General features: G+C 68.0%; 53 protein-coding genes (2 of these 53 cut by a window edge). 32 read left to right on the top strand and 21 right to left on the bottom strand.

Annotated elements, in window-relative coordinates; genetic code table 11:
• Together F3K02_RS19240 and aptA are read right to left on the bottom strand one after the other, a co-directional pair.
• On the bottom strand, positions 1–774 hold the 5' portion of the coding sequence (locus tag F3K02_RS19240; protein WP_177137231.1) for an SPFH and helix-turn-helix domain-containing protein. Its footprint begins 303 nt before the window's first position; 774 of the gene's 1,077 nt are visible here — the first part of the coding sequence; the start codon lies at positions 772–774; its stop codon lies beyond the left edge, outside the window.
• A 32-nt stretch (positions 775–806) separates the two neighbouring features.
• Positions 807–2,147, bottom strand: coding sequence for an omega-aminotransferase AptA (aptA, locus tag F3K02_RS19235; protein ID WP_177137230.1), 1,341 nt, complete (start codon positions 2,145–2,147; stop codon positions 807–809).
• 144 nt (positions 2,148–2,291) lie between these two features.
• Between aptA and purU the strand changes: the two genes are divergently transcribed.
• Together purU and F3K02_RS19225 are read left to right on the top strand one after the other, a co-directional pair.
• Positions 2,292–3,140, top strand: coding sequence for a formyltetrahydrofolate deformylase (purU, locus tag F3K02_RS19230; RefSeq protein WP_177137229.1), 849 nt, complete (start codon positions 2,292–2,294; stop codon positions 3,138–3,140).
• Positions 3,137–4,006, top strand: a complete 870-nt coding sequence (locus tag F3K02_RS19225; RefSeq protein ID WP_177137228.1) for a LysR substrate-binding domain-containing protein — start codon at positions 3,137–3,139, stop codon at positions 4,004–4,006. The genes purU and F3K02_RS19225 overlap by 4 nt, the downstream gene beginning before the upstream one ends.
• 217 nt (positions 4,007–4,223) lie before the next feature.
• On the opposite strand, the gene F3K02_RS19220 is transcribed toward F3K02_RS19225, so the two are convergent.
• Positions 4,224–4,652 (bottom strand): Hsp20/alpha crystallin family protein, encoded by a 429-nt coding sequence (locus tag F3K02_RS19220; protein ID WP_177137227.1) that lies wholly within the window; start codon positions 4,650–4,652, stop codon positions 4,224–4,226.
• A 197-nt stretch (positions 4,653–4,849) separates the two neighbouring features.
• On the opposite strand from F3K02_RS19220, the gene F3K02_RS19215 reads away from it, so the two are divergent.
• Genes F3K02_RS19215 through F3K02_RS19205 form a run of 3 tightly spaced genes read left to right on the top strand, consistent with a single transcriptional unit; the run spans position 4,850 to position 10,725 of the window.
• Complete coding sequence (locus F3K02_RS19215) at positions 4,850–6,352, top strand: FAD-linked oxidase C-terminal domain-containing protein (RefSeq protein ID WP_177137226.1); 1,503 nt, start codon at positions 4,850–4,852, stop codon at positions 6,350–6,352.
• A gap of 51 nt (positions 6,353–6,403) precedes the next feature.
• On the top strand, positions 6,404–10,243 hold the full coding sequence (locus F3K02_RS19210; RefSeq protein ID WP_177137225.1) for a PAS domain-containing sensor histidine kinase: 3,840 nt from the start codon (positions 6,404–6,406) through the stop codon (positions 10,241–10,243).
• The gene (locus tag F3K02_RS19205) at positions 10,240–10,725 is read left to right on the top strand and encodes a response regulator (RefSeq protein ID WP_177137224.1); all 486 of its coding nucleotides are present in this window, start codon (positions 10,240–10,242) and stop codon (positions 10,723–10,725) included. The genes F3K02_RS19210 and F3K02_RS19205 overlap by 4 nt, the downstream gene beginning before the upstream one ends.
• A 39-nt stretch (positions 10,726–10,764) precedes the next feature.
• Here F3K02_RS19205 and F3K02_RS19200 read toward each other — a convergent pair whose 3' ends face one another.
• Complete coding sequence (locus F3K02_RS19200) at positions 10,765–12,585, bottom strand: carboxyl transferase domain-containing protein (RefSeq protein WP_343067125.1); 1,821 nt, start codon at positions 12,583–12,585, stop codon at positions 10,765–10,767.
• A gap of 73 nt (positions 12,586–12,658) precedes the next feature.
• Positions 12,659–15,634, bottom strand: a complete 2,976-nt coding sequence (locus F3K02_RS19195) for an L-glutamate gamma-semialdehyde dehydrogenase (RefSeq protein ID WP_177137222.1) — start codon at positions 15,632–15,634, stop codon at positions 12,659–12,661.
• A 106-nt stretch (positions 15,635–15,740) separates the two neighbouring features.
• On the opposite strand from F3K02_RS19195, the gene F3K02_RS19190 reads away from it, so the two are divergent.
• Positions 15,741–16,214, top strand: coding sequence for an Lrp/AsnC ligand binding domain-containing protein (locus tag F3K02_RS19190; RefSeq protein ID WP_177137221.1), 474 nt, complete (start codon positions 15,741–15,743; stop codon positions 16,212–16,214).
• A 52-nt stretch (positions 16,215–16,266) separates the two neighbouring features.
• On the top strand, positions 16,267–16,821 hold the full coding sequence (locus tag F3K02_RS19185; protein ID WP_177137220.1) for a DUF3617 domain-containing protein: 555 nt from the start codon (positions 16,267–16,269) through the stop codon (positions 16,819–16,821).
• Positions 16,822–16,824: 3 nt separating this feature from the next.
• Here F3K02_RS19185 and F3K02_RS19180 read toward each other — a convergent pair whose 3' ends face one another.
• A complete protein-coding gene (locus tag F3K02_RS19180) occupies positions 16,825–17,526 on the bottom strand; it encodes a YggS family pyridoxal phosphate-dependent enzyme (protein ID WP_177137219.1) in 702 nt (233 codons plus the stop codon).
• Between the two features lie 37 nt (positions 17,527–17,563).
• Here F3K02_RS19180 and F3K02_RS19175 point away from each other — a divergent pair, with 37 nt between their 5' ends.
• From F3K02_RS19175 to F3K02_RS19165, 3 genes are all read left to right on the top strand, one after another.
• A complete protein-coding gene (locus F3K02_RS19175; RefSeq protein WP_177137218.1) occupies positions 17,564–18,607 on the top strand; it encodes a type IV pilus twitching motility protein PilT in 1,044 nt (347 codons plus the stop codon).
• A 170-nt stretch (positions 18,608–18,777) separates the two neighbouring features.
• Positions 18,778–19,914 carry a PilT/PilU family type 4a pilus ATPase gene (locus F3K02_RS19170; RefSeq protein ID WP_177137217.1) on the top strand — a complete coding sequence of 379 codons (1,137 nt, stop codon included), beginning with the start codon at positions 18,778–18,780 and terminating at the stop codon, positions 19,912–19,914.
• A 148-nt stretch (positions 19,915–20,062) separates the two neighbouring features.
• Entirely contained in the window at positions 20,063–20,965 is a 903-nt protein-coding gene (locus F3K02_RS19165) for an NAD(P)-dependent oxidoreductase (protein ID WP_177137216.1), read from the top strand.
• Positions 20,966–21,181: 216 nt separating this feature from the next.
• Here the strand turns inward: F3K02_RS19165 and F3K02_RS19160 are convergent, their stop codons facing one another.
• From F3K02_RS19160 to F3K02_RS19150, 3 genes are read right to left on the bottom strand one after another with little or no spacing between them, the layout of a single operon-like run.
• A complete protein-coding gene (locus F3K02_RS19160) occupies positions 21,182–21,799 on the bottom strand; it encodes a BON domain-containing protein (protein ID WP_177137215.1) in 618 nt (205 codons plus the stop codon).
• Positions 21,796–22,416 carry a phosphoheptose isomerase gene (locus F3K02_RS19155; protein WP_177137214.1) on the bottom strand — a complete coding sequence of 207 codons (621 nt, stop codon included), beginning with the start codon at positions 22,414–22,416 and terminating at the stop codon, positions 21,796–21,798. The genes F3K02_RS19160 and F3K02_RS19155 overlap by 4 nt, the downstream gene beginning before the upstream one ends.
• A gap of 27 nt (positions 22,417–22,443) precedes the next feature.
• Entirely contained in the window at positions 22,444–22,899 is a 456-nt protein-coding gene (locus F3K02_RS19150) for a YraN family protein (RefSeq protein ID WP_177137213.1), read from the bottom strand.
• On the opposite strand from F3K02_RS19150, the gene rsmI reads away from it, so the two are divergent.
• Positions 22,899–23,840 carry a 16S rRNA (cytidine(1402)-2'-O)-methyltransferase gene (gene rsmI / locus F3K02_RS19145; RefSeq protein ID WP_177137212.1) on the top strand — a complete coding sequence of 314 codons (942 nt, stop codon included), beginning with the start codon at positions 22,899–22,901 and terminating at the stop codon, positions 23,838–23,840. The two genes, F3K02_RS19150 and rsmI, sit on opposite strands and share 1 nt — an antisense overlap.
• Positions 23,841–23,870: 30 nt before the next feature.
• Here the strand turns inward: rsmI and F3K02_RS19140 are convergent, their stop codons facing one another.
• Positions 23,871–24,224: a hypothetical protein gene (locus F3K02_RS19140; RefSeq protein WP_177137211.1), complete on the bottom strand. Its 354-nt coding sequence runs from the start codon at positions 24,222–24,224 to the stop codon at positions 23,871–23,873.
• Positions 24,225–24,425: 201 nt separating this feature from the next.
• Between F3K02_RS19140 and F3K02_RS19135 the strand changes: the two genes are divergently transcribed.
• The 5 genes from F3K02_RS19135 to F3K02_RS19115 all read left to right on the top strand — a co-directional run bounded on the left by F3K02_RS19135 (position 24,426) and on the right by F3K02_RS19115 (position 30,095).
• A complete protein-coding gene (locus tag F3K02_RS19135; protein WP_425485624.1) occupies positions 24,426–25,064 on the top strand; it encodes a DUF502 domain-containing protein in 639 nt (212 codons plus the stop codon).
• Complete coding sequence (locus tag F3K02_RS19130; protein ID WP_177137210.1) at positions 25,061–27,733, top strand: bifunctional acetate--CoA ligase family protein/GNAT family N-acetyltransferase; 2,673 nt, start codon at positions 25,061–25,063, stop codon at positions 27,731–27,733. The genes F3K02_RS19135 and F3K02_RS19130 overlap by 4 nt, the downstream gene beginning before the upstream one ends.
• A gap of 34 nt (positions 27,734–27,767) precedes the next feature.
• A complete protein-coding gene (locus F3K02_RS19125) occupies positions 27,768–28,406 on the top strand; it encodes a dioxygenase family protein (protein WP_177137209.1) in 639 nt (212 codons plus the stop codon).
• Positions 28,407–28,419: 13 nt separating this feature from the next.
• The gene (locus F3K02_RS19120; protein WP_177137208.1) at positions 28,420–29,505 is read left to right on the top strand and encodes a metal-dependent hydrolase; all 1,086 of its coding nucleotides are present in this window, start codon (positions 28,420–28,422) and stop codon (positions 29,503–29,505) included.
• A gap of 269 nt (positions 29,506–29,774) precedes the next feature.
• Positions 29,775–30,095: an EthD family reductase gene (locus F3K02_RS19115; RefSeq protein WP_177137207.1), complete on the top strand. Its 321-nt coding sequence runs from the start codon at positions 29,775–29,777 to the stop codon at positions 30,093–30,095.
• A gap of 65 nt (positions 30,096–30,160) precedes the next feature.
• Here the strand turns inward: F3K02_RS19115 and F3K02_RS19110 are convergent, their stop codons facing one another.
• From F3K02_RS19110 to dinG, 3 genes are all read right to left on the bottom strand, one after another.
• The gene (locus tag F3K02_RS19110; protein ID WP_177137206.1) at positions 30,161–30,775 is read right to left on the bottom strand and encodes a LysE family translocator; all 615 of its coding nucleotides are present in this window, start codon (positions 30,773–30,775) and stop codon (positions 30,161–30,163) included.
• Positions 30,776–30,796: 21 nt separating this feature from the next.
• Positions 30,797–31,267 carry a CopD family protein gene (locus F3K02_RS19105; protein ID WP_177137205.1) on the bottom strand — a complete coding sequence of 157 codons (471 nt, stop codon included), beginning with the start codon at positions 31,265–31,267 and terminating at the stop codon, positions 30,797–30,799.
• An 83-nt stretch (positions 31,268–31,350) separates the two neighbouring features.
• Positions 31,351–33,693, bottom strand: coding sequence for an ATP-dependent DNA helicase DinG (gene dinG, locus F3K02_RS19100; RefSeq protein WP_177137204.1), 2,343 nt, complete (start codon positions 33,691–33,693; stop codon positions 31,351–31,353).
• A 113-nt stretch (positions 33,694–33,806) separates the two neighbouring features.
• Between dinG and F3K02_RS19095 the strand changes: the two genes are divergently transcribed.
• Positions 33,807–34,907: a patatin-like phospholipase family protein gene (locus F3K02_RS19095; RefSeq protein WP_177137203.1), complete on the top strand. Its 1,101-nt coding sequence runs from the start codon at positions 33,807–33,809 to the stop codon at positions 34,905–34,907.
• A 33-nt stretch (positions 34,908–34,940) separates the two neighbouring features.
• Complete coding sequence (locus F3K02_RS19090) at positions 34,941–35,828, top strand: alpha/beta hydrolase (protein ID WP_177137202.1); 888 nt, start codon at positions 34,941–34,943, stop codon at positions 35,826–35,828.
• Positions 35,829–35,832: 4 nt separating this feature from the next.
• Here the strand turns inward: F3K02_RS19090 and F3K02_RS27900 are convergent, their stop codons facing one another.
• A complete protein-coding gene (locus tag F3K02_RS27900; protein ID WP_177137201.1) occupies positions 35,833–37,911 on the bottom strand; it encodes an ATP-binding protein in 2,079 nt (692 codons plus the stop codon).
• A gap of 265 nt (positions 37,912–38,176) precedes the next feature.
• Positions 38,177–40,264, bottom strand: a complete 2,088-nt coding sequence (locus tag F3K02_RS19080) for a sensor histidine kinase (protein ID WP_177137200.1) — start codon at positions 40,262–40,264, stop codon at positions 38,177–38,179.
• Between the two features lie 419 nt (positions 40,265–40,683).
• On the opposite strand from F3K02_RS19080, the gene F3K02_RS19075 reads away from it, so the two are divergent.
• The gene (locus F3K02_RS19075; RefSeq protein WP_177137199.1) at positions 40,684–40,965 is read left to right on the top strand and encodes a hypothetical protein; all 282 of its coding nucleotides are present in this window, start codon (positions 40,684–40,686) and stop codon (positions 40,963–40,965) included.
• On the opposite strand, the gene F3K02_RS27325 is transcribed toward F3K02_RS19075, so the two are convergent.
• Complete coding sequence (locus tag F3K02_RS27325; protein WP_218179496.1) at positions 40,952–41,269, bottom strand: hypothetical protein; 318 nt, start codon at positions 41,267–41,269, stop codon at positions 40,952–40,954. The genes F3K02_RS19075 and F3K02_RS27325 overlap by 14 nt on opposite strands.
• A 152-nt stretch (positions 41,270–41,421) precedes the next feature.
• Here F3K02_RS27325 and F3K02_RS19065 point away from each other — a divergent pair, with 152 nt between their 5' ends.
• A complete protein-coding gene (locus F3K02_RS19065; protein ID WP_177137198.1) occupies positions 41,422–42,600 on the top strand; it encodes an MFS transporter in 1,179 nt (392 codons plus the stop codon).
• 12 nt (positions 42,601–42,612) lie between these two features.
• On the opposite strand, the gene F3K02_RS19060 is transcribed toward F3K02_RS19065, so the two are convergent.
• A complete protein-coding gene (locus F3K02_RS19060; RefSeq protein ID WP_177137197.1) occupies positions 42,613–43,674 on the bottom strand; it encodes a DMT family transporter in 1,062 nt (353 codons plus the stop codon).
• Between the two features lie 77 nt (positions 43,675–43,751).
• Between F3K02_RS19060 and F3K02_RS19055 the strand changes: the two genes are divergently transcribed.
• From F3K02_RS19055 to lhpI, 5 genes are read left to right on the top strand one after another with little or no spacing between them, the layout of a single operon-like run.
• Positions 43,752–44,384: a TetR/AcrR family transcriptional regulator gene (locus F3K02_RS19055; RefSeq protein ID WP_177137196.1), complete on the top strand. Its 633-nt coding sequence runs from the start codon at positions 43,752–43,754 to the stop codon at positions 44,382–44,384.
• Positions 44,381–45,622: an efflux RND transporter periplasmic adaptor subunit gene (locus F3K02_RS19050; protein WP_177137195.1), complete on the top strand. Its 1,242-nt coding sequence runs from the start codon at positions 44,381–44,383 to the stop codon at positions 45,620–45,622. Before F3K02_RS19055 ends, F3K02_RS19050 begins: the two co-directional genes overlap by 4 nt.
• Positions 45,619–46,809 (top strand): ABC transporter permease, encoded by a 1,191-nt coding sequence (locus F3K02_RS19045; RefSeq protein ID WP_177137194.1) that lies wholly within the window; start codon positions 45,619–45,621, stop codon positions 46,807–46,809. Before F3K02_RS19050 ends, F3K02_RS19045 begins: the two co-directional genes overlap by 4 nt.
• The gene (locus F3K02_RS19040; RefSeq protein ID WP_177137193.1) at positions 46,806–47,552 is read left to right on the top strand and encodes an ABC transporter ATP-binding protein; all 747 of its coding nucleotides are present in this window, start codon (positions 46,806–46,808) and stop codon (positions 47,550–47,552) included. The genes F3K02_RS19045 and F3K02_RS19040 overlap by 4 nt, the downstream gene beginning before the upstream one ends.
• Positions 47,539–48,501 carry a bifunctional Delta(1)-pyrroline-2-carboxylate/Delta(1)-piperideine-2-carboxylate reductase gene (lhpI, locus tag F3K02_RS19035; RefSeq protein ID WP_177137192.1) on the top strand — a complete coding sequence of 321 codons (963 nt, stop codon included), beginning with the start codon at positions 47,539–47,541 and terminating at the stop codon, positions 48,499–48,501. Before F3K02_RS19040 ends, lhpI begins: the two co-directional genes overlap by 14 nt.
• Positions 48,502–48,504: 3 nt before the next feature.
• On the opposite strand, the gene F3K02_RS19030 is transcribed toward lhpI, so the two are convergent.
• The gene (locus F3K02_RS19030) at positions 48,505–49,008 is read right to left on the bottom strand and encodes a MarR family winged helix-turn-helix transcriptional regulator (RefSeq protein ID WP_177137191.1); all 504 of its coding nucleotides are present in this window, start codon (positions 49,006–49,008) and stop codon (positions 48,505–48,507) included.
• A gap of 110 nt (positions 49,009–49,118) precedes the next feature.
• On the opposite strand from F3K02_RS19030, the gene F3K02_RS19025 reads away from it, so the two are divergent.
• The 7 genes from F3K02_RS19025 to F3K02_RS18995 all read left to right on the top strand — a co-directional run bounded on the left by F3K02_RS19025 (position 49,119) and on the right by F3K02_RS18995 (position 55,450).
• A complete protein-coding gene (locus F3K02_RS19025; protein WP_177137190.1) occupies positions 49,119–50,087 on the top strand; it encodes a Bug family tripartite tricarboxylate transporter substrate binding protein in 969 nt (322 codons plus the stop codon).
• A gap of 8 nt (positions 50,088–50,095) precedes the next feature.
• The gene (locus F3K02_RS19020) at positions 50,096–51,082 is read left to right on the top strand and encodes a Bug family tripartite tricarboxylate transporter substrate binding protein (protein ID WP_177137189.1); all 987 of its coding nucleotides are present in this window, start codon (positions 50,096–50,098) and stop codon (positions 51,080–51,082) included.
• A gap of 7 nt (positions 51,083–51,089) precedes the next feature.
• Entirely contained in the window at positions 51,090–52,415 is a 1,326-nt protein-coding gene (locus F3K02_RS19015; RefSeq protein WP_177137188.1) for a sulfatase family protein, read from the top strand.
• A gap of 182 nt (positions 52,416–52,597) precedes the next feature.
• A complete protein-coding gene (locus tag F3K02_RS19010) occupies positions 52,598–52,825 on the top strand; it encodes a sulfurtransferase TusA family protein (protein ID WP_177137187.1) in 228 nt (75 codons plus the stop codon).
• 39 nt (positions 52,826–52,864) lie between these two features.
• Positions 52,865–53,335, top strand: coding sequence for a sulfur carrier protein DsrE2 (dsrE2, locus tag F3K02_RS19005; RefSeq protein ID WP_177137186.1), 471 nt, complete (start codon positions 52,865–52,867; stop codon positions 53,333–53,335).
• A gap of 105 nt (positions 53,336–53,440) precedes the next feature.
• Positions 53,441–54,316 carry a hypothetical protein gene (locus tag F3K02_RS19000; protein ID WP_177137185.1) on the top strand — a complete coding sequence of 292 codons (876 nt, stop codon included), beginning with the start codon at positions 53,441–53,443 and terminating at the stop codon, positions 54,314–54,316.
• A 30-nt stretch (positions 54,317–54,346) separates the two neighbouring features.
• Positions 54,347–55,450 (top strand): YeeE/YedE family protein, encoded by a 1,104-nt coding sequence (locus tag F3K02_RS18995; protein WP_177137184.1) that lies wholly within the window; start codon positions 54,347–54,349, stop codon positions 55,448–55,450.
• Positions 55,451–55,484: 34 nt separating this feature from the next.
• On the opposite strand, the gene F3K02_RS18990 is transcribed toward F3K02_RS18995, so the two are convergent.
• The 3 genes in view from F3K02_RS18990 to F3K02_RS18980 are tightly spaced (at most 16 nt apart) and all read right to left on the bottom strand, a layout consistent with a single transcriptional unit that may run on beyond the window.
• On the bottom strand, positions 55,485–55,931 hold the full coding sequence (locus tag F3K02_RS18990) for a hypothetical protein (RefSeq protein ID WP_177137183.1): 447 nt from the start codon (positions 55,929–55,931) through the stop codon (positions 55,485–55,487).
• Between the two features lie 16 nt (positions 55,932–55,947).
• Complete coding sequence (locus F3K02_RS18985) at positions 55,948–56,166, bottom strand: hypothetical protein (protein ID WP_177137182.1); 219 nt, start codon at positions 56,164–56,166, stop codon at positions 55,948–55,950.
• Positions 56,167–56,175: 9 nt separating this feature from the next.
• Positions 56,176–56,307, bottom strand: the 3' portion of a protein-coding gene (locus F3K02_RS18980; protein ID WP_177137181.1) for a S24 family peptidase. The gene runs 201 nt beyond the window's last position; only the last 132 of its 333 coding nucleotides appear in the window; its start codon lies off the right edge, out of view — the gene reads right to left on this strand; it ends in the stop codon at positions 56,176–56,178.

Here is a 56,307-nt window from a genome sequence, read left to right as displayed (position 1 = left end):
GGCCTTGCCCTCGGCCAGCGCGTTGCCCATGTTGTATTTGACGTAGTCGTTGAGGTTGCCGATTGCGGTCATGGCGCCGCGCTTGTCGATGGCCTGCTCCAGCTCGGGCGGCACCGACACGTTCTCGACCACGAACGAAGTCATTTCCAGACCGTACTTGCTGCGCATCGCGGCGTTGAGTGGCTCCAGCAGGGCCGCGCCGAGTTCACCGTAGCGCGTGGCCACGTCCAGCGCCGGCACCTTGGCCGCGGCCAGGGTTTCGCTGAACACGCTGACGATGCGCGAGCGCATCACGTCGGTGAACTCGTCGAGCCGGAACTGGTGGTCGGTGCCGGCGACTTCCTTGAGGAACAACACCGGGTCCACGATCTTGAAGTCGTAGGTGCCGAAGGCGCGCATGCGCACCACGCCGAAGTCGGCGTCGCGCATCATCACCGGGTTGGCCGTGCCCCACTTGTTGCCGGCGAAGACGCGCGTGGTGACGTAATAGACGTCGGCCTTGAAAGGCGTCTGGAACTTGTATTTCCAGCCCAGCAGGTCACCCAGGATGGGGATGTTCTCGGTCTTGAGGGTGTGCTTGCCCGGGCCCAGCGTGTCGGCGAACTGGCCCACGTAGACGAACTGGGCCACCTGGCTCTCGCGCACGATGAGCTGGGCCTCGTTCTTGATCTGCTTGTCGTCGTCGGGGAAGCGGAACGACAGCGTGTCGCGCGAGTCGTCCACCCACTCGATGACGTCGATGAACTGGCGGTTCAGGAAATCCATGATGGCCATGCGGGGCTCCTGTGGGTGGTGAAGAAACGGCTTCAGGCGTGGCGCTGGATCGCGTCGGCCAGCACATTGACCATGGTATCGATGTGCGACTTTTCCACAATATATGGCGGCGCGAACACCAGGTTTTCGCCCGCGTTGCGCACCAGCACACCGTGTTTGTAGCAATCCATGAAGATGTCGAAGGCGCGCTTGCCCGGCAGGCCAGGCATGGACGACAGTTCCACCGCCGCCGCCAGCCCCAGGCTGCGGATGCTGATCACGTTGGGCAGGCCCTTCAAGGCGCTGTGCATCGCGTCGCCCAGCACCGGTGCCATCTCGCCCGCGCGCTCGAACAGCTGCTCTTCGCGAAACAGGTCGAGCGTGGCGATGGCCGCGGCGCAGGCCACCGGGTGGCCCGAGTAGGTGTAGCCGTGGAAGAACTCGATGGCGTGGTCCGGCGCGCTGCCGTGCGCACCCATCATGGCATCGTAAATGCGGTCGGTGCAGACCACGCCGCCCATCGGGATCACGCCGTTGGTGACGGCCTTGGCGAAGTTCAGCATGTCGGGCTGCACGCCGTAGTAATCGGACGCGAAGGCCGTGCCCAGGCGGCCGAAGCCGGTGATGACCTCGTCGAAGATCAGCAGGATGCCGTGCTTGTCGCAGATCTCGCGCAGGCGCTTGAGGTAGCCCTGCGGCGGGATGTACCAGCCCGCGCTGCCGGCGATGGGTTCGACGATCACCGCCGCTACGTTGCTGGCGTCGTGCAGCGGCAGAAGGCGGTTTTCCAGCTCCAGCAGGATGTCTTCGTTCCAGACCGGCTCCTGGTTGTGGATGTAGGCGTGGTTCACCGGGTCGTGGATAAAACGCAGGTGGTCCACGCGCGGCAACAGGGCCGAGCCGTACATCTTGCGGTTGGCCGGGATGCCGCCCACGCTCATGCCGCCGAAGTTGACGCCGTGGTAGCCGCGCTCGCGACCGATGAAGAGGTTGCGATGACCTTCGCCCCGCGCGCGGTGGTAAGCCAGCGCCACCTTCAGCGAGGTGTCGGCCGCCTCGGAACCCGAGTTGCAGAACAGCACCTTGTTCAGGTTGCCGGGTGTCATGGCGGCGATCATCTCGGCGGCGCGGAAGGCCTTGTCGTTGCTCACGCTGAAGGCGGTGGCGTAGTCCAGCGTGTCGAGCTGCTTCTTGATCGCTTCGTTGATGGGCTTGCGGTTGTGGCCCGCGCCCACGCACCACAGGCTGGAGATGCCGTCGATGACCTGCTTGCCATCGTGCGTGGTGAAGTGCATGCCGTCCGCAGCGACGAAAATGCGCGGGTCTTTCTGGAAGCTGCGGTTGGGCGTGAAGGGCAACCACTGGTTGTCCATGCGGAACTCGTTGTAGGCCATGTTGAAAATCTCCTGGGTCGCGCAGGAAGGGCGCGGTCGGTGGTCAAGTGGCTGGATTCTGGCACCGGAATGCCCAGCCTGGGGGCTCCACTGCCGTGTCCCTGGTCGGGCCCACCCCGGGCGGCCTGCGACAATGCGTTCGCCATGAACCACACCTACGTCCTCACCCTGTCCTGCCAGGACCGCACCGGCATCGTGCACGCCGTCTCGGGTTTCCTGCTGGAGCGCGGCGGCAACATCGAAGAAGCCGCCCAGTACAACGACCACGGCACCGGTCTGTTTTTCATGCGGGTGCAGTTCACCTGCAGCCAGCTCACGCAGGACGACCTGCGTTTGCACCTGAAGCTGTTCGCCGAGCCCTTTGGCATGCAGTGCCAGTTGCACCCGCTGGCCGAACCCATGCGCACGGTGATCTTCGTCAGCAAGGAAGGCCACTGCCTGAACGACCTGATGTTCCGCTGGAAGAGCGGCCTGCTGCGGCTGGACATCCGCGCCATCGTGAGCAACCACCGCGACTTCTACCAGCTCGCCGCCGGCTACAACGTGCCCTTCCACCACATCCCGGTGACCGCTGCGACCAAGGCGCAGGCCGAGGCGAAGCAGCTGGACATCGTGCGCAGCGAAGGCGCCGAACTGGTGGTGCTGGCGCGCTACATGCAGATCCTGAGCAACGACCTCTGCCGCGAACTCTCGGGCAAGGCGATCAACATCCACCACAGCTTCCTGCCCAGCTTCAAGGGCGCCAAGCCTTATTACCAGGCGCACGACCGCGGCGTGAAGCTGATCGGTGCCACGGCGCACTACGTGACCGCTGATCTCGATGAAGGTCCGATCATCGAACAGGACGTGGCCCGCGTGGACCACACCGACACCGTGGAAGACCTGACCGCGCAGGGTCGCGACACCGAAAGCCAGGTGCTGGCGCGCGCGGTGAAGTGGCACAGCGAACACCGCGTGCTGCTGAACGGGCACAAAACAGTGGTCTTCAAGTGACGATCCGTATTCCGCCGATTCAGTGCCTGCTGACCTTCGAGGCGCTCGCCCGCCTGCGCAGCGTCACGCAGACCAGCGAGGAGCTGTGCGTCACGCCCAGCGCGGTGAGCCACCGCATCAAGCAGCTGGAGCAGATCCTCGGCACCAAGCTGTTCGGCCGGGCCGATTTTTCACTGACAACCGAGGGCAGTGAATACCTGGCGCATGTGCGCGAGGGTCTGGCGATCCTGCAGAAATTTCCCAGCAACACCGTCACGCCCGGGCGGCGCAAGCTGCGCCTGGCGGTCACGCCCACGTTCGCGCGATCCATCCTGCTGCCGCGCCTGAAACAGTTCAGCGAGGCCTACCCGGAGATCGACCTCACGCTGCAGGTGAGCATCCCGCTGCTGGACGTGGTGGCCGAAGACGCCGACCTGATGATCCGCTTCGGCACCGGCCGCTATGCCGACGTGGAACACGTCTGCCTGATGAAGGACGACATCACGCCGCTGGCCTCACCGGCGTTTGCGCGCGAGCACGGGCCGTTCGACGCGCCGGAAGACCTGGAAGGCGTGCCCCTGCTGCGCAGCCCGCTGGAGCCCTGGCGCACCTGGTTTGCCGCGCACGATCTGGACTGGCCCGAGCCGGTGGACGGATCCCAGTTCAACGACATCGGCCTCATGTGCGACGGCGCCGCCGCCGGCATGGGCGTGGCGCTGGTGCGCATCAAGCTGGCCGCGCCCTGGCTGGAGCACGGCACGCTGGTGCCGCTGTACGAACGCCATGTGCCCAGCCCGCACGCGCACTACCTGTGCTGGCGCACCGGCACCATGGACCGCTGGGAGTGCGTGGCGTTTGCCGAGTGGCTCAAGAAGAGCCTGAGCTAAACGCCGCCGGAGCGCGCGCTCCCAGCCCAAGGCAGCCGTGGAACCGGCTTTGCCGGGCCACAGGGCTGCGTCCCCCACCCGCCGCAGGCGAGAGAGGGGGCTGAGGACCGCGGCTCCTAAGCCTGCCTGCGCAGGCTTGGACGGGACGAAGTGGCATCGCCTCTGGCGATGTCGCGGCCTGCAAGGCGCGCGCCAGCGGCGCAGGGGGTGATTCCAATCACTCGATGTTCAGGCGCTGGCCGGCAAGCGCCACCTTCTTGGGCAGGGTCAGCGTCAGCACCCCGTTTTCGTACTTCGCCTTGGCGCGCTCGTTGTCGATGTCGGCCGCCAACTGGAAGCTGCGGGCCACCGCGCCGTAGTAGCGCTCGGTGCGCAGCACCTTCTCGTCCTGGCTCTGGCTGTCTTCCTGCTTGATTTCGGCGCGCAGGGTCACCACGCTGCCTTCCACGGTGACGTGAATGTCTTCTTTGGCCACGCCGGGCACCTCGGCCACCACGGTGTAGACCGACGGCGTTTCCTTCACATCGATCTTGATCTGCGAGGGCGACGGCAAGGAATCGCCGTGCAGGGGACGGACGTAAAAACCCGGTGCGACGTCCTTGAAGAAATCGTCAAACAGTCCGGAACGGGCGATCAGATGGTTCATGGCTTGTGCTCCTTTGACAATGGACTGGGTCGATGGACCCGGACTGGACGGTCGCTGTGCCGTCCATGGCCGGTACATAGCGGCACACCCCGGCGGTTTCAAGACCCCGGCGTTTGAGCTGCGTCAAACCGCCGGCTCACAGGTTCTTGCAAGTTTCTTCAACCCACGGTGAAGCACGCTGTCCTAAACTGGCGCGCATGAACGCACCCACCGCCCCCGCCGAAGTCACCCGCGCCGAACGCGCCGCCCGCCAGGCCGAGGTGGTGCGCACCCTGCAGGCGTTGCTGCCGGCGCACGCCTTGCTCTGGCAGGCCGAAGACACTGTGCCTTACGAATGCGACGGCCTGACCGCCTACCGGGAACGCCCGCTGGTGGTCGCCTTGCCCGAAACCGAAGCCCAGGTGGCGGCTGTGCTCAAGGCCTGCCACGCGCTGGAAGTGCCCGTGGTGGCCCGCGGCGCCGGCACCGGGCTCTCGGGCGGCGCCATGCCCCACGCGCTGGGCGTCACGCTGTCGCTGGCCAAGTTCAACCGCATCCTGTCCATCGATCCGCGCTCGCGCACCGCGGTGGTCCAGGGCGGTGTGCGCAACCTCGCCATCAGCGAGGCCGCTGCGCCCCACGGCCTGTACTACGCGCCCGACCCGAGCAGCCAGATCGCCTGCACCATCGGCGGCAACGTGGCCGAGAACTCGGGCGGCGTGCACTGCCTGAAATACGGCCTCACCGTGCACAACGTGCTGCAGGTGCGCGGCTTCACCATCGAAGGCGAGCCCGTCAGCTTCGGCGGTGAAGCGCTCGACACCCCGGGCCTGGACCTGCTCTCGCTGGTGATCGGCAGCGAAGGCATGCTGGCCGTCACCACCGAAGTCACCGTCAAACTGGTGCCCAAACCCCTGCTGGCGCGCTGCATCATGGCCAGCTTCGACGACATCCAGAAAGCCGGCGACGCCGTGGCCGCGGTGATCGCGGCCGGCATCATCCCGGCCGGGCTGGAGATGATGGACAAGCCCATGACCGCCGCGGTGGAAGACTTCGTGCATGCCGGCTACGACCTCAACGCCGCCGCCATCCTGCTGTGCGAGAGCGACGGCACGCCCGAAGAAGTCGAAGAAGAGATCGGCCGCATGAGCGCCGTGCTGCGCGATCACGGCGCCACCGCCATCGCGGTCAGCAGGGACGAAGCCGAACGCCTGCGCTTCTGGAGCGGGCGCAAGAACGCGTTCCCGGCCAGCGGGCGCATCAGCCCCGACTACATGTGCATGGACTCGACCATCCCGCGCAAGCGCCTGGCCGACATCCTGATCGCCATCGGCGAAATGGAACAGAAGTACGGCCTGCGCTGCGCCAACGTGTTCCACGCTGGCGACGGCAACCTGCATCCGCTGATCCTGTTCGACGCCAACGACCCCGACCAGCTGCACCGCTGCGAGCTGTTTGGCGCCGACATCCTGGAGACCAGCGTCGCCATGGGTGGCACGGTGACCGGAGAGCACGGCGTCGGCGTGGAAAAGCTCAACAGCATGTGTGTGCAGTTTTCGCCCGAGGAGAATGCGCTCATGTTCGGCGTGAAGCGTGCTTTTGATACCAAAGAATTACTGAATCCCGGCAAGGTCATTCCCACGCTGCAGCGGTGCGCCGAAAACGGCAAGATGCTGGTGCGTGGCGGCCGGCTTTCATTCCCGGAACTGCCACGCTTCTGACCGGCAAATCTCACGGGGTCTGCAGCACTGCCTCAGGTACAGTAGTGCGCGATGAGTGCACACCTCCCCGATACCGGCCACAACGCCGTTGCCGCGACCGGCCACGAGGCCCGGACGGAGCGCGAGCTGGAGTTGCTCCGGGAGATCGAAGCGCTGCGCCAGGAGAACCAGCACCTGCGCCAGTCGTATGCACAACACCTGGGTGAGCACAGGAACGGGCGGGCGAGTCTGCCGCTGGCACTGAACCTCACGTCGCGCCCCCTGAACGGGCCCGACAACCCCCAGGCGGCACAGCTGGAATACGAGGCGCTGTTTGCGGCACTGGCCGGCGTGTTCCCGATCGGCATCTTCCGGATCGACGCGGGCGGCGTGCTCACCCACGTGGACGAGTCCCTGCAACGCATCTTCGGTTTGCAGGCCGAGGACTTCCCGGATTTCGGCTGGCTCAAGCAGGTGCATCCGGACGACATCGATCGGGTCCGGCGCGAATGGACCGCGGGCACCCAGAACCGGGAACCCGTCAGTGTCGAGTTGCGCCTGTTGCGCCCTGGTCAGGACTTCGCGCACGTGCTGGTGCGCAACGCACCCCTGCAGGACGGGAACGGTCAACCCATCGGGCAACTGGGTTTCGTGCAGGACATCACCTCGCTGCGCGAGCTGCAGGCCGACGCCCGGATCAAGGCCGAACTCAACCGGCAGATCATCGCCAGCAGCACCGATTGCACCAAAGTGCTGGACCTCCGGGGTCGGGTGATGCAGATGACGGCCCAGGGGTGTCGTCTGGTCGAGGTGGACGATTTCGAACAGGTGCGCGGCAGCGACTGGACGCAGTGGTGGGGCGAAGAGAGCGCCGTGCTCGCACGCGCGGCTGTCGAGAGCGCGGGTCGGGGCACAAGCTCCCGGTTCGTGGCCTTTGGCATGACCTTCAAGCAAACCCCCAAGTGGTGGGACACCATGGTCTCGCCCATCAACGACGAGAAGGGCCAACCCGCCATGCTGCTGGTGGTCTCGCGCGACATCACCGAGCAACACCTGCAGCAGGAAGAAATCCGCCAGCTCAACACGCAGCTGGAAACCCGCGTGCGCGAACGCACCGACGAACTGGCCCAGGCCAACGCGCGGCTGCGCCAGACGCTGCAGGAAGCCCAGGCCCTGTACAACCAGGCGCCCTGTGGCTACTACTCGCTGGACCGCGATGGCACCATCCAGATGATCAACCAGACCGCGTTGAACTGGCTGGGCCGCGAACGCGAGGAGGTCGTCGGCCGCCTGAGCTTCCGCGACCTGGTCGATCCTTCGCAACTGGCCAAGCAGAACGAGCGCCGGCAGCAGCTGGAAAGCACCGGTCACCTCGAACCCGAAGAAGTGGCCTTGCGGCTGCCCGATGGCCGCGCCTTCGTCGGTCTGGCCTCCAGCACCGTGGTGAGGGACGAACAGGGCCAGTTTGTGCGCACCAACAGCACCCTGATCGACATCACCGAACGCAAGCGTGCGGATGCCGCCCTGCAGGCGCAGCGCGACTTCCTGCAGAACATCACCAACAGCATCCCGGTCCAGCTGGCGTTTTTCGACCGCGACCTGATCTGCCGTTTCGCCAACGCCAGCTACGCGCGCTGGCGGACCGACCTGCCCGAGCGGTTGCTGGGCCTGCACCTGAGCCAGATCGCGCGGCCGCAGGACTACGAATCGGCCAAGCCGCAGCTGGCGATGGCCTTGCGGGGCGAGACCCAGCAGTTTGAGGGCGATCGGTCTTTTCCCGACGGGCACCGTTTCTACGCCAGCATCGAATACACGCCGTACTGGCAACAGGGTGAGGTGCAAGGCCTGTTCATCCAGATGCACGACATCACCGAGCGCAAGGCCAGCGAAGACCAGGTGAAGCGGACCAACCAGCAGCTCCAGGAGGCACTGGAACTGGCGCAAGGCCTGTACAACCATGCGCCCTGCGGCTACCACTCGCTGGACATCAACGGCATCTATGTCTCGATCAACGACACAGAGCTTCAGTGGCTGGGCTATGAGCGCGAAGAGGTCGTCGGCATCAAGACCTTCCGCGACTTCATCCTGCCCAGCCGGGCGCCGCTGCTGGAGGACCGCCTGCAACGCCTGATCCAGGATGGCAAGCTGGAAGGGGCCGAGTACGAGATGCTGCGCCGCGATGGCACCCACTTTCACGCGCTGCTGTCGTCCTCCGCGGTGCGTGACGCCAGCGGCCAGTTTTTGCGCAGCAACACCACGGTGGTGGACATCACCCCCCGCAAGACCGCCGAGATCGCCCTGCGCGAAAACCAGCGTTTCCTGCAGACCATCACCGACCACGTACCCGGCCTGATCGCCTACCTGGACGCGATGCTGCGTCTGCGCTTTGCCAACGCCGAGCACCAGCGCCTCTTTGGCCTCAGCCCCGAAAAGATGCTGGGGCTTCACATCAGCGAGTGCGTGCCACCGGATGAATGGGCCGAGATCGGCCCCCGGCTGCAGGCCGCACTGGGCGGCCAGACGCAAAACTACGAGGTCTGGCGCCAGACCGTCAACGGCGAGTCGATTTTTGTCAGCACCACCTATTTGCCCGACATCCACGAAGGACGGGTTCAGGGTGTGTTCGTGCAGGCCATCGACATCACCGACCACAAGCGCATCGAGCAACGTGTCAGCCAGCTGAACGACGAACTGGAGCTGCGCATCCGCGAGCGCTCCATGGAGCTGCTGGAGAGCGAGCAGCGCTTCCGCCTGATGGTGGACAACCTGCGCGAGTACTGCATCTTTTTCCTGGACGCCGACGGCCGCATCACCGACTGGACCGACAGTGCCCAGCGCATGGAGGGCTACTCACCGTCCGAAATGCTGGGGCGGCACTATGCCCTGCTGTTCCGCAATGACCGGCCCGATGACGCCCTGGCCAGCGCCAACCAGATGCTGCGCATGGCGGCCTCCCGCGGCCAGCACGAACTGCACAGCTGGCATGAACGCAAGGACGGCTCGCGGTATTTTTCGCATTCGCTGCTGATCGCCCTGCGCGACGACAGTGGTGAACTGCGGGGTTTCGCCAAGATCAACCGCGACATGACCGACGCCAAGCGGCTCGACGACCTGATGCGCAACATCAACGACGAACTGGAGAACCGGGTGGCCGAACGCACCGAGCAGCTGCTCGCCGCCAACAAGGATCTGGAGTCTTTCTCCTATTCGGTGTCGCACGATCTGCGTTCACCGCTGCGCCACATCTCCAGTTTTGTGAGCCTGCTGGACGAGCACCTGGGCGAACGCGGCGATGAGACCACGCAGCGCTACCTGAACACGATCGGCAACTCGGCGCGCCACATGAGCCAGCTCATCGACGGTCTGCTGGCCTTTTCCCGTCTCGGGCGCTCGGCGGTCAACCTCACCGCGGTGGACTTCGCCATGCTGGTGGACGCCGTGGTCAACCAGCTCGCGCACGACACCGGTGGGCGCGTGGTCGACTGGGTGGTGGCACCCGATCTGCCGGTGGTCCAGGGCGATGCCCTGCTGCTGCGGGAGGTCTGGGCCAACCTGCTGGGCAACGCCTTCAAATACACCCGCCCGCGCGAACGGGCCCGCATCGAGATCAGCTGGAGCGTGGATCCCGCCGTGGGTTACACCTTTGACGTGCGTGACAACGGTGTGGGTTTCGATACACAATATGCGCAGAAGCTGTTTGGCGTTTTCCAGCGCCTGCACCGCGCCTCCGAGTTCGAGGGTACCGGTATTGGTCTGGCGCTCACGCGGCGCATCCTGGAGCGCCACGGTGGTAGCATCTGGGCAGAAAGCCAAGTGGGCGAAGGCAGCGTGTTTCATTTTTCGCTCCCGTTTGAAGGGGTCAGCCCGACAGACTTCGGGCGCGACTCCATCCCTTCCGTCCTGGAACCATGAACAAGAACGCCGAAGCCATTCTTCTCGTCGAGGACAACCCGGACGATGCCGAGCTGACCAAGCTGGCGCTGGCGCGTCATGGGCTGGACGGACGTGTCACCCATGTTTCCGACGGCATGCAGGCGCTGGACTACCTCTACCGCCGCGACGGTTTCACCGACCGCTCGGGCGGCAACCCCATCCTGGTCCTGCTGGACCTGAAGATGCCCCTGCTGGACGGCATCGGCGTGCTGAAGGAAATCAAGAGTTCCGAGCACCTGCGCAACATACCGGTGGTGGTGCTCACCTCGTCGACCGAACCCAGTGACCTGCAACGGGCCTACGACGCCGGCACCAACGCCTACATCGCCAAGCCCACCGAGTTCGCGCAGTTCCTCAGCGCCATGAAGCACGTGTGCGAGTTCTGGGTCAACATCAACCAGCCCGCGCCCCAGAGCGCCAGCGCTGGCGTGCGGACCACCAGCTTCGGCGAACTCGCCTGAACCACGCGTCCGCCCGTTCTGCGGCGGACGGCTCCCTGCTCACCAGGTATCGATGAAGCGCGAGGGCGCGGTGGTTTCCGTGCGCGCGCCGGCCAACCCCTGCGCCAGCCAGTGGCGGGTGTCTGCGGGGTCGATCACCGCATCGATCTCCAGGGTGGTCGCCATCTGGACAGCCGAACCGTTGGCCACCTGACGCGCCAGCAATTCCTCGAACAGCGCCTGCCGCTGCGGCCCGTCCGGCAAGGCTTCCAGCTCCTTGCGGTAACCCAGCCGCACAGCACCCTCCAGCCCCATGGCCCCGAACTCACCGGTGGGCCAGGCGACCGTGAACAGGGGCGCATGGAAGCCCCCGGCGGTCATGCCCATGGCGCCCAGACCGTAGCCTTTGCGCAGCACCACACTGAAAAACGGCACCCGCAGGCTGGCCGCGGTCACGAAGAGCCGGCTCGCGTGCCGCACCTGGGCCCGCGCTTCCATCGCCGGCCCGACCATGAAACCCGGCGTGTCGACCAGGCTGACGATGGGCAGGCTGTGCGCGTTGCACAGCTGCATGAAGCGCGCCGCCTTGTCGGCCGCATCGGCGTCGATGGCACCGCCCAGGTGCAACGGGTTGTTGGCCATCAGCCCCACGGGCCGGCCTTCGATGCGCGCCAGCGCGGTGTGGATGCCCACGCCAAAACCTGCGCGCAGCATCAGCACGCTGCCCTGATCCACCAGCCCGGCCATCACCGCACGGGTGTCGTAGACGCGCAGCCGGTTTTCCGGCACGAGGTCGCGCAGGGCGTGGGTGTCGGGAGCGATCCAGTCTTTCACCCGACCCTGGAAGAACGATAGATAGTGGCGCGCCGCGGCCACCGCCTGCGCCTCGTCGTCCACCAGCAGGTCGATCACGCCGTTGGCGTGTTGCACGTCCGACGGACCGATGTCCTCCGGCCGGAACACGCCGAGGCCACCACCTTCCACCATGGCCGGGCCACCCATGCCGATGTTGCTCTGGCGGGTGGCGATGATCACGTCGCTGCACCCGAGCAGGGCAGCGTTGCCGGCGAAACAGCGGCCCGCCGCGATGCCCACCACCGGTACCTGACCCGACAGGCGCGCAAAGGCCGCGAAGGTGCCGACGTGAAGGCCGGCCACGATGGGCATGTCGGTGTCACCCGGCCGCCCGCCGCCGCCCTCGGCGAACAGCACCACGGGCAGCTTCTGGGCCAGCGCGATGCCCAGCAGGCGGTCGGTCTTGGCATGGTTGCGCATGCCCTGCGTGCCGGCCAGCACGGTAGCGTCGTAGGCCATGACCACGGTGCGTGACGGCTCGGCGCCGAAGATCAGGCCGTTGACCGAACCGATGCCGGTCACCATGCCGTCGGCCGGTGTGTTCGCGATCAGGTCTTCTTCCGAACGGCGGCTGCGTTGCGCGGCCACCGCGAGCGCACCGTATTCGATGAAACTGCCGTCGTCGCACAGGTCGGCGATGTTCTCACGCGCCGTGCGCAAGCCCAGCGCGTGGCGTCTGGCCACGGCCTCGGGGCGTGCCGCGTCAAGGGTCCGGGCCGTGCGTTGGGCGAGCCGCTGCAGATCGACCCGCTGGTGAGCGGCTGGCGGCACCCGATCCGGTTCGGGGGTGACCGCATCGGCAGCCGCTTGCATCGGCACCATGGGCTCCAGGCGCAGCAGACCGGCGCCCTCGTCCACCGTCTCGCCTTCGCTGAAGAAACGTTCGACCACCCGCCCGGCCGATTCGGCGCGCAGCTCGTGCTCCATCTTCATGGCTTCCAGGATCACCAGCGGATCCCCGGCACGCACCGTGTCGCCGGGGTCGACGAGCCATTGCACGAGCTGGGCCTGCAGGGGAGAGCGCACGGTGGTCATGCGCGCATTGTGGCTATCGAGAGGTCGCTGGCGGTCATGCGGGCGACACCCGGTCGACTCAAGGTCAGTGGAGAGCCGGTCCCGCAAACAAGGCCACGTTGCCACCGGCCGCCGTGGTGTTGATGGTCAGGGTCTGCTCGGCGCAGAAACGGTGCAGATAGTTCGGCCCACCCGCCTTGGGTCCGGTGCCGCTCAGGCCCTCGCCGCCGAAGGGCTGCACGCCCACCACGGCGCCGATCATGTTGCGGTTCACGTAGACGTTGCCCACGCGCGCCGCCGCGGCCAGCGCCTGGGCGCGGCTGTCGATGCGGGTCTGGATGCCCAGTGTCAGGCCATAGCCCAGCGCGTTGATCTGGCGGATCACGTCCATCGGGTCGCCGCCCCAGCGCACCACCTGCAGCACCGGGCCGAAAATTTCGGCCTTCACGTCGGCGATGGCTTTCACCTCGAACATCTGCGGCGGGATCAGGTTGGGCAGCGTGGTGGCCGGCGCGGCGGCGGGCAGCAGAGGCTTGGCCTCGGCGTGCAACCGTGTCAAGTGACGGCCGATACCTTCAAACGCTTCGGCGTCGATCACCGGGCCGAGGTCGGTGGCCAGCGCGGCCGGGCTGCCGGCCACCAGTTCTTTCGCCGCGCCCTGGATCATCTCGATCACGTGGTCCGCAATGCCTTCGTGCAGGCACAGCAGGCGCAGGGCCGAGCAACGTTGTCCGGCGCTGCGGAAGGCGCTCTGCACCACCGCGTCGGCCACCTGCTCGGGCAGGGCCGTGCTGTCGACCAACATGGCGTTGATGCCACCGGTCTCGGCGATCAGCGGCACGATGGCGCCGTCTTTCGCGGCCAGCGCGCGCTGGATGATCTTGGCCACCTGCGTGGAGCCGGTGAACACCACACCCGCGATGCCGGGTTGCGCCACCAGCGCAGCGCCCACGGTCTCGCCCGGGCCGTGCAGCAATTGCAGCACATTGGCCGGCACACCGGCGGCGTGCAGCAGCTTGACCGCTTCGAGCGCCACCGCCGGCGTCTGCTCGGCCGGTTTGGCCAGCACCGTGTTGCCGGTGGCGAGCGCCGCGGCGACCTGGCCCATGAAGATGGCGAGCGGGAAATTCCAGGGGCTGATGCAGACCCAGGCGCCACGGCCTTCCAGGCGCAGCACGTTGCTCTCGCCCGTGGGGCCAGGCAACGTGGTCGGCGCCATCACGCGCTCGGCGTCGTTGGCGTAGAAGCGCAGGAAGTCCACCGCCTCGCGCACCTCGGACACCGCGTCGCCCCAGGTCTTGTGCGCCTCTTTCAGCAGCAGGGCACAGAAGCGCGGCAGCTGCTGTTGCAGCGCATCGGCGGCACGGCGCAGCGTGGCGGCGCGCTCGGCCACCGGCGTGTGGTTCCAGCCGGCGAAGGCGGCCACGGCTTGGGCAGACGCTGAATCCACCTCGGCGGTGCTCGCCTCGGCCACAGCGGGCACCGGCGTGCTGGCCAGTGCGGCGAGCAGCGGCTCTCGCATCGAGGCCACCGCGAGGTCCAGGCCCTGGCTGTTGGCGCGCTTCGCGCCGTACAGGTCGGCCGGCAGCGGCAGCGAGGGTTGCGGCTCCAGGCGCAACGGTGAGATCAGCAGTTCGTCCATGCCCACCGACTCGTCGGCCAGCTGGTGCACGAAGGACGAGTTGGCGCCGTTCTCCAGCAGGCGGCGCACCAGGTAGGCCAGCAGGTCGCGGTGCGCGCCCACCGGGGCGTAGACGCGGCAGGCCACCAGCGGGTTCTTCAGCACCTCGCGGTAGATGCCTTCGCCCATGCCGTGCAGGCGCTGCAATTCAAACGGCACGCCATGGCGCGAGGCCATCTGCAGGATGGCGGAAATGGTGCCGGCGTTGTGCGTGGCGAACTGCGGAAAGATCGCGTCGGGCGCGTCCAACAGCGCGCGTGCGCAGGCCAGGTAGCTCACGTCGGTGTGGTGCTTGTGGGTGAACACCGGGTAGGTCGGCAAACCCTGCTCCTGCGCGCGCTTGATCTCGGCGTCCCAGTAGGCGCCCTTGACGAGGCGGCACATGAATTTGATCTTGTACTGGCGGGCCAGCGCGGCCACGTGTTCGATCAGTTCCACCGCGCGGCTCTGGTAGGCCTGCATCGCCAGACCCAGGCCGGCCCATTGCGGGCAGTGCTCGGCCACCAGCTGCGCCAGCGCCTCGAACACGTCGAGCGACAGCTCCAGCCGGTCCACCTCTTCGGCGTCGATGGTGAGGTTGAGGTTGGCCGCCGCCGCCGCGCGGCACAGTGTCCACACCCGGGGCACCAGTTCCTCCATCACGCGCTCGTGCTGCACGTCTTCGTAGCGCGGGTGCAGGGCGCTGAGCTTGATGGAGATGCCGTCGTTGTGCGCGGGCGAGCGTGCCGGGTCGGCGGTGCGCGCGATCGCGGCGATGGCGTTCTCGTAGCTCGCCAGGTAACGCAGCGCATCGGCGTCGGTGCGCGCGCCCTCGCCCAGCATGTCGAAACTGAAACGCAGCTGGTTCAGCTTCTTGCGCGCCGATGCGGCTTCTTTCATGCCTTCTTCAATGGTCTGCCCCAGCACGAACTGGCGGCCCAGCAGCTGCACCGCGCGCAGCGTGGCCGCGACCACGGTTTTGGCGCCGAGCTTGGCCATCAGGCCGGGCTCCTGGCCCGCGCCCGGCAGGAAGTGCTTGGACATCGCAATCGCCGTGGACGACAGGCGTGCCAGCGTCGAGTCGGCGGCACCGTCGAAATCGGCCCGGCCCAGCTGGTCGGCCGTCAAGGCGATGGCGGTCTCGGCGTCCGGCACCCGCAGCAGCGCCTCGGCCAGGCGCATCAGGGCCAGGCCTTCGGCGCTGGAGATCGGGTACTCCTTGAGCAGGCTTTCCATGGCCCAGAACGGCGGCGGGTTCTCGCGCACCGCGCGCACCCAGGGCGCGGCCACCGAGGCGGCCGCCGCCCAGTCCAGCGCGCCCTGCAGCGCGGCGAGGCGCTGGGCGACGATGGCGGTCTCGGGCCGGTAGGGGGAAGGCAGGCGGTCGGTGGTGCGGGGCATGGCGGTCTCCGGGAAACGGGGATGTTGGTGAATCCCGTGATGGTGCCGATTCGTTTGGTGAATTTCTGGCGGTTTTTTTTGCAGTTAACCGGATAATTCACTAGCCATGACCGAAACCACCCACGACCTCGACCGCATCGACCTGCGAATCCTGAATGTTCTGCAGGCCGATGGCCGCATCGCCAACCTCAAGCTCGCCGAGGCCGTGGCGCTCTCGCCCACCGCCGTGCTCGCGCGCACCCAGCGCCTGCAGCGCGACGGCTACATCCTGGGCTACGAGGCGCGGCTGAACCCGCTCAAGCTCGGGCGCGGGATGATGGTGTTCGTCGAGGTGCTGCTGGACCGCACCACGCCCAACGTGTTCAACGAGTTCAAGGCCGCGGTGCAGGTGCGCGACGAGATCATGGAATGCCACATGGTGGCCGGCGGTTTTGACTACCTGCTCAAGACCCGCATGGCCGACATGGCCGCCTACCGCGACTTCGCCGGCAGCGTGCTGTGGCAACTGCCCGGTGTGCGCGAGACGCGCACCTACGCGGTGATGGAAGAGGTCAAGAACAGCAGCCGCCTGCCCCTTTGACAAGCGCCATCGGCCGGCGACAATGCCCAGCAACCCATTTCTGGAGCCCTCCATGTCCAAAGCCTCCCGTCTGCTGTCCTGCCTGCTGCTGTGTTCCGCGAGCGCCTTCGCGCAAACCCAGGCGCCCGGCCTGTGGGCCGTCCAGAGCAAGATGGGCGGCAACCCCGAGATGGACAAGGCCATGGCCGAGATGCAGAAGCAGCTGGCCAGCATGCCGCCGGCCCAGCGCAAACAGATGGAAGCCATGATGGGGAAAAACGGCATGGGCGTGGCCCCGGGTGGCGGCTTCTCCCTCAAGGTCTGCATCACGCCCGAGATGGCCGCTCGCGCCGAGATGCCCTCCCAGACCGAGGGCAACTGCACCAGCACCATCACCTCCCGCAGCGCCAGCGCGCTCAAGACGAAGTTCGTCTGCACCAACCCGCCGTCGTCGGGCGAGGGCACCTACGTCTTCAACGGCGACAAGGCCTACACGATGAAAATGGTGATGCAGTCGACCCGCAACGGCAAGCCGGAAACCATGACCATCGAAGGCCAGGGCAAATGGCTGGCTGCCGACTGCGGCGCGGTCAAACCGATCATGGTGCCCCCAGCGCCCGCCAAGTAAATCTCAAACCGTGGGGCGGCTGCCAAACACCGCCCGCCCCACACGCACCAGGGTGGATCCGGCGGCCACCGCAGCCTCCAGATCGTCGCTCATGCCCATGGACAGGGTGTCGAGCCCGAAGCCCCGGGCATTGAGCGCATCGAACAGCGCGCGGGCCCGCAGGAACACCGCCCGCTGGGCTTCAAAGCCGGCCGCGGGCTCGGGAATGCACATCAGCCCGCGCAGGCGCAGCTGGGGCAAGGACGCCACCGCTTCGGCCAGCGCTGGCAGTTCGGCGGGCGCCACGCCCGACTTGGTCGGCCCGCCGTCCACATTCACCTGCAGACACACCTGCAGCGGTGCCATCCCGGCGGGGCGCTGCTCGCTCAGGCGCAGGGCAATCTTGAGCCGGTCCACCGACTGCACCCAGTCAAAATGCGCCGCCACCAGGCGTGTCTTGTTGCTCTGGATGGGGCCGATGCAGTGCCACTCGATCGCGGCGTCCGGTCGGGTTTCGCGCAGAGCCAGGATCTTCTCCACCCCTTCCTGGATGTAGTTTTCGCCAAAGGCCCGCTGCCCCGCCGCCAGCGCCTGGACCACCGCATCCGGACCAAAGGTCTTGGACACCGCCAGCAGCGTGACGGCGGTCACATCCCGGTCGGCCCGGGCACACGCTGTGGCGATGCGGCCTCGTACCTGTTGGAGATTGTCTTCAATCGTCGTCATAATCAGTCTGTAACACCAACACTGCACGGGACCCGGGATGGACATCACCCAACTGCTCGCTTTCAGCGTCAAGAACAAGGCATCCGATCTTCACCTCTCAGCTGGTCTCCCACCCATGATACGGGTGCACGGTGACGTGCGACGCATCAACGTCGAGCCGCTGGACCACAAGATGGTCCACAGCATGGTGTACGACATCATGAACGACAGCCAGCGCAAGCAGTACGAGGAGTTCCTGGAGTGCGACTTCTCGTTCGAAATCGAAGGCCTGTCGCGTTTTCGCGTCAACGCCTTCAACCACAACCGCGGTGCGGGGGCGGTGTTCCGGACCATCCCCAGCAAGATCCTGACGCTGGAACAGCTCAACGCGCCCAAGATCTTTGGCGACCTGGCCCTGCGCCCGCGCGGTCTGGTGCTGGTGACCGGCCCCACCGGTTCGGGCAAATCCACCACGCTCGCGGGCATGGTCAACCACCTGAACGAAACCGAGTACGGCCACATCCTGACGGTGGAAGACCCGGTTGAGTTCGTGCACGAGTCCAAGAAATGCCTGATCAACCAGCGTGAGGTGGGGCCGCACACCCTGAGCTTCGCCAACGCCCTGCGTTCGGCCCTGCGTGAAGACCCGGACGCCATCCTCGTGGGCGAAATGCGCGACCTGGAAACCATCCGCCTGGCCATGACCGCGGCGGAAACCGGCCACCTGGTGTTTGGCACGCTGCACACCTCCAGCGCGGCCAAGACCATCGACCGCATCATCGACGTGTTTCCGGCGGAAGAAAAAGACATGGTGCGTGCCATGCTGTCCGAATCGCTGGTGGCGGTGATTTCGCAGACGCTGTGCAAGCTCAAGGACGGCAGCGGCCGAGTGGCGGCCCACGAAATCATGATCGGCACCAGCGCCATCCGCAACCTGATCCGCGAAGCCAAGGTGGCCCAGATGTATTCCGCCATCCAGACCGGCAGCGGCGTGGGCATGCAGACACTGGACCAGAACCTGTCCGAACTGGTCAAGCGCAACGTCATCAGCGCGGCCGAAGCGCGGAGCAAAGCCAAGATCCCGGAAAATTTCCCAGGGTAAACATGCTCTCCCCCGTCGCTTGCCCACTGCGTGTGGCCGCATCCCCCCCAGGGGGCAACGCGAGCGGCCCGGCAAAGCCGGTTCCGCCGCGTTCTGAGCTGGCGTTCCAGCTTCCAACATTCCCCGCTCTCCGGAGCGTAGACCAAGTTTTTGAAACAAGGTAGTCCCTCATGGAACGCGACCAGGCATCCAAGTTCATCAACGACCTGCTCAAGCTCATGCTGAGCCGGGCGGGCAGCGACCTGTTCATCACGGCCGACTTTCCGCCGGCGATCAAGGTGGACGGCAAGGTCGTGAAGGTGTCGCCGCAGCCCCTCAACGCGGTGCACACGCTGTCGCTGGCGCGTGCCATCATGAACGACAAGCAGGCGGCCGAGTTTGAACGCTCCAAGGAATGCAACTTCGCCATCTCGCCACCCTCCATCGGTCGCTTCCGGGTCAGTGCCTTCATCCAGCAGGGCAAGGTGGGCATGGTCTTGCGGACCATCCCGGCCATCCTGCCCACCATCGACAAGCTCGGTCTGCCCCAGGTGATGAAAGATGTCAGCCTGTCCAAACGCGGCCTGTGCATCCTCGTCGGCGCCACGGGTTCGGGCAAGTCCACCTCGCTGGCGGCCATGGTGGACTGGCGCAACGAAAACACATTTGGCCACATCATCACGATCGAAGACCCGATCGAGTTCGTGCACCCGCACAAGAACTGCGTGGTCACGCAGCGCGAAGTGGGGCTGGACACCGACAGCTGGGACGCCGCCCTCAAGAACACCCTGCGCCAGGCACCTGACGTGATCCTCATGGGTGAGATCCGCACCCGCGAAACCATGGAACACGCGATCCAGTTTTCGGAAACCGGCCACCTGTGCATGGCCACCCTGCACGCCAACAGCGCCAACCAGGCGCTGGACCGGATCATCAACTTCTTCCCCGAAGAGCGCCGCCCGCAACTGCTGATGGACCTGTCGCTCAACCTGCGCGCCATGATCTCTCAACGCCTGGTGCCGCGCCAGGACAACAAGGGCCGTTTTGCCGCGGTGGAGGTGCTGCTCAACTCACCGCTGATCTCCGATCTGATCTTCAAGGGCGAGGTCGCCGAGATCAAGGAGATCATGAAGAAAAGCACTCAGATGGGCATGCAGACCTTTGACCAGGCCCTGTTCAACGCCTTCGAGGCCAACCTCATCACGCTCGAAGACGCTCTGCGCAACGCCGACTCGCTCAACGACCTGCGCTTGCAGATCAAGCTCAACAGCCAGCGCGCCAAGACGGTGGACCTGGCAGCGGGCACGGAACACATGACGATTGTTTGACCCACCCCCGCGCCGCGCCCAAAGGCGCGTCACCCCCTCAAGGGGGCAACGCGGTGCGGCCCGGCGAAGCCGGTTCCTCCGCGTTCCGGGTTGGTCATCTCGCTCCGGCCGAACCGATTTCTCGGCACCTCTTTAAAGGCATCCCCTCATGAGTTCCATCGCCTCGAAAACTTACGAATCTGTTGCTCCGATGAAAGTCGCTTTTCTCGGCCTCGGCGTCATGGGTTTTCCCATGGCTGGGCATCTGGCCCGTGCCGGGCATTCGGTGACGGTCTACAACCGCTCGCCGGCCAAGGCGCAGGCCTGGCTGGCGGAGTTCGGCGGCTCGGCCAAGGCCACACCGCGCGAAGCGGCCACGGGTGCCGACATCGTGTTTTCCTGCGTGGGCAACGACGATGATCTGCGTGCGGTGACGCTGGGGGCCGATGGCGCATTTGCCGGCATGGCGCCGGGTGCGGTGTTTGTGGACCACACGACGGCCTCAGCCGATGTGGCGCGCGAGCTGTATGGCGCCGCGAAAAACCTGGGGCTCGCGTTTGTGGATGCCCCCGTCTCTGGGGGACAGGCGGGTGCGCAGAACGGCCTGCTGACGGTGATGTGCGGTGGTGATGCCGCCGCGTTCGAGAAGGCCCAGCCCGCGGCCATGGCCTTCTCGCGCGCCTTCACGCTGCTGGGCGCCAGCGGTGCCGGCCAGCTCGCCAAGATGGTCAACCAGATCTGCATCGCAGGCCTGGTGCAAGGCCTGGCCGAAGCCATCGCGTTTGGCCAGAAGGCCGGGCTGGACATGAAGCAGGTGCTCGACGTGATCGGCAAGGGCGCCGCGCAAAGCTGGCAGCTCGACAACCGCGGCAAGACCATGGTGGCCGATCAGTTCGATTTCGGCTTCGCCGTGGACTGGATGCGCAAGGACCTCGGGCTGGTGCTGGACGAGGCCAAGCGCAACGGCGCGCGCCTGCCGGTCACCGCCCTGGTGGACCAGTTCTACGCCGACGTGCAGGCCATGGGCGGGAACCGGCTGGACACCTCCAGCCTGATCAAGCGCTTGAAATAAGGTACCCCCCGCGCCGGCTTCGCCGGCACCCCCCAGGGGGCGGCACTGGCGGCCCGGCAAAGCCGGTTCCGCGGTGCCCTTGGACTGACTTCCCCTCTGTTCGCAGGCCATCTCTCCGGAGCGCGGGACTCAATCCCAGGATGCGGTGGAACCGGCTTCGCCGGGCCACTCGCATCGCCCCCTGGGGGGTGACGGCGAAGCCGGCGCGGGGGGAGCCTATTTCATCCGAGCCAGTTCTTCTTCAGAGATGATTTCGAACAAGCGGACCACGCGTTGCGCGCCCTTGGTCGTGCGTGCCACTTCCGTGGCCTGATCGGCCTCGCGCTGGGTCACCCGGCCCATCAGGAACACCGAACCGCGTTCACTCACCACCTTGAAGGAATTGGCCGACAGGTTCTTGGTGTCCACCAGGCCCGCCTTCACCCGCCCGGTCAGCAACGTGTCTTCGGCCTTTTCCTTGAACGTGGGGCTGTTGGTGATGTCCAGTTCGTTGAACACCGACGCCACGTTGTCCGTCTTGGCGACGATCTCGTACGCCAGGGCCTTGTCGCGCTCGTTGGCCACCTCGCCGGTCAGCAACGCACGGCGGTTGTAGCTGGTCACGCTGATGCGGGCGCGGCTGCCCATCTGATCGCGCAGGCGGTTGGCGGCACGCAGTTCAATGCCCTGGTCGTCCAGTTGTGCGCCCGAGCTGCGCCGGTCGGTGGCGACGACGGCACCGGTCATGGCGGCGCCACCCACCATCAGCGGTGCGCAGGCAGACACGGTGGCCGCCAGTGCAGCCACACCCAGGATGCTGGCCGCCAGGCGGCCGGTCGACGGGAAACGTTTCATGCGAGGTTCTCCTGTTCGTTGATCAAAGTGTCGGGCAGGCCCAGCAGCTGGGCATCCACACCGTCGCAAATGCAGTGCAACACAAGGTGATGCACTTCGAGAATCCGGGCCGGCAACTCATGCGGCACGCACACGTGCACATCGGTGTCGCGCAACAGCTGGGCCAGGCGACCGCCGCGCGCACCCGTGAGCGCCACCACCGACATGTCGCGTTCGTGGGCCGCTTCGATGGCCGCGATCATATTGGCCGAATTGCCGCTGGTGGACAGCGCCAGCAGCACGTCCCCCGCCTGGCCGAGGGCCCGCACCTGGCGCGAAAAGATCGCGCGGGCATCAAAATCGTTGGCGATGCCGGTCAGCACCGCGGCGTCGGCGGACAGCGAGAACGCCGCCAGCTCGGGGCGCTCGCGGTCGTACCGACCCACGAAGCTGGCCGCAAAGTGCTGGGCCGCCGCGGCCGAGGGCCCGTTGCCGCAGCTCAGCACCTTGCCCCCGCCGGTCACGCAGGCCAGCACCGCGCCAATCGCCGCTTCCACCACCGGCGCGAGTGACTGCGCACACTGGTACTTCAGATCGGCGCTGTCGATGAACTGTTGTTGTATCCGTTGCAAAAGCATGAGGGGATCATAGCGGTGAGAGGCGTATCAAAAAGTTGCGCTCGCATCAAATGCCGCACGCAGCCATTCGATGTGCACAGGCGCCCCGCGGTCGCCATCCGGGGCACCCGTGCGCCCCTGGATCAGCACCACATCGAAGCGGCATGAGGGTTCTGAGCCGAGCCGCTGCAAAAAGTGCCGCGCCGCGAAAACGATGCGGCGCTGCTTGAGCGCCGTGATGCTGCCGCCGGCCCCGCCGCGGGAGGCGCTGGCGCGCTGCCGAACCTCGACGAAGACCAGCGTGCCATCACGGTCGCGCATAATCAAATCGACCTCGCCACCGCCGCGCCCGGGCGTCCTGAAGTTGCGCTGCACCAGGCGCAGGCCGTGGCGCTGCAGGTGCTCCAGCGCGGCGTCCTCGGCCGCGTCGCCGCGCTGCTTGGTGGTGACGGCCGGGCCACTTTCGGTCGGGCCTGATGGCCCCTGTTTTCTGGAAAACCACATTGTCTGCAAGCACTCCATCCCTGTTGGCCGCCGCGCGTGAAGCGGCCGCTCACCAGCATTATCCGCAGGGCGCGCTCTACATGGTCGCCACGCCGATCGGTAACCTGGCCGACATCGGGCTGCGTGCGCTGCAGGTGCTGTCATTGGTCGACACCGTGGCCTGCGAGGACAAACGCCACACCGCCGCCCTGCTGCAGGGGTATGGCCTGCACAAGCCGCTGCTGGCGCTGCACGAGCACAACGAGACCGAGGCCGCGCAGACCGTGCTGCAGCGCCTGCAGGAAGGCCAGCGCGTGGCCTATGTGAGCGACGCGGGCACGCCGGGCGTGAGCGATCCCGGCGCCCGGCTGGCCGCGGCCGTGACCGCGGCCGGGCTTCGCTGCGTGCCGATCCCCGGCGCCAGCAGCATCACGGCGCTGCTCAGCGTGGCGGGCTTCACCCACCAGGCGGGTGGCTGGAACGGTCGCTTCGTGTTCGCCGGTTTTCTCTCGCCCAAGGCGGCCGAGCGCCAGCGCGAGGTGCAGCAGATCGGCGCCGACGCGCGCGCCTGCGTGCTGCTGGAAGCGCCGCACCGCATCGAGGCACTGGCCAAGGAGTTGGCCAGCCTGGGCGAACGTCCGCTCACCGTGGGTCGCGAGCTGACCAAGCAGTTTGAGGAAGTGGCGCAGTTGCCGGCGCGGGAGTTCCCGGCCTGGCTGCTGGCCGGTGCGCACCGCACACGCGGGGAATTCGTGCTGATGGTGCACCCGCAAGCCGCCGCCAGTGGCGAAGAAACGGCCCTGGATGCCGCGGCCTTGCGCACGCTCGACCTGCTGCTGGCCGAGCTGCCGGTGAAAACCGCCGTGCGCCTGTGCGCCGAGATCACCGGCCAGCCGCGCAACGCGCTCTACGACGCGGCCCTGGCCCGGCGCAAAACCGCCCCCGAAACCGACGCCGACTGATCCGGGACGCGACGCATTGCCGCCGACCGTTCAGCGCAGAACGCGATCCGGTCCCGGCGATGCCGCACCGCCCTGGTCTGGCGATCCGCCGGCCGCGGCCTCGGGCACCTCGGTGGCTTGCACATCGACCACATCGCCCGCTGGCGCGCCCGCCTGACCGGGCCAGACGCCGCGGGTGTAACGCTGCGACTGCTCGCGCATGCGGCTGAACATCACCACCGGGGCCGGCTTGCGCCCGGTGATCAGCGACCACAGCGACACGCCCGCCACCACCATGAGGGCCGCCAGCAGGAAGCTCACCACAAACACCAGGGCGGCGAGCACCAGCACGAGCTTGAGGAGCCCACGCAGCACGCGCTCTAGAAAATCAGCAAATCCATTCATGAGGGAAAGAGCCATCGGGCGGTTGGGAGTTCCGGGAGTATGAAGCGCTTCGGCGCGCGGGTCACGCCATGGCGGTGACCATGAAACAGCCTGGCACAAGAAAAAGGCAGATGGGGCTGCTTTCCGGTTTTGCAAGCCACGCCCCCGGGGCAACCGCCTGGCGCCATACCGGCGCCGCATGCCGGCTGCTATGCTGGAAACATGACCCCACCCGCACCCCCCGAGCCCACCATGAAGCGCCTCTCGCAGTACTTCTTTCGCGGCCTGATCACCTTTCTGCCCCTCGCCATCACGGTGTATGTGCTGGTGCTGTTCGTCACCTGGACCGAGCGCACCGCCATCTGGCTGCTGCGCCCCTTCATTGGCGACTTCTACCTGCCCGGGCTCGGCATCGCGCTCGGGGCGGCGGTGATCCTGGCACTCGGCTTTTTCATGTCGCTGAGCACCACCGGCAAGCTGCTCTCCTACATCGAACTGCCGTTCACCAACCTGCCGGTGGTGAAAAGCATCTACTCGTCGCTGAAGAACTTCGCCGACTACTTCGCGCCGCACGAGCAGGACGCGCAGCAGGTCGTGTTGCTCAAGATGCCCGGCCACGAGCTGAGCATCGTCGGCCTGGTGACGCGCCAGAGCATGAAAGGCCTGCCCAAGGGCATCGGCGAGCTGGAAGACCAGGTCGCCGTCTACCTGCCCATGGGCTACATGATCGGCGGCTACACCGTGTTTGTGCCGCGCAGCTGGACGGTGCCGGTGGACATGTCGGTCGAAGAAGCCATGCGCATGGCGCTGATCGCGTTCATGTCTTCGAACAAGAACGGAAAATCCGAGACCACCCCATGAGCATCCGCCACCTCGACGCGCTCTTCGCACCCGCCTCGGTGGCGGTGTTCGGCGCATCGCAGCGCCCGTCCAGTGTGGGCGCCACGGTCTGGCGCAACCTGCACCGCAACTTTCCCGGCCGGCTCTACCCGGTCAACCCCAAACACGCGGCGCTCGATGGTGTGAAGGTCTACGCCAACGTGGCAGACCTGCCCGAGGCGCCCGACCTCGCCGTGATCTGCACGCCCGCGACCACCGTGGTGCCGCTGATCCAGGCGCTCGGCGAGCGCGGCACGCGCGCGGCCATCGTCGTCACCGCCGGGCTCGACAAGGCCACCAGGCAGGCCATGCTCGACGCCGCCAAGGTGCACACGCTGCGCATCCTCGGCCCCAACTGCATCGGCCTGCTGGTGCCGCATCTGGGCCTGAACGCCAGCTTCGCGCACATCGGCGCGCTGCCGGGCGATCTGGCTTTCGTGTCGCAGTCGGGCGCACTGGTCACCGCCATGCTCGACTGGGCCGGCTCGCGCGGCATCGGCTTCTCGAACTTCGTGTCGCTCGGTGAACGCGCCGACGTGGACTTCGGCGACATGCTGGACTACCTCGGCAGCGATCCCAAGACCCGCGCCATCCTGCTCTACATCGAGAGCGTGGACGAGAGCCACAAGTTCATGTCGGCGGCGCGCGCCGCCGCGCGCAACAAGCCGGTGATCGTGGTCAAGGCGGGTCGCTCGGCCGCAGGCCAGGCCGCCGCTGCCTCACACACCGGTGCGCTCGCGGGCTCCGACGCGGTGTTCGACGCGGCCATCGCCCGCGCCGGCATGCTGCGCGTGGACACGCTGCACGACCTGTTCCTCGCCGCCGAAACCCTGTCGCGCTTCCGCGACGGCCCCTCGGGCCCGCTCATCGTGCTCACCAACGGCGGTGGCGCCGGCGTGATGGCGGCCGATGCCGCGGCGGCCGAAGGCGTGCCACTGGCCGTGCTGGACGACGCCCTGCGCGCGCGGCTCGACGCCGTGCTGCCCGCCAACTGGTCGCACGCCAACCCGGTGGACATCATCGGCGACGCGCCCGCCGAGCGCTACGTGGCCGCGCTCGAAGCGCTGTCTCATGACACGGCCAACGCCGTGCTCTTCATCCACGCGCCGACCGCCATCGTGCCCAGCAGCGAGATCGCACAGGCCATGCTGCCGCAGGTGACGGCCGCCCCCCGGCGCGTGCTGGGCTGCTGGCTCGGTGACGGCGCCGTGGCGCAGGCGCGCCAGACCTTTCGCCAAGCCGGCGTGCCCGACTACAACACGCCCGAAGAAGCGGTGCGCGCTTTCAACTTCCTGCGCACCTACCGCCTGCATCAGGAAGAGCTGTTGGAGACGCCGCCGGCGCGCAGCGCCGCGCACGCGCCCGACCTGCCCGCCATCCGCACCATCGTGAGCGCCGTGCTGGCCGATGGCCGTGAGCTGCTCACCGAACCCGAAGCCAAGGCCCTGCTCGGCGCCGCCGGCCTGCCGGTGGTGCCCACGCGCGTGGTCGGCGCGAGCGCGGACGCAGCGCAGGCCGCTGCCGATGCCCTGGGGTATCCGGTCGTGGTCAAGATCCTGTCGCACGCCATCAGCCACAAGAGCGACGTCGGCGGCGTGCGCCTCAACATCGGCAGCGCCAGCGAGCTGCGCGAGGTCTGCACCAGCATGCTGGTGCGTGTGCGCGAGCTGCGGCCCGACGCCGACGTGCAGGGCTTCACCGTGCAGCCCATGGTGCGCAAGAAGCACGCGCACGAACTCATCATCGGCGCCAGTGTCGATCCTGTCTTTGGTCCGGTCATCCTGTTCGGTGCCGGTGGCACGGCGGTGGAGGTGCTGGCCGATCGCGCGCTGTCGCTGCCGCCGCTCAACACGCCGCTGGCGCTGGCGCAGATCCAGCGCACCCGCATCGCGAAGCTGCTCAAGGGCTACCGCGACGAACCGGCCGCCGACATCGACGCCATTGCCCAGGTGCTGGTCAGCGTGTCGCAGCTGCTGGCCGACGTGCCGGAGCTGGCCGAGCTCGACATCAACCCGCTGCTCGTCAACCACGAGGGCGCGGTCGCACTCGATGCGCGCGTGCGCGTGTCGGCCAGCCAGCCGGCCGGCGCAGCCAACTTCGCCATCCGGCCCTACCCGGCCGAGCTGATCGAGACCTGGGACTGGCAAGGCCAGTCGGTCACGTTGCGCCCGATCCGCCCGGAAGACGAGCCGCAGCACCGCGCCTTCCTGGAAAAGCTGGACCCGGAAGACATCCGCCTGCGTGTGTTCTACAGCCGGCGCAGCATCGAACACAGCGAGCTCGCGCGGCTCACGCAGATCGACTACGCGCGCGAAATGGCCTTCATCGCCACGCGCCACATCGAAGGCGATGGCGAAGAAACCCTGGGCACCGTGCGCGCCACCGTGGACCCGGACAACCACACCGCCGAATTCGGCGTCATCGTGCGCTCCGACCTCAAAGGCTCGGGCCTGGGTCATCGGCTCATGGACAAGATGATTGAACACCTGCGCGCGCGCGGCACGCAGCGGCTGGTGGGCACTGTGCTGCGCATCAACCGCGGCATGCTGGAACTTGCGCACCACCTGGGCTTCCAAGAGAGCCACAACCCCATCGATCCGGACGACTACCACACCCGTTTCGTTTCGCTGGATTTGCAGACTGACACCTGACCTGCAGAGGCGGGCGTCTAACCGGAGCGACACCATGCCCAGCCACCGCCCGCCCTCGCGCCGCGCCTTGCTCACCCGCGGCGCCGGCCTGCTCGCCGCCACCGCCGCCCCGGCCTGGCTCACACCGGCCCTGGCGCAGCAAGCCCTGCACCCCACCCCGAGCCAGACCGAGGGCCCGTTCTACCCGGTGGTCCTGCCGGCCGACACCGACTTCGACCTGCTGCGCAGCGGCAGCTTGGCCTACGGCAAGGGCCAGCCGGCCTGGGTCGAAGGCGTGGTCACCGACACACGCGGCGTGCCGGTGGCGGGCGCCGTGGTCGAAATCTGGCAATGCGACCAGGCCGGCCACTACCACCACCCGGGCGATGGCGGCAAGGCCGACCCGGCCTTCCAGGGTTTCGGCCAGGTCACGGTGGGCAAAGACGGCCGCTACCGTTTTCGCACCCTGAAACCCGCACCGTACAGCGGGCGCACGCCGCACATCCACGTGAAGGTCAAGCTCGACCGCCAGGAGCTGCTGACCACGCAGATGTACGTCGCGGGTGACCCGGGCAATGAGCGCGACTTTTTGTGGCGGCGCCTCGGCCAACCAGGCCAGGCTGCACTCACGCGCCCCTTCGTTGCAGGCTCCGACGGCCTGCGCGCCGAATTCCCCATCGTGGTCCAGGCATGACGCAACACCCCGCATGGATTCTTTGACCCAGATCGCGCTCGGTTCCGCCGTCGGCGTGGCCGTGATGGGCCGGCGCACCGCTGTGTGGAAGGCCGCGCTGTGGGGTGCCGTAGCGGGCACCCTGCCCGACCTCGACGCCTTCATCGACCACGGCGACCCCATCCTCAACATGACACGGCACCGCGCCGAGAGCCACGCGCTGTTTTTCCTGACCTTGGCCGCACCGCTGCTCGGCTGGATCGCCTCGCGCCTGGACCACCGGGCAGACGGATTCCAGCGCCGGGCCGCCCCAAGCTGGAATCGCACCCCCTCGGGGGGCAGCGACCCGCGCAGCGGTGGAGCATGGGGGCATTGGACGCTGGCGCTCTGGCTGGTGCTCATCACCCACCCGCTGCTCGACGCCATGACGGTCTACGGCACGCAACTGCTGCTGCCCTTCAGCGACCACCCGTACGGCGTGGGCAGCATCTTCATCATCGACCTCGCCTACACCGTGCCGCTGATCGTGGGCGTGGTTGCGGCGCTGCGACTGAAAGACGCCCGCGGCCAGCGCTGGAACGCTGCGGGCCTGGTGCTCAGCACGCTCTACCTCGCCTGGAGCTTCGGCGCGCAGCAACACGTGGACCGCATCGCCCGCAGCTCGCTGCAGCAGGCCGGCATCGACGCGCAAGGCCTGCTCGTCACGCCCGCGCCCTTCAACACCGTGCTCTGGCGGCTGGTGGCGACCACGCCCACGCAGTACCACGAGGGCTATTACTCGCTGCTGGACGACCAGGCCGAGGTGCGCTGGACCGCGTACCCGCGCGGTGGCGATCTCATCGCGCGACACGGCCACACCGACCCGGTGGCGCGCATCGCCGCCTTCAGCCACGGCTTCTTCAGCCTGCACAACGGCGGGGACAGCCTGCTGCTGACCGATCTGCGCATGGGCCTCGAACCCAGCTACACCTTCCGCTTCGACCTGGGCTCCCCGGCGGCCGTCGGCCACGTGCCGGTGACCCAGCTCGGCATGCGCCCGGACCTGGGGCGGGCACTGCCCTGGTTGTGGCAGCGGCTCCAGGGCAATACGCACGCGACGCTCGGCGCGGCCACCCCGTAGCGGCGACGCGCCGCCGGCCCGCTTTCAGTCACCCCATTGCACATCGGCCGTTGCCACCGCCGTGGTGCGCGGGCCGAAGCTGCTGATGTTGGTCAGCGTGGCGTTGTGGTGGTCGATCACCTGCAAAACCTGTTGGCCCATGGAGAACTCCCGAAAAAGGCGAACCTGACCCGGACCTCGACCCGTTACCGAAGGTGTTGCCGGAAACGGCACAAAAGCGCACGATGGCGGACTTCCGCGCTTCCCCCCGCCCCAGCAGGAGACAACCCATGATCAAGGTCAGCGTGATGTACCCCAACACCCCCGGTACACACTTCAACCACGACTACTACCGCGACAAACACATGCCGCTGGTGAAAGCCCGGCTCGGTGCGCCGCTCAAGTACTACACCGTCGACAAAGGACTGGCCGGTGGCGCACCCGGCTCGGCACCCACCTACGCCGCCAGCGGGCACCTGTTCTTCGACAGCGTCGAAGACTTCCAGACCTCGTTCGGACCGCACACGACAGAGATCATGGGCGACATTCCGAACTACACCGACATCGCGCCGGTGATCCAGATCAGCGAGATCGTGGTCGGCAAGCCTTAAGAAGGTGTGAACGAACCCAGCCAACCCGCTCGGGCTCGCCGGATTCATTCGCACCTTCTGAGCGCTCAGCGCTCCTGCAGCGCCAGCTGGGCCCCCAGCCCGGCGAAAGCCGCGGCAAAGCCCCGGCGCAGCCAGGCCTGCACGCGGGCCGATTCGATCACCGCTTTTCGGAAGGCGTGGGCCAGCAGGCCATAGACCACGAACACTGCGAACGTCATGGCCATGAACACGGCGCTCAGCAGCAACAGCTGCCCCAGCGGCGAAGCAGCGGCCGGGTCCACGAACTGCGGCAGGAAGGCCAGGAAAAAGATCGTCAGCTTGGGGTTGAGGATGTTCAACAGCAGCGCCTTGACCACGATGCTGCGGCCCGAGCGCTGCGAGGCCTGGCTGTCCACCGCGAAGGCGCTGCGGTCCTTCCAGGTCGCCCAGGCCACGTAGAAGAGGTAGGCCACGCCCGCATAACGCAACACCTCGAATGCGAGCGCGCTGGTGTGCATCACCGCCGCCAGGCCGAAGATCGTCGCCAGCAGGTGCGGCACGATGCCCAGCGTGCAGCCCATCGAGGCCAGCACAGCGGCCTTTCGGCCCTGCAGCAGCGCGGTGGACACGGTGAAGATCACCCCTGTGCCGGGGATGAGAACCACGATGAGCGAGGTGATGAGGAATTCGAGGGAGAGCATGGTGGACTCCGGCGGCAATGTTCAGACCATCAGCAGCGTCAACACGATGATCACCACCCCGATGGCGAGGTTGATGCCCACCCAGGTCCGGATCGAAGCCAGCGCCGCACCGCCGGCCGGCCAGTCGCTCGCCGCCACCGCCTTGCTCAGGCGCTTGTACAGCGCAAAGCGGATGTGGCCGAAGATGGCCATCATCACGATGCCGAGCGTGGCCATGATGGTCCAGTCCAGCGGCATGTTGAAGGCCAGACCCGCCTGCACGGTTTCCTTGGCCAGGCGGCCGATCATCCACAGCCCCGACACGAGCACGGTGGCGATGGACACCAGCACGGCGGCAAAAAAGCGCTGCAACGTGCCGTGCATCAGGCGGATGCGCAGCGGCGGCTCCAGCGCGAGGGCGGCCGGGCGCAGGAAGAAGTGGGCGAAGACCATGCCGCCGATCCACACGACGATGGCAAGGATGTGGAGCAGCTTGAGGATGGCGTAGATCATGGGCAGGGTCTCGGTCTGAGGACGGGTTGGACGAAGGCTTCGACAGGCTCAGCCCAGAAAGGTGGGCTGAACATTCACCGGATTCAGGCGCTCACGTCGCTGAGCACACCGCCCACGCGCCGCTGCAGCTTGTACGGCGGCAGGCCCTTGAGCATGCGCCGCCCGTACGACTGGCGCAGCAGCCGCGCATCGTAACAAACCACCACCGCTTCGTCGGTCTCGCTGCGCAAGGCCCTGCCGGTCCACTGCAGCAGGCGCGCGCCGGTGGCGGGCACCACGAGCTCGCTGAACGGATCGCGGCCTTGCGCCTTCAGCCAGTCGGCCCGCGCCTGGCCCACCGGGTCGCTGGGCGAGGCAAACGGCAGCTTGGTGATGAACACCCACTCGCACAGCTCGCCCGGCAGGTCGAGTCCCTCGCCGAACGACTGCAGGCCGAACAGGATGGACGCGCCACCGGCTTCCACGCGCTCGGCGTGTTGGCGCAGCAGCTGGGTGCGCGAGGCCTCGCCCTGCGCCAGCACCTTGTCGCGCAAGTCGCGGTGCAGGCCGCGCTCCAGCAGTTCCTGCGCGCGCCGCATCAGCGCCTTGGAGGTGAACAGCACCAGTGCGCCGCGCTGCACGCTGGCCAGATCGACCATCAGCGCGTCGAGCATTTCGCGGCTGTAGCCCTCCACGTCTTTCGGATCGGCTTGCGTCTGCACGACGACCAGGCGGCCCTGGCGCGCGTGGTCGAACGGGCTCTGCACCTCGCGCGCCACCACGGCGTCGTCAAACGCCAGCCCGGACTCGTGCAGAAAATGGTCGAAACCGCCACAGGTGACGAGCGAGGCCGAGGTGACCACCGCCGCGCGGACCTTGCTCCAGAGCTGGTGGCGCAGCAGGCTGCCGGGCTGCAGCGGGCAGGCGTGGGCGGTGAGCGTGACCAGCCCGTGCTGGATGCCGGCTTCCAGCCACTTGGCCAGCGGCGGCTGGCCCGCGGCCGGGTCCTGCAGCCAGAGTTCGGCCGTGGCCTGCGCGTGCTGCAGGCGCGGCGCGAGCACGCCCAGGCGGCTGTAGAGCCGGGCGCAGCGCGCGGCGTCGCCCGGGTTGTCGCGCGCGTTGGCCTTGAGCTGCGTGGCCAGCGCTTCCATCACCTTCAGCAAGGCGCTGGCGCGGCTGTGCAGCAACGAAATGCTTTCCATCCACTCCGGTGGCAGCGCGCCGCCTTCGAAACGCTCCACCACCGGCGCGCCGGCGGCGTCGAAACCGCCACGCGCCGGCGTGCTTCTGGGCGCACGCCCGGTGAGCACGGCCCACGCCGGCAGCGCGCCAATGCGCGCCATCGCCAGCCGCGCCAGCTCGCCCTGCGCGCCCTTCATCTCGCGTGCGAGCAAGGCCACGTCCACACCCGGCGTGTGCTGCAGCGCGCCGGCCACCTCGTCCACCGCGCGCGGCAGGCGGTCCAGCCACTGGCTGCGCATCAGGTCCATGCTTTCGCTGAACTGGCCCTGCGCCACCGCGCCCAGGTGGTGCGCCTCGTCGAACACGAGGTAACAGTCTTCCGGCGCGGGCAGCGCGTGCAGGCCCAGCGTGGAGAGCAGGAGGTCGTGGTTCACCACGATCACCTGCGACTGCGCCAGCTTGGCGCGCGCCTGGTAGTAGCTGCAGCTGTTGTAGCTCGGGCAGTGGCGCGCGGTGCAGCTGTGGCGCTCGGCGGCCACAGGACTCCAGAGTTCGCCCTCGGGCGGCTCGTCGAGCCGGTCGCGGTCGCCATCCCAGGCGCCGCCGTCCAGTTGCCCGGTCCATTTCGCATAGACCTTGGCGCGTTCACCCCAGCGTTCGGCGGCGCGCGCACTGGCCGCGGCCGAGGCCACGGTGTGCGCCGCGATGCCGGAGGCCGAGGCGTCGGCGGTCTCGCTGGCGTCGTCGCTTTCAAACAGGTCGGCGCTGGCCGCGTCGCCGCCACTGAGCTGGTCCAGCTTCAGGCGGCAGACGTAGCGGCCGCGCCCTTTGGCGAGCGAATAGGTGAACGGCTCGGGCAGCGCCGCGGCCAGTGCCGGCAGGTCTTTCGCAATCAGCTGCTCCTGCAGCGCCACGGTGGCGGTGGAGATGATCACGCGCTTCTGCTGCGCCAGCGCGAGCGGGATCACTGTGGACACATAGGCCGCTGACTTGCCCACGCCCGTGCCGGCCTGCACCACCGCGATGCCACGCTCCGGCAAACCGGCCTCGCCGCTCACCGAACCATCGCCGAGCGAGACGCCGCTCAGTGTGTGCGCGATCAGCGCCGCCATTTCGCGCTGGCCGGCGCGCACACGAAAGCCCGGCGCGTGCGACACCACGTGGTCGAAAGCGGCCAGGGCCAGCGCCTCGCGCGCCAGCGGACCCGCCGGCAGGGCGCCGGCATCGGCAGCGGAAACGTCGGGGGTATCGGTGGGAGTGGACATGCGGGGCCGGAAACAAAAGTCGATTGTCCCAGACCGGCACCGCCCGGCGCGGCGGCGGGCCATGCCCGGTTGCACTGCACAATGCCCGAGCCCCGACACAGAGAGAAGACTGCATGGCCACCCGACGCACCCCCGCCGCCACCGCCGCCCGGCGCCCCGCCCGCCCCACCGGCGGCCACCAGCTGATCGACCTCGCCCTGCAAGGCGGCGGCTCCCACGGTGCTTTCACCTGGGGCGTGCTCGACCGCCTGCTGGAAGACGAGACGCTGGAGATCGCCGGCATCAGCGGCACCAGCGCCGGCGCCATGAACGCCGTGGCGCTGGCCGCCGGGCTGATGGAAGGCGGCCGCGAAGGCGCCCGCGCCGGCCTGCGCCGCTTCTGGAAGCGGGTCGCCGAGTCCTCGCCGTTCCACGCCCTGGCGGCGGGGCCGATGGGCCAGCTGCTGGGCCTGGGCCATCCGTGGCTGCAGGCGGTGGTCGCGCCCTGGCAGAACCTCGCGCAAGCCGTCGGCAGCCAGTTGTCGCCCTACCAGTTCAACCCGCTGAACCTGAACCCGCTGCGCGACATCCTGACCGGGACAGTGGACTTCGAGCGCGTGCGCGCCTGCAACCGCACCCAGCTCTTCGTCGCCGCCACGCACGTGGCCACCGGCGACCTGCGCATCTTTCGCCAGGGCGAACTCACCGCCGACATGGTGCTGGCCTCGGCCTGCCTGCCGCTGCTGTTCCAGGCGGTGGAGATCGACGGCGAGGCCTACTGGGACGGTGGTTACGCCGGCAACCCCTCGCTGCTGCCGCTGATCAGCGAGACCGCGGCCGATGACCTGCTGCTGGTGCAGATCAACCCCAGCCGGCGCGAGGCTGTGCCCACCCAGGCCAGCGAGATCCTCGACCGCGCCAGCGAAGTCACCTTCAACGCCAGCCTGCTCAAGGAGCTGCGCACCATCGGCCTGCTCAAGGAACTGCTGCAGGACGCCGGGCGCCCCGACAGCGCCTACCGGCGCCCGCTGTTCCAGCGCGTGGACGACCTGCGCCTGCACCGGCTCGACGCCGAAGTCCAGCTCGCGCAGTTCGGCGCCACCAGCAAGACGCAGACCGACTGGGCCTTTCTGTCCCAGCTGCACGACATCGGCCGCGCCACGACCGACGCCTGGCTGCGCACGAACCGCCAGCACCTGGGCCAGCGTTCCACCTTCAAGCTGCCACCGGCCTGAACCGGTTGACCCCCCCGGCCCACCCCACACACCATGACCCTGCTGTCCCCCTGGTTCGGGCTTGCCCTGTTCGCCGCGGCACTCCTCAGTGCCCGCTACCTGCTGCACCGCAGCTTGGCGCCCGAGGCCAGCACCGATGGCCCGACCCCCGCCGAACTCGGCCTGCGCGCGCACGAGGTGCAGATTCCCGGCGCCGCGGGCCAGCATCTGTTCGCCTGGCACCTGCCCGCGCCCGCGTCGGCCCCGCACCCCACGCCTGCCGTGGTGCTGCTGCACGGCTGGAGCGGCAACGCCAGCACCCTGCTGCCGGCCGCGCAGGCGCTGCACGCGGCGGGCTTCGCCGTGCTGCTGCCCGAATCGCGCAACCACGGCCGCAGCAGCCGCGCCAGCCACAGCTCCCTGCCCCGCTTCGCCGAAGACCTGGAGGCCGCGCTCGACTGGCTCGCCCTGCAACCCGATGTGGACCCGCAGCGCCTCGCCGCGCTCGGCCATTCGGTGGGCGCTGCGGCCGTGCTGCTGGTGGCCTCGCGCCGGCCCGGCCTGGCCGCCGCGGTGAGCGTGAGCGCCTTCGCGCACCCGGAGTGGGTCATGCGGCGCTGGCTCGCGCAACGCCATGTGCCCTACTGGCCGCTGGGCTGGCTGATCAACCGCTACGTTGAACGCGTCATCGGTGCGCGCTTCGACCACATCGCCCCGCTGGCCACGCTGGGCCAGACCCGATGCCCGGTGCTGCTGCTGCACGGCGCGCAAGACGACACCGTGCCGCTGGCCGATGCGCAGCAGCTCATCCAGCACAAGGGCCGTGCGCGCGCCACCCTGCTGGCGCTGGACGGCACACACGAAGGTTTTGCCGACCCGGCACAGGCCGGTCGATCCGTGCTGGACTTTCTGCGGCAGGCCTTGCGGGCCGCGCCCGGTTAGGGCCTCACCAGGTGGACTGGGGCGCGGCCTCCGGCGCCTCCTTGGGCAGGCTGAAGTAGAACGCCGCGCCCTGCCCCACTACACCCTCGGCGCTCACCTTGCCGCCGTGGCGCTGCACCACGCGCTGCACCGTCGCCAGGCCCACGCCCGTGCCTTCGAACTCGTTCCGGCCATGCAGGCGTTTGAACGGCTGGAACAGCTGGCTGGCGTAGGCCATGTCGAAGCCCGCGCCGTTGTCGCGCACGCAGAAGGTCTGCAGACCATCGGCGGCCTCTGAGCGCGAGAGGGAGATGCGCGCCCGCGGCTCGCGCCCGGTGTACTTGCAGGCGTTGCCCAGCAGGTTCTGCAACACCACGCGCATGAGCGTGGGATCGGCCTCGACCAGCAGATCGTCTTCGATCGCCCATTCGATCTGGCGCGTGCTCTCCCCCCGCTCCAGCTCCGCGGCGAGCCCGCGCGCCAGCTCGCTGAGGTTCACCTTCTCGTGGCGCACCGGCGCGCGCCCGTGGTGCGCCAGGGACAGCAGGTCGGTGATGAGCTCGCCCATGCGGCGCGTCGATTCCTGGATCTTGTGCAGAAACACCCGCCCTTCGTCCGACAGGCGGTCCGACTGCTCGGCGAGCAGGCTGGCAAAGCCATCAATGGCGCGCAACGGGGTTCGAAGATCGTGGGACACGCTGTACGAAAAGGTGTCGAGCTCGCGGTTGAGCACCGCCATCTCGCGCGTGCGCTCACTCACCCGCTTCTCCAGTTCCTCGTTGAGCTGCTGCAGCGCCAGCTCGGCCCGGCGCGTTTCGGTGATGTCCTGGATGGTGCCCTTGCTGTGCACCGACCGATCGCCCTCGAACACGTTGAGGGCCATGACCCGGACATGTTTGATGGCACCACTGGGCAGCAGCAGGCGGTGTTCCAGCTGGACGGTGTGGCGAACCGAGCAGACCGCCCTGAGCGCGTCCCGCACCCGCTCGCTGTCCTCCGGGTGCACCATCTGCAGAAAGGTGTCGAGCGTGGGGCTGCCTTCGCCGGGACTGAGGTCAAAGATCCGGAACACCTCGTCCGACCAGAGCAGGCGACCGGAAGCGACATCGAGGTCCCAGTTGCCCACCCGGGCCATGTGCTGCGCCTCCTTCAGTCGAACCTCGCTGGCGCCCACGGCCTGGCGCCCGCGCTCCACGGACCAGAGCAGGCCGGCGATGGTGGCGCCTCCCGCCAGCAGCAGCAAGGACATCAGGGTGGTGAACAACTGGCCGCGGTGCAACGCCGGCTCCAGCGGTCCGAGCACCGACTCGTCGGCCAGCCCCACCAGCATCACCGCGCCGCCCACCGGCAGCCGGAACCAGCCATAGGTTCGCGACACCTGGTCGAGCGAGCAGACCGCGCGGTACGACCCCTTGCCCAGGGCGGTGTCAACCATGAAAGGCCGGGTGGCCTCCACCCGCTGGCCCATGGCCACCGCGTTGTCGCGGCTGCGTGCCAGGTGGGTGCCGTCGTCCTGCACCAGCGCCACCACATCCATCGCCGACAGGTGCAGCGCCGCCAGCCGCTGCGCCAGCGCATCCGTGGGCACCATCATGAAAATCGCGCCCGCGAACCGCCCCTCGCGCAGGATCGGTCGCCCCACCGCGAACTGCCAGTGTTCGGTCACCCGCCCCAACACCGGCGCCCCGATGACCATGCGGTCGACCCCGTTGCTGATGTCCCGGAAAAACGCGCGGTCCCCGATGAACAGGCCTTCCCCCTTGCCCAGGCTGTTGAACACCAGGTGGCCCTGCGCATTAACCACCAGCACGTGCGACACGAAGCCCGCGGGCAGCGCCTTCAGGAGATCGTCGGCCACGGGCGAAAACCGCTCGGGCGTATCGACCCAGCGCTGCCGCAGGTCGTGCAGGACCAGGTCCATTGCACTGAACACGCTGCCCACCTGCCCCGCCATCGCATCGGCCAGGTGCAGGCTGCGTTGCTCGGACTGTTGCAACACCTGCTCGCGCAGCGCCGCCTGCGAGCGCAGACCCTGCCCCCACAGCACCGCCACCGCCACCACGCTGAACATCAGCACGAGGACCAGCAGAAAACGAAAACGCACACCGTTGCCCAAAACGAACCCTTCGACATCCTGTTCATCGACCCGCCGCGGCCAGCACGGCCGGGCGCACCCGGCGCCAGCCATGCGCCGGGCACGAAGGCGCATTCCATACGGCGCACGCCGTCATCGGGTTGACAAAGCTCAAAAGCTCAGGGATATGGCCGCCACCGCGGCACAAAGTGTGTATTCCTGAACACAGATGCCCGCGGGCATGTGGCGCCGCTTGTCAGCGACGGCGGGTCTGGCCCTTCAATCCCGGCTCGATCTACCAGGTGCCCAGGTCCGTGACCACCGGCGTCGCAGGCAGGCTGAAGTAGAACTTTGCCCCCTCGCCCACCGCGCCCACGCCGCGCACGGTGCCGCCGTGCCGTTGCACGATGCGTTGCACCGTCGCCAGTCCCACACCCGAGCCCTCGAACTCGTGGTGTGCGTGCAGCCGCTTGAAGGGCATGAACAGCTGCTCGCTGTAGGCCATGTCGAAGCCCGCGCCGTTGTCGCTCACACAAAACACCGTCAGCCCACCGGTGTCCCCGGTGCAGGTGAACTGCACTTTCGCCTGTGACGTCTGGCTGGTGTATTTCCAGGCGTTGCCCAGCAGGTTCTGCAGCATCGCCCGCATCAACCCCGGATCAGCCATGGCGGTCATGCCTTCTTCAATGTGCCAGACCACCTTGCGCTCCGGCTCGGCGTGCTGCAACTCGCCCGCCACCGCCAGCGCCAGCTCGCTCAGGTTCACCGGCTCCTGGTGCATGCGGGCGCGGTTCAGGTACGTCAGCGACAGCAGGTCCGTGATGAGCTTCCCCATGCGGCGCGAACCGTCCTGGATACGCTGCAGGTGCTTGCGTCCCACATCGGTGAGCTTGCCCGCTTCCTCTTCCTCCAGCACACAGGCAAAGCCGTGGATGCTGCGCAGCGGCGTGCGCAGGTCGTGCGAGACGCTGTAGGCGAAGGCCTCCAGTTCCCGGTTGGCCTGCGCCAGTTCGCGCGTGCGCTCGGTCACGCGCGACTCCAGTTCCTCGTTGAGCTGCTGCAGCGCCAGCTGCGCCGTGCGCACCTCGGTGACGTCCAGCACCGTGCCCATGCTGCGCACGGGCCGGTCGCCGTCGTACTCGGTCGCGCCCCGCTCGCGCACATACTTCACCCGCCCGCCGGGCAGCAGCATCCGGTGCACCACGTTGTAGGTCCGGCGGTCCCTGACCGAGGTATGGAAGGTCTGCCGCACCATCGTCCGATCATCCGGGTGCACCAGTTCCAGAAAACGCTCGAACGAGGGTTGCACCAGCGCAGGATCGACCTCGAAGATGCGGTACACCTCGTCGGACCACCGCAGCCGGCCCGAGCCCAGGTCGTACTCCCAGCTCCCCAGCCCCGCCAGCTGCTGGGCCTCTTTCAGCCTCGCCTCGCTGCGCGCCAGCGCCCGCTGGCTGCGGGCCATGCGCAGCTGGTCCCGCACAATCACCCCGCCAAAGCCCAGCAGCAGCAGGGACAGTACCCCGGTCACCAGCAGGTTGCGCCGCAGCGCCGGCGCCAGCGGCGCCAGCACCGAGTCGTCGGCCAGGCCGACCGACACCACCAGCCCCGGGTCGGCCAGGCGGTGCCAGCCATAGGTGCGCGGTGCGTGGTCGACCACATCGTCCACCCGGTAGGTGCCGTGCGACAGCGTCGGCTGCGCCCGGTAGGGCCGGTCGGCCGGCACCTGCTGCCCCATCGACGCCTCATTGCCCTCGCTGCGCGCCAGGTAGTGGCCGTCCGGGTGCACCAGCGACACCACGTCCTGGTCCGACAGCTGCAGCTTGCCCAGCTCGCGGGCGATGTACGCCGACTCCACCACCAGGTAGACCACCACGTCGAAACGCCCCTGGCGCAGCACCGGTCGATCCACCGCAAACGCCCAGCGCCCGATCAGACGCGAACGCACCGTCGCCGACACCCGCATCGCGTCGGGGCCCAGGCGTGCCACCTGGAAGCTGTCGCGGTCGCCCACGTAGCGCCCGGTTTCCAGCCCCAGGCTGTTGTAGGCCAGATGGCCACTGGCGTCGGCCACCGACAGGTGCGAGACCAGACCCGGCGGCAGGCTGGCCAGCGCCTCCTTCGCCAGCAAGTCGAAACGTTCCCGCGGCTCCCGCACCCAGTGGTCGCGCAGCGTCCGGAGCGTGACGTCCATCGTGTTGAGCTGCGCCTGCACCTGCCCGGCCATCGCATCGGCCACGTGCAGGCTGCGCTGCTCGGCCTGCAGCAGCACCTGCTCGCGCAGCTGCGTCTGCGAGTGCAGCGACTGCCACCACAGCACCCCCGCAGCGACCACGGTGAACACCGCCGCCAGCAGGGCAAAGGAACGGGGGCGCGCCTTCAACGGACGGCCTCCATCCCACGGGCGTGGCCCTGCACAGGGCGCGCTGCTGCATTGCTCCAATTCACAACGACGGTCTCTCTCTTTGTTATGGCCCGTCCGAATGTCCGGCAGGCGACTGGCAGGCCCTGATTCTGGCGCGTGGATCTTACGGGCTGCGGATGCCGTGACCCGCATCCTGTTCATTTCGTCACGAGGGGCCACAAGTTGAGGCCCCTCCGCCCAGGCGTCAGGGCGCGGAGATCCTTCTCTCAACGGGTCACAGACCCCTTTGCCGTCGGCCACAGCCACTACACTGATTCCGTCTCGCACAACATGGGCTCCCTGGGGTTTGCACCAGTTTCGTTTCGGACGTTTGCAGGCACAGGGGTGTGAGACAGTTTTTCTTCTGCTTCGGCGCGCTCCGGCCGCGCAGCACACCCTTGAAAACCTTCATCACACAGCGCTGGCAAGGCCGCATCGGCTGGCGCACCCTGTTTTGGCGCGACCTGCTGCTCATCGGCACCGGGCTGAACCTGCTCATGACCGGCGTGGCCCTGGCGCTGCTCTCACAAGACGTGCCCCTGCCCTGGGTGCTGTTCGCGCACCTGCTGCCGCTGCCCTACAACCTGCTCATCGTGTCCGCCCTCTGGCGCGCGCCGCGGCGGCCTGCGGTGGTGCTCGGCGTGAGCGTGTTCTGGCTGCTCCTGTTCATGGCGGTCTGAGCCAGCCAGGGCTGGGTGGTGGCCGTGGCGCCGGCGTGCGCAGTGGTGGGGGCTTCGGCGCCTGCGCCACGGTGGCTGCAGCGCGACTTGTAACAGCGCGGGCGTCGCCCACGCCGAGGCGACCGTCTGCGTCCAGCGCCCACTCGACGTGGACCTGGCTGGACAGCACGCCCAACCACACCGCGTCCTTCGATGCGATGGCGATCAGCAGGTTGTCCGGCAGGATGCCGGCATCGAGAAATTGGAACGTGCGGGGCTTGCTGGTTTCGACCGTTGCAACGTAGCGAGGCAGGCCATTGACCACTTGACAAGGAACCCCGCACCAAGCGGCATGACTCCGCGGCTGGTGATCCCGCCGTTGGCGCGCAGCGGCCCGGCGCCCCTCGCGACCACGGTCATGGCGGGCGGTTCTGCCACACTGACACCAGCCGTCCACTCCAAGGTGTCACGCGTGCCATGAAAAAGCCAGACCGTCCCCGCCCCCGGCTGCCCACCGCCATCTGGGTGCTGGGCTTCGTGAGCCTTCTGATGGACATTTCGTCCGAGATGGTGCACAGCCTGCTGCCGCTGTTCATGGTGGGCACACTGGGCGCGAGCGCCCTGGTGGTCGGGCTGGTCGAGGGGCTGGCCGAGGCGACCGCACTGATCGTCAAGGTGTTCTCGGGCGTGCTGAGCGACTGGTGGGGGAAACGCAAGTGGCTGGCCGTGTTCGGCTATGCCCTGGGCGCGCTGACCAAGCCGCTGTTTGCGCTGGCGCCGGGCATCGGCACCGTGCTGACGGCGCGCCTGCTCGACCGCGTGGGCAAGGGCGTGCGCGGCGCGCCGCGCGATGCGCTGGTGGCCGACATCGCGCCGCCCGACATGCGCGGCGCGGCCTTCGGCCTGCGGCAGTCGCTCGACACGGTGGGCGCCTTCCTCGGCCCGCTGCTGGCGGTGGGCCTGATGCTGCTCTGGGCCAACGACTTCCGGGCGGTGTTCTGGGTGGCGGTGGTGCCGGGGCTGCTGGCTGTGGCGCTGCTGATGCTGGGCGTGCGCGAACCCGACCGCCCCGCGGGTGAGCGGCGTGGCAACCCGATCCGGCGCGAGAACCTGCGCCGCCTGGGCAGCGCCTACTGGTGGGTGGTGGGCCTGGGCGCGGTGTTCACGCTGGCGCGCTTCAGTGAAGCCTTTCTGGTGCTGCGTGCCGCGCAGAGCGGTGTGCCGGTGGCCCTGGTCCCGCTGGTGATGGTGGCGATGAACCTGGTTTACGCGGCGTCGGCCTACCCCTTTGGTCGCTTGTCCGACCGCATGGACCACCGCACGTTGTTGGCGCTGGGCCTGGCGGTGCTGATCGCGGCCGACCTTGTGCTGGCGGCCAACGCGCACTGGACCACGCTGCTGGCCGGCGTGGTGTTGTGGGGCCTGCACATGGGCATGACGCAGGGCCTGCTGGCAACCATGGTGGCCGACACGGCGCCGGCCGATCTGCGCGGCACGGCCTTCGGCTTCTTCAACCTGGTCAGCGGCGTGGCCCTGCTGCTGTCCAGCGCCATCGCCGGCCTGCTGTGGGACCAGCTGGGTGCCTCGTTCACCTTCTACGCCGGAGCCGCCTTCAGCGGCCTGGCCTTGCTGGGCCTGGCACTGCGGCGGCGCTGAGCGGCGGTCCGCTCAGTGCGGGTGGCGGTGGTGCACGTCGGGCGCGTGCGGGTGGCTGTGCTGCAGCGTGCCGTGGTGGTGCGGGTGGCTGTGCGGGCCGGCGGGCATGGGGCTGTGGCTGTGCAGGTGGTGGCCGTCGTCGTGGCTGTGGGCGTGTTCGTGGTCGAGCGCCTCGTGGCGGTGTTCGTGGGCGTGGTTTTCGGCCAGGTGCAGCACGATGCCGGCGGCCATGAACAGGCCGCCCAGCAACATGAGCGCGCTGCCCGAGCGCTCGCCCAGGGCAAAGGCACCCTGGGCACCCACGAAGGGCGCAAACGCAAACACCGAGCCGGTGCGTGCGGCGCCAAAGCGGCGCTGCGCGAGCAAATAGAAACGCAGGCTGAGCCCGTAGCCAGTGGCGCCCACGGCGAGCAGGGCCAGCGCCGCCCACAGCGCCGGCAGCGGCTCGCCCCAGGCCAGCGCCAGCGCGCCGGTGACGCTGGCGCCCAGCGCGGTCTTCGCGAGCACGACCTGCCCAGGGTCGCGCTCGGCCACGCCGCGCGAGAGGGTGTTGTCCACGCCCCAGGCGATGGTGGCCACGGCCACGGCGAGCAGGCCGAGCAACTGCACCTGGCCCGAGAGGCCCTGGTCGATCACCAGCAGGGCGCCACCGGCCAGCAGCAGCGCCACGGCGGTCTTGACGCGCCCGTCCAGCACCTCGCCGTACCAGCGCCAGGCCAGCACCGCCGTGAACACGGCCTCGAGCGTGAGCAGCAGCGAGGCGCTGGCACCGCTGGTGCGCTGCAGGCCCCAGGCCAGCGCCACCGGGCCGATCACCGCACCCGCCGCCACCATGGCCAGCAGGCGCGGTGCGTCGCTGCGGCGCAGCGGCGCTTCAGCCCCCGCGCCGCGGCGCTGGAACAGAGCCACCAGCGCGGCGCCAGCGTAGAGCAGCGCGGCGGTGCTGAACGGGCCGAGGCCCTGCCCGAAACGCTGGACGAGCGGTGTGCTCAGGCCAAACAGGGCGGCGGCCAGCAGGGCCAGCAGACCACCGCGGAGCGCGGGGTTCCCGGAAGTGGGGTTGTGGTGCGGCATGGCCCGGATGGTAGACGCCGGGCAGCGTCGGATTCTTCGCTTGAATATAAGTAATTACTCAATTACATTAATTGCCCATGCCCACCAAACAACCCACCCACACCCGCCAGGCCGAACTGGTGGCCGCGGCGCTGGCGCTGGCCGCCGAGCGCAGCCCGGCCGCCGTGACGACCGCCGACCTGGCGCAGGCGGTGGGCATCACGCAGGGCGCGGTGTTCCGCCATTTCGAGAGCAAGGAAGCGATCTGGCTGGCCGTGATCGACTTCGCGCACCAGGACCTGCTGGCCCGCCTGCACGCGGCGGCGGCCGTGCAGACGCAGCCGCTGGCGGCGCTGCGCGCGGTGTTCATGGCGCACGTGGATTTCGTGGTCGAGCAGCCTGGCGTGCCGCGGGTGATTTTTCAGGAGCTGCAGCACCCCGGGGACACACCGCTCAAGGCGCGCGTGCGCGGGCTGATGCAGGCCTACCGCACGCTGCTCACCGGCCTGCTGCAACGGGCGCAGGCGGCGCGGCTGCTGGCGCCGGGCACCGACCTGCAGGCGGCGGCGGTGCTGTTCATCGGCTCGGTGCAGGGGCTGGTGATGCAGTCGCTGCTGAGCGGCCAGGTGGGCGCGATGCGCTCACTGGCACCGGCCGTTTTTGACCTTTTTCAACAAGCCATTGCCGCGCCGCCCACCCGGGCCCGGCGCACGCAGGAGACCACCCCATGAAGATGAACCCCCAACTCTCGCGCAGGCTGCTGCTGGGCGGCCTGGCCGTGGCGCTGCTCGCGGCGCTGGCCTGGGTGGCGCTGCGGACCGGGCCGCTGGCGCCCACCAAGGTGCAGGTGACCGAGGTGAAAAAAGGCAGCGTGAGCCCGGCCATCTTCGGCATTGGCCAGGTGGAGGCGCAGCGCAGCTGGATGGTCGGGCCGACGGTGGCCGGGCGCGTGCTGGGCGTGCAGGTGGACGTGGGCCAGACGGTGCAGCCGGGCCAGCCACTGGCCGAGATGGACCCGGTGGACCTGGACCAGCGGCTGGCGGCGCTGGACGCCTCGCTCGCCCGCGCGCAGAGCACGCAGCAGGCGGCGGGCAGGGGTTTGAGCGCGCGCGCCAGCAGGATGCGCTTGACGTCCACGCTGATCGCCCGGCCACCGCGCGGCGGGTTGAAGCTGGCGGCGGCGAACCTGAAACGCAATGAAGACTTGGCGAAGCAGGCCTTCATCAGCGCAGGCGCCCTGGAGGCGCGCGCGCAGGAGGTGGCTTCGGCCAACGCGGGCGTGGCGGCGGCGCAGGCCAACCTGGGCGGCAGCGCGCAAGACATCGCCCGCCTGCGCGCCGAGCGCGCAGCGCTGGCACAGCAACGCGGCAATTTGAAACTGGTGGCGCCCGCCGCAGCGGTGGTGACCGCGCGCGACGCCGAAGCCGGCACCACGGTGGTGGCGGGGCAGGCGGTGCTGCGGCTGATGGACCCGGCCAGCCTGTGGGTGAAGCTGCGGGTGGACCAGGGCCGATCAGCCGGGCTGGCGCCGGGGCTGGCGGCGCGCATCACGCTGCGCTCGCGCCCGGGCGAAGCGCTGGCCGGCCAGGTGGTGCGCGTGGAGCCGCTGGCCGACAGCGTGACCGAGGAACGGCTGGCGATGGTGGCGTTTGACGCGCTGCCCGCGGGCGTGTCGGTGGGCGAGATGGCCGAGGTGACTTTGCAGCTGCCAGCCACGGCCGATAGCCTGCTGCTGCCCAACGCGGCGGTGGTGCAGCACGAGGGCCAGACCGGCGTGTGGCGCCTCAAGGACGGCGCGCTGGCCTTCGCGCCGGTGACGCTGGGCGTGCAGGGCCTGGACGGCACGGTGCAGGTGATCACCGGTCTGGATGAAGGCGACACGGTGGTGCTCTACAGCCAGACCGCGCTGAAAGCCAACGCACGCATCGCGGTGGTGGAGCAGCTGCTGCCCGCGGGAGCCAAAAAGTGATCAGCCTGGCGGGTCGCGACATCCTGCACGGCTGGAGCAAGTACGTGCTGACCGGGCTGGGCCTGGGGCTGCTGATCGGCGTGACGCTGACCATGGCGGGCGTGTACCGCGGCATGGTGGACGACGCGCACGCGCTGCTGACGAACAGCCGCGCCGACCTGTGGGTGGTGCAGAAAGACACACAGGGACCCTACGCCGAGTCGTCGAGCATCAAGGACGACGTGGTGCGCAGCGTGCGCGGCATGCCGGGTGTGGCCGCGGCGGCCAACGTGGCCTACCTGACCATGCAGGTGCAGAAGGATGGGCAGGACCAGCGGGTGATGGTGGTGGGCATGGAGCCGGGCATGCCAGGCGCGCCGGGCTACCTGGTGGCGGGTCGGCACATCACGCGCAACCACTACGAGGCGGTGGCCGATGTGAAGACCGGCTTTGCGCTGGGCGACACGGTGCGCATCCGCCGCCACGACTACGCGGTGGTCGGGCTGACGCGGCGCATGGTGTCGTCGGGCGGCGACCCAATGCTGTTCGTGCCGATGAAGGACGCGCAGGAAACCCAGTTCCTGAAAGACAACGACGCCATCGTCAACGACCGCGCGCGCACCGCCGCCAACCCGGCCTTCAACCGCCCGGGCAGCCCCGGCCTGCTGGACGCGGTGCAGGCCCTGCAGACCAGCAGCCGCAATGTGAACGCGGTGCTGGTGCAGATCGCGCCCGGGTTCAACCCCGAGCAGGTGGCCGAGCCGATACGGCGCTGGAAGCACCTGAGCGTGTACACGCGCGACGGCATGGAAGACATCCTGGTGGTGAAGCTGATCGCCAACTCGGCCAAGCAGATCGGCATGTTCCTCGTGATCCTGGCCATTGTGAGCGCGGCCATCGTGGCCTTCATCATCTACACCATGACCATGGGCAAGCTGCGCGAGATCGCGGTGCTCAAGCTCATCGGCACGCGCGACCGCACCATCGCCGGCATGATCCTGCAGCAGGCGCTGGGCCTGGGCCTGATCGGCTTTGCGGTGGGCAAGGTGGCGGCCACGGTGTGGGGCCCGGCCTTCCCCAAATACGTGCTGCTATTGCCAGGCGACGCGGTCACCGGCCTGGTCGTCACCCTGATCATCTGCGCGCTGGCCAGCACGCTGGCGATCCGTGTGGCGCTGAAGGTGGACCCGGGCGCGGCGATCGGATGAACACCATGAACACAACAACCCAGGGCGGCATCCTGATCGAAGGCCTGCGCAAGGTCTATGGCCACGGCGACACGGCCGTGGAGGCGCTGAAACACGTGAACATGCAGGTGGCACCCGGCGAGGTGGTGGGCCTGGTCGGGCCCTCGGGCTCGGGCAAGAGCACGCTGCTCAAATGCCTGGGCGCGATCATCGAACCCACCAGCGGCAAGATGACGCTGGGCAACGAGGTGATCTACGACAACGGCTGGATCGCGCGCGACCTGCGCGCGCTGCGGCGCGACCGCATCGGCTTCGTGTTCCAGGCGCCGTACCTGATTCCGTTCCTGGACGTGACAGACAACGTGGCGCTGTTGCCCATGCTGGCGGGTATGCCCAATGCGAATGCGCGCGCGCGCGCGCTGGAGCTGCTGACGGCGCTGGACGTGCAGCACCGCGCCAGGGCCGAACCCTCGCAGCTTTCGGGCGGCGAGCAGCAGCGCGTGTCGATTGCGCGGGCGCTGGCGAACAAACCGCCCGTGATCCTGGCCGACGAACCCACCGCGCCGCTGGACAGCGAGCGCGCGCTGGGCGTGATGCACATCCTGAACCAGATGGCGCGGCAGGCGCACACGGCCATCATCGTGGTGACCCACGACGAGAAGATCATCCCGACCTTCAAACGCATCTACCACATCCGCGACGGGCAGACGGTGGAAGAAGCCGGTGAAGGCCGCACGCTACCATCGCAGCATGCAATTCTTTGATTCCAGAACCACGCGCGCTGCCCTGCCCTTTGACCGCCTGATCGCCACGCTGCGCGAGCGCTTCGCTGGCGGCAGCGAAGTGCCGCCCCGCCATGTGCATGAGATCACCAGCCCGGCCGGCGAAGGCGCGGGCGACCTCGCCAGCCGGCGCATGACCTCGCTGATCATGCCGGCCTGGCTGCCCGGCAAGTACTACGGCGTGAAGATCGTCAACATCGCTCCCGGCAACGCCAAACGCGGCCTGCCCGGCCTGCACAGCAGCTACCTGCTGTTCGACGCGCGCACCGGCGTGCCGCTGGCGCAGGTGGACGGCGACGAGATCACGCAACGCCGCACGGCGGCGGCTTCGGCGCTGGCGGCGTCCTACCTGGCGCGCGCCGACGCCAAGCACCTGCTGGTGGTGGGCGCGGGCCGCGTGGCGCAACTGCTGCCCGCCGCCTTCCGCGCGGTGCGCCCGATCGAACGCGTGACGGTGTGGGCGCGCCGCCCCGCCGAGGCACAGGCCATGGCCGCGCGGGTGCGCGAGGCGGGTCTGCCGGCCTTTGCCAGCACCGACCTGGCCGCCGCCTGCGGCGAGGCCGACATCGTGAGCTGCGCCACGCTGTCCACCGAGCCGCTGGTGCGCGGCACCTGGCTCGCACCGGGTTCGCACCTGGACCTGATCGGCGGTTTCACGCCCGCCATGCGCGAGGCCGACGACGCCTGCTTCGAGGACGCCCGCGTGTTCGTCGACACCGACGAGGCGCTGCAGAAAAGCGGCGACCTGCTGGTGCCGATGCAGCACGGCGTGCTGCGTGCCGACGATGTGCGCGGCACGCTGACCACGCTGTCCAAGGGCGTGGCCACCGGCCGCAAGACCGAGCAGGAGCGCACGGTGTTCAAGTCGGTCGGCACGGCGCTGGAAGACCTGGCCGCGGCGGTGCTGGTCTACGAATCGGCGCAGGGCTGAACCTCAGTCGCCGCTGTCCAGCGGCGCCAGCGGTACTTTCGACGCCGCCAGCATGCGGCCGGCCTGTGCCTGCAAGGCCTCGATCACCTCGTCGAGCTGCTGGCGCTGCAGCGCCGTGAGGCTGGACACCAGTTCGCGGTTGATCGCCATCACGCGCGGCAGGATCTGCCCGTAAACACGCCGGCCTTCGTCGGTCAGGAACACATGCACCTCGCGCCGGTCCGACGGACGCGGCTGGCGCGTGACCAGTTTCTTGGCCGCCAGCGAGGTGAGCGCGCGCGAGGTGCGAGCCCGGTCCAGCATGGCGTGCTCGGCCAGCACGGAAGACAACACGCCTTCGTGCTCGTTCAGCACCGACAGCACGCGCCACTCGCGCCGCGTGATGCCGAAAGTGCTCTCGCACAGCTGCACCACCAGCCGGCCAGCGGTGCTCTGGATGCGGTGGAGCCGGTACAGCAGCAGATCGCCCTGCCGCTGCGGATCGCTGACCCGGTCGGAAAGATGCATGGTCACAGTCTCAGGGAAAACACCGGGAATGATTGATTTCTGCAATTGATTGTGAATGCCTAGCATGCGGCTCTACAGCGGGAAAACACCGCCCAACCCCGGAGACAACCATGTTCAGACGCACCCTCGTGGCCAGCACGCTGGCCCTCGCCGCGACCGCCGCCCTGCTGCCCGCCCAGGCACAGACTTCCGAAAAACCCCCGTTGAAGATCGTGGTGGGCTTTCCGCCCGGCGGCTCGGCCGACCTGCTGGCGCGGCTGCTGGCCGAGGGCCTGAAGAACGACTTCTCCTCGGTGATCGTGGAGAACAAACCCGGCGCGGGCGGGCGCATCGCGCTCGGCCACGTCAAGCGCGCACCGGCCGACGGCCAGACCGTGGTGCTGCTGCCGAGCGGGCCGATGGTGCTGTTCCCGCACGTCTACAAAAAGCTGGACTACGACGCGGTGACGGACTTCACGCCGATCTCGCTGCTGGCGCATTTCCAGTTCAGCGTGGTGGCCGGTCCGGCTTCGGGTGTGAAGAACGTGGCCGAGATGCTGGCCAAGGCCAAGGCAGCGCCGGGCAAAAGCACCTACGGCACACCCGGCCAGGGCACGCTGCCGCACTTCATGGGCGTGATGTTCGGCCAGAAGGCGGGCGCCGAGCTGACGCACGTGCCGTTCCAGGGCGGTGGCCCCGCCAACACCGCGCTGCTGGGCGGGCACATCGACTACAAGTTCGACGTGGTGACCGAAACCGCCGAGCTGCACCGCGCGGGCAAGGTGCGCATCATCGCCGTGACCGGCACCCAGCGCGACCCGCAGGTGCCCGAGGTGCCCACGCTCAAGGAACAGGGCGTGGACATGGAAGCCACCGCCTGGTTCGCCATGTACGGACCGGCCGGACTGAAGCCCGAGGTGCGCGACATGCTGAGCGCCGCCGTGGCCAAAGCCGTGCGGACGCCCGCACTGAAAACCAGGCTGCTGGAGCAGGGCTACGAACCGGTGGGCTCCACGCCCGCCGAGCTGGCCGCTGCCCAGAAAACCGACCTGCAACGCTGGGCCGGGCCGATCAAGGCCACCGGCATCCAACTGGACTGAACCGCCCCATGAAGACTTCGAACCCCACACGCCGCACCACCCTCGCCGCCCTGGCCCTGAGCGCCGCTCTCGGCGCGGTCCTGGGCACCGCGCAGGCGCAGGACGCCTACCCGGCCAAGCCGGTGAAGTTCATCAACAACTTCCCGCCCGGTGGTCCGTCCGACATCCTGGCGCGCTCGGTGGCGGCCGCGCTGCAGGAAACACTCAAGCAGCCTTTCGTGGTGGAAAACAAGGCCGGTGCGGCCGGCAACATCGGCGCCGACCAGGTGGCCAAGAGCCCGGCCGACGGCTACACGGTGCTGTTCGGCATCGACACCACGTTCACCATCAACCCGCACTTGTACCCGGCCATGCCGTTCAAGCCCACCGACCTCAAGCCGGTGGTGATCATGGCGTCGTCGGGCCTGCTGCTGGGCGTGAACCCGGGCACCGGCATCAAGAGCTTTGGCGACCTGCTGAGCCAGGGGCGGGCCAGGAGCCTGAACTTCAGCTCGGCCGGCAACGGCAGCCCGGGCCACCTGGCCGCCGCGATGCTGGGCAACAGCACGCCGGTCAAGACCACGCACATCCCATACCGCGGCAACACGCCGGCCGTGACGGCCGTGCTGAGCGGCGAGGTGGACGGCGGCATCCTGGCCACGCCGGGCATGCTGCCGCACGTGCAGAGCCGCAAGATCACCGCGCTGGCCGTCACGAGTGCGCGGCGCTCGAGGCTGGCGCCCCAGTTGCCCACCGTGGCCGAGCTGGGTCTCAAGAGCCTGGAGCAGGAAGTGCTGTACCTGGTGATGGTGCCGGCGGCCACGCCCGACGCGGTGGTGCGGACCCTGGCCAAGGGCATCACCGAGGCGCTGCAGCGCCCCGACGCGAAAGAGCGCTTGGTCAAGCTGGACCTGTTCTACGAAGGCCAGACCGGCGCCGCCGCTGCCCAGCGCCTGACCGATCTGTCGGCGCGCTACGGCCAGGTGGTGCGCGCCACGGGCATCACCTCGAATTGACGCCCCCATGAGCCGTCCCAACATCATCTACATCGTCAGCGACGACCTGGGCTATGCCGACCTCGGCTGCTACGGCGGCCGCGAAGGGCCGGACGGCCCGGTGTCGCCGAACATCGACGCACTCGCCGCCGGTGGCCTGAAGCTCACCGAGGGCTACGCCAACTCGCCGGTGTGTTCGCCCACGCGCTTCGCCATGATCACCATGCGCTACCAGTACCGCCTGCGCGGCGCGCTGGAAGAGCCCATCAACAGCCGCAGCAAGGGCAGCGCGACGCTGGGCCTGCCGCCCGAGATGCCCACCCTGCCCTCGCTGCTGAAAGACGCGGGCTACCGCACCGCGCTGATCGGCAAGTGGCACCTGGGCTACCCGCCGCACTTCGGCCCGCTGCGCTCGGGCTATGAAGAATTTTTCGGCATCATGGCCGGCGGGGTGGACTACTTCACCCACTGCTCGTCCAGCGGCGACCACGATCTCTACATCGGTGAAGACACCCACAAGGAAGTGGGTTACCTGACCGACGTGTTCTCCAACAAGGCGGTCGAGCATGTGAAGGCTCGTGCAGCCGAGGCGCGCAGCGGCAAGCCCTTCTTCCTGAGCCTGCACTACACCGCGCCGCACTGGCCTTGGGAGACGCGCGACGACGCGCACGTGGCGCCCAAGGTGGCCAAGAACCTGTTCCACCTGGACGGCGGCAACGTGAACGCCTACCGCCGCATGATCCACCACATGGACGAAGGCATCGGCTGGATCACGGCCGCGCTGCGCGAAGAAGGCCTGCTGGAGAACACGCTGATCGTCTTCACCAGCGACAACGGTGGCGAACGCTTTTCGGACAACTGGCCGCTGGTGGGCGGCAAGATGGACCTGACCGAGGGTGGCATCCGCGTGCCCTGGGTTGCGCACTGGCCCGCGACCATCCCTGCCGGCAGCGTGAGCGAACAGCACGCCATGACCATGGACTGGTCCGCCACCCTGCTCGCGCTCGGTGGCGGCCAGCCGCACCCCGATTACCCGCTCGACGGCGTGTCGCTCGAAGCCCTGCTGCGCGATCCGGCGCAGCGTTTCGAGCGGCCCATGCACTGGCGCATGAACCACCGCGGCCAGCGCGCGCTGCGCGAGGGCGATTGGAAATACCTGATGGTGGACGGCCACGAGTACCTGTTCAACCTCCCGGCCGACGCCCGCGAACGCGCCAACCTGGCGAAGCGCGAGCCCGGGCGGCTGGCGCGCCTGCGCGAACAGTGGCTGGCCTGGGACGCGACCATGCCGCCGATCCCGGCGGATGCGACGGTGAGCCTGGGCTACGGCGCGAAGGACATGCCCCAGCGCTGAGGCACCTGCACCTGCACGCAGGCTGCGTGATGACCTCGCCCCGTGGTGCCACGGGGAAAACCACATTACCCATATGGGCTACCCGTCATCACCCTTCGCGGTGATAGACGGGCCGTGCGTCCTCTTGAAGAATCAAGCTCCATGCGGTGCCCAAAGGCCGTCAAAAAACACTGGAGACAATGATGGAATTCAACAAGGAATTTGACGCCTCGGGCCTGGCCTGCCCGATGCCGATCGTCAAGACCAAGAAGGCGCTGGCGGACATGGTCAGCGGACAGATCCTGCGCGTGGTGGCGACCGACCCCGGCTCGGTGTGCGACATGGCCGCGTTCGCCGAACAGACGGGCAATGCCTTGCTCGAACAGAGCAGCGAAAACAGCAAGTTCGTGTTCTACCTCAAGAAGGCCTGAACCCCCTCGCGCCTTTTCCCCACGCCGGAGACACGCAACGTGGCAAGCAAAAAAATGGCGTTGATCGCCACCAAGGGCACGCTGGACATGGCCTACCCGCCGTTCATCCTGGCGTCCACCGCAGCCTCGCTGGGCTGGGATGTCCAGATCTTCTTCACCTTCTACGGCCTGCAGCTGCTGCGCAAGAGCCTCGACGGCGTGCAGATCAGCCCGCTGGCGAACCCCGCCATGCCGATGCCCATACCCATGCCGGTGATGGTGCAGATGCTGCCGGGCATGGAAGCGATGGCCACGATGATGATGAAGAAGAAGATGAAGTCCAAAGGCGTGGCCTCGCTGCAGGAACTGCGCGATGTCTGCCTGGAGCTGGAGGTCAAGTTCGTTGCCTGCCAGATGACGGTGGACCTGTTCGAGTTCGAGACCAGCGAGTTCATCAAGGACGTCGAATACGGCGGCGCCGCGACCTTCATGAAGTTCGCCGGTGAATCGGATGTCTGCCTGTTCATCTGACACCCCGCCCGGCGGGTAGCCACCGGCAGCGGACGCCCTCGCGCGGGCCGTCCGCAGAGAACCAGGCCACCAGCCTGGACCGCATCAACAAGACAGAGGCCTGCGATGAAGCATTTCATTCTGTGGTGCGTTGTGCTGTGCTCGTCACAAGCCTGTCTGGCGCTGGAACCGTATGTGCAGGGCGATAAGGTGCCCGGCCCGGACCTGTCGGCGCAGCTCGATCAGGTGGACAGGAAGCTGCAGGCCGCGGGCTTCACGGTGGTGGGTCGCCACACCCCGCCCGGTCTGCCGGGCCACGCCAGCCTGGTGGTCACCGACCCCGACATGCTCGCCGCCGTGCGCAGCCTGGGCGGTCCTGCCATCGTGGCCGCAGCCATCCGCGTGGGCCTGCAGAGCGACGGCACGCTGAGCTACATGAATCCCGAATACTGGTACCGCGCCTACCTGCGGGGCCAGTACCCGGCCGCGCAGGCCGCAGCGCAATCGGTGCAGCAACGGTTGGCCAGGACCCTGGGTTCGGGGCCCGGTTTCGGCGGCAACGTGCCCGATGGCGATCTGGCGAACTACCGCTACATGTTCGGTATGGAGCGTTTTGATTCCGCCAACAGCCTGCTCGCCACGCACACCAGTTTCGAAGAAGCGCTCAAGGCGGTGCAGGACAACCTGTCCCAAGGGGTGGGCGCCACCCGGCGGGTGTACGAGGTGGTGATGCCGGGCAACAAGACCGCGGTGTTCGGCGTCGCGATGAACGACCCGGGCGACGGCGAGGGCTGGTGGGTCAACAAGATCGGCGCGGGCCACATGGCGGGCCTGCCCTACGAGGTTTTCATCGTGGACAACAAGGTCTATGCACTGTACGCCCGCTACCGCATCGCACTGGCGTGGCCGGCACTGGGCATGGGCCAGTTCATGCGCATCGTCAACGCGCCCGAAGCCATTCGCAACACGCTCACCCGCGTCGCGGGGGGCACTGCCCACTGATCGGTCTTTCACTGAAATGGAGTCCAACACATGAGCGAAGGAATGAACCCGTCGATGCTGGTGGTCTGGGGCGGTTTTGTCCTGGCCTTCATTTTTGGCGTGGTCGCCAACAAGACCAATTTCTGCACCATGGGCGCGATCTCGGACGTGGTCAACATGGAACACTGGGGGCGCATGCGCATGTGGCTGCTGACCATCGCCGTGGCGATGATCGGGGCCAACCTGCTTTACTACTTCGGCCTGATCGACCTCTCGAAATCGGTCTACCAGCGGCCCGTGCTGCCCTGGCTGTCCTTGCTGCTGGGCGGCGCCCTGTTCGGCGTGGGCATGACGATCGCCGCGGGCTGCACCAACAAGAACCTGGTGCGTGTGGGCGGTGGCAGTCTGCGATCCGTGGTGGTGCTGACAGTGCTGGCGATCTCGGCCTACATGACGCTCAAGGGCCTGTTTGGCCAGTGGCGCACCAGCTTCCTCGACCCGGTCGCGGTCGACCTGTCGCAATGGGGCTTCAGCGCCCAGGGCCTGCCGCAGGTGCTGGCCAAACTGACCGGTCTGCCGGACAAGACGGCGCTGCTGGTCACGCTGAGCGTGGTGGGTCTGGGCCTGCTGGTGTTCGTGTTCAAGGACAAGCGCTTCCGCAGCAACCCGTCGCACGTGTTCGGCGCGGTGGTGCTGGGCCTGCTGGTCGTGGCGGCCTGGTACCTGACCGGCCATCTCGGCCACGGCGAAGACCCCGAAACCATGGAGACGGTGTACTTCGCCACCAACACGCGCACGCTGGAGTCCATGAGCTTCGTTGCCCCGGTGGCCTACAACCTGGAAATGCTGATGCTGTGGACCGACAAGTCGCTGCGCATGACCTTCGGCATTGCCTCGGCCATCGGTGTGGTGCTCGGGTCGTTCGCCTACGCCATCAGCACGCGGCAGTTTCGCTGGGAAGGTTTTGCCTCGATGGAAGACCTGCGCACCCAGCTCATCGGCGCGGTGCTGATGGGCTTTGGTGGTGTCACGGCGATGGGCTGCACGATCGGGCAGGGCCTGTCGGGTATCTCCACACTGGCCATCGGGTCCTTCCTGGCGCTGACGGGCATTGTGGGCGGGGCCGTGGCCACGATGAAGTGGCAGCAGCGCTGAATCCATTGAGCCCCCGAGCGGCCCGGCGCCGGACTCATCCGCTCACGGGTTTGTTCGCACGGCGCCGCGGCTGCCAGGCCACGATCTGCGCGACGATGTGCTCCCAGGGCAGTTGCACCAGACTGCCATGTTCCACCTGGGCCTGCATCACCATGCGGTGCACATCGGGCTGCGGGGCGTCCAGCACCTGCTGCAGGCCCCGCAGGCCCCCGCAGTGCAGGCGCATGACGGTGCCGTGGGTGAGCGGTGCGCCCGGTGGCAGCTTCAGCGGAAAGGTGGCCCGCTCCACAAACAGGCGCTCCAGCGTTTCACAGTTCAGGTGGGCCGGGGCCTGGCCGCAAGCCAGCACCTCGCGCTCGGCCACCGAGTGCCGCACCGCCAGCTCGCACACGGCCTGACGCGCCAGCAACGCCGCCTTGAACACGCAGGGCAGGCGGTTGACCTCGGCCTGGGTGCGGCGGTAGGCGGCCTCGTCGACCATGACCGGCCCTGCGTGGCTATTCTTCGCCCGGGTGCCCGGGTTCGCGCACCTGGCACAGCAGCTCTTCGGCCTGCCACTCGTTCTCAGCAAAGATCACCTTCACCTTGTCGGGGGTGTCTGGCGGCAGCGCGGCACGCAGCGTCTTGGCCTGGCCGGAGGCTGCGGCGAAGGCGCCGTGTTCTTCCAGTTTGTCGAGCTGGCCGAAGGGTTTGACGCGGTAGATGTAGTACGGCACGGGGGTTCCTCAGACGTAGCGTTTGCTGGCGCGGCGCCGACCGGGCAGCGCCTTCTGGATGATCACACCTCGCACCGCCGACAGATCCGGCAACGGCCGGTCGGCGAAGGCCGGGTTCAGCGCGTGCAGCGTCCAGCCGTT

The organism is Hydrogenophaga aromaticivorans (assembly GCF_013387465.1).
In the GTDB taxonomy this organism is placed as follows: domain Bacteria; phylum Pseudomonadota; class Gammaproteobacteria; order Burkholderiales; family Burkholderiaceae_C; genus Hydrogenophaga; species Hydrogenophaga aromaticivorans.
Note: the sequence above shows the minus strand (reverse complement) of the source record. Positions and strands in the feature narration are given on the sequence as shown.

Coding starts and splice junctions, on each gene's coding strand:
- aptA (WP_177137230.1), bottom strand. CDS start 2,147: ATGGCCTACAACGAGTTCCGCATGGACAACCAGTGGTTGCCCTTCACG.
- purU (WP_177137229.1), top strand. CDS start 2,292: ATGAACCACACCTACGTCCTCACCCTGTCCTGCCAGGACCGCACCGGC.
- F3K02_RS19220 (WP_177137227.1), bottom strand. CDS start 4,652: ATGAACCATCTGATCGCCCGTTCCGGACTGTTTGACGATTTCTTCAAG.
- F3K02_RS19215 (WP_177137226.1), top strand. CDS start 4,850: ATGAACGCACCCACCGCCCCCGCCGAAGTCACCCGCGCCGAACGCGCC.
- F3K02_RS19210 (WP_177137225.1), top strand. CDS start 6,404: ATGAGTGCACACCTCCCCGATACCGGCCACAACGCCGTTGCCGCGACC.
- F3K02_RS19205 (WP_177137224.1), top strand. CDS start 10,240: ATGAACAAGAACGCCGAAGCCATTCTTCTCGTCGAGGACAACCCGGAC.
- F3K02_RS19195 (WP_177137222.1), bottom strand. CDS start 15,634: ATGCCCCGCACCACCGACCGCCTGCCTTCCCCCTACCGGCCCGAGACC.
- F3K02_RS19190 (WP_177137221.1), top strand. CDS start 15,741: ATGACCGAAACCACCCACGACCTCGACCGCATCGACCTGCGAATCCTG.
- F3K02_RS19185 (WP_177137220.1), top strand. CDS start 16,267: ATGTCCAAAGCCTCCCGTCTGCTGTCCTGCCTGCTGCTGTGTTCCGCG.
- F3K02_RS19180 (WP_177137219.1), bottom strand. CDS start 17,526: ATGACGACGATTGAAGACAATCTCCAACAGGTACGAGGCCGCATCGCC.
- F3K02_RS19175 (WP_177137218.1), top strand. CDS start 17,564: ATGGACATCACCCAACTGCTCGCTTTCAGCGTCAAGAACAAGGCATCC.
- F3K02_RS19170 (WP_177137217.1), top strand. CDS start 18,778: ATGGAACGCGACCAGGCATCCAAGTTCATCAACGACCTGCTCAAGCTC.
- F3K02_RS19165 (WP_177137216.1), top strand. CDS start 20,063: ATGAGTTCCATCGCCTCGAAAACTTACGAATCTGTTGCTCCGATGAAA.
- F3K02_RS19160 (WP_177137215.1), bottom strand. CDS start 21,799: ATGAAACGTTTCCCGTCGACCGGCCGCCTGGCGGCCAGCATCCTGGGT.
- F3K02_RS19155 (WP_177137214.1), bottom strand. CDS start 22,416: ATGCTTTTGCAACGGATACAACAACAGTTCATCGACAGCGCCGATCTG.
- F3K02_RS19150 (WP_177137213.1), bottom strand. CDS start 22,899: ATGTGGTTTTCCAGAAAACAGGGGCCATCAGGCCCGACCGAAAGTGGC.
- F3K02_RS19140 (WP_177137211.1), bottom strand. CDS start 24,224: ATGAATGGATTTGCTGATTTTCTAGAGCGCGTGCTGCGTGGGCTCCTC.
- F3K02_RS19135 (WP_425485624.1), top strand. CDS start 24,426: ATGACCCCACCCGCACCCCCCGAGCCCACCATGAAGCGCCTCTCGCAG.
- F3K02_RS19130 (WP_177137210.1), top strand. CDS start 25,061: ATGAGCATCCGCCACCTCGACGCGCTCTTCGCACCCGCCTCGGTGGCG.
- F3K02_RS19125 (WP_177137209.1), top strand. CDS start 27,768: ATGCCCAGCCACCGCCCGCCCTCGCGCCGCGCCTTGCTCACCCGCGGC.
- F3K02_RS19120 (WP_177137208.1), top strand. CDS start 28,420: ATGGATTCTTTGACCCAGATCGCGCTCGGTTCCGCCGTCGGCGTGGCC.
- F3K02_RS19115 (WP_177137207.1), top strand. CDS start 29,775: ATGATCAAGGTCAGCGTGATGTACCCCAACACCCCCGGTACACACTTC.
- F3K02_RS19110 (WP_177137206.1), bottom strand. CDS start 30,775: ATGCTCTCCCTCGAATTCCTCATCACCTCGCTCATCGTGGTTCTCATC.
- F3K02_RS19105 (WP_177137205.1), bottom strand. CDS start 31,267: ATGATCTACGCCATCCTCAAGCTGCTCCACATCCTTGCCATCGTCGTG.
- dinG (WP_177137204.1), bottom strand. CDS start 33,693: ATGTCCACTCCCACCGATACCCCCGACGTTTCCGCTGCCGATGCCGGC.
- F3K02_RS19095 (WP_177137203.1), top strand. CDS start 33,807: ATGGCCACCCGACGCACCCCCGCCGCCACCGCCGCCCGGCGCCCCGCC.
- F3K02_RS19090 (WP_177137202.1), top strand. CDS start 34,941: ATGACCCTGCTGTCCCCCTGGTTCGGGCTTGCCCTGTTCGCCGCGGCA.
- F3K02_RS19065 (WP_177137198.1), top strand. CDS start 41,422: ATGAAAAAGCCAGACCGTCCCCGCCCCCGGCTGCCCACCGCCATCTGG.
- F3K02_RS19060 (WP_177137197.1), bottom strand. CDS start 43,674: ATGCCGCACCACAACCCCACTTCCGGGAACCCCGCGCTCCGCGGTGGT.
- F3K02_RS19055 (WP_177137196.1), top strand. CDS start 43,752: ATGCCCACCAAACAACCCACCCACACCCGCCAGGCCGAACTGGTGGCC.
- F3K02_RS19050 (WP_177137195.1), top strand. CDS start 44,381: ATGAAGATGAACCCCCAACTCTCGCGCAGGCTGCTGCTGGGCGGCCTG.
- F3K02_RS19040 (WP_177137193.1), top strand. CDS start 46,806: ATGAACACCATGAACACAACAACCCAGGGCGGCATCCTGATCGAAGGC.
- lhpI (WP_177137192.1), top strand. CDS start 47,539: ATGCAATTCTTTGATTCCAGAACCACGCGCGCTGCCCTGCCCTTTGAC.
- F3K02_RS19030 (WP_177137191.1), bottom strand. CDS start 49,008: ATGCATCTTTCCGACCGGGTCAGCGATCCGCAGCGGCAGGGCGATCTG.
- F3K02_RS19025 (WP_177137190.1), top strand. CDS start 49,119: ATGTTCAGACGCACCCTCGTGGCCAGCACGCTGGCCCTCGCCGCGACC.
- F3K02_RS19020 (WP_177137189.1), top strand. CDS start 50,096: ATGAAGACTTCGAACCCCACACGCCGCACCACCCTCGCCGCCCTGGCC.
- F3K02_RS19015 (WP_177137188.1), top strand. CDS start 51,090: ATGAGCCGTCCCAACATCATCTACATCGTCAGCGACGACCTGGGCTAT.
- F3K02_RS19010 (WP_177137187.1), top strand. CDS start 52,598: ATGGAATTCAACAAGGAATTTGACGCCTCGGGCCTGGCCTGCCCGATG.
- F3K02_RS19000 (WP_177137185.1), top strand. CDS start 53,441: ATGAAGCATTTCATTCTGTGGTGCGTTGTGCTGTGCTCGTCACAAGCC.
- F3K02_RS18995 (WP_177137184.1), top strand. CDS start 54,347: ATGAGCGAAGGAATGAACCCGTCGATGCTGGTGGTCTGGGGCGGTTTT.
- F3K02_RS18990 (WP_177137183.1), bottom strand. CDS start 55,931: ATGGTCGACGAGGCCGCCTACCGCCGCACCCAGGCCGAGGTCAACCGC.